The sequence below is a fragment of the Bradyrhizobium sp. MI1.10 genome (genome assembly GCF_055811035.1).
In genome coordinates, this window is sequence record NZ_JBVVPN010000008.1 from 1 (window position 1) to 57671 (window position 57671).

General features: G+C 61.1%; 44 protein-coding genes (1 of these 44 running past the window's edge). 23 read left to right on the plus strand and 21 right to left on the minus strand.

The window, feature by feature from the left end; genetic code table 11:
- Positions 1-725: 725 nt before the first annotated feature.
- Positions 726-1313 carry a phasin family protein gene (locus AC0L3K_RS10515; protein WP_473365925.1) on the minus strand — a complete coding sequence of 196 codons (588 nt, stop codon included), beginning with the start codon at positions 1311-1313 and terminating at the stop codon, positions 726-728.
- A gap of 578 nt (positions 1314-1891) precedes the next feature.
- Positions 1892-3682, minus strand: a complete 1791-nt coding sequence (locus AC0L3K_RS10520) for an adenylate/guanylate cyclase domain-containing protein (protein ID WP_473365926.1) — start codon at positions 3680-3682, stop codon at positions 1892-1894.
- Between the two features lie 275 nt (positions 3683-3957).
- Here AC0L3K_RS10520 and AC0L3K_RS10525 point away from each other — a divergent pair, with 275 nt between their 5' ends.
- The 4 genes from AC0L3K_RS10525 to AC0L3K_RS10540 all read left to right on the plus strand — a co-directional run bounded on the left by AC0L3K_RS10525 (position 3958) and on the right by AC0L3K_RS10540 (position 6902).
- On the plus strand, positions 3958-4446 hold the full coding sequence (locus AC0L3K_RS10525; protein WP_354127442.1) for a lipocalin-like domain-containing protein: 489 nt from the start codon (positions 3958-3960) through the stop codon (positions 4444-4446).
- 290 nt (positions 4447-4736) lie between these two features.
- Positions 4737-5651, plus strand: coding sequence for an amidohydrolase family protein (locus AC0L3K_RS10530; RefSeq protein WP_473365927.1), 915 nt, complete (start codon positions 4737-4739; stop codon positions 5649-5651).
- Positions 5652-6155: 504 nt separating this feature from the next.
- Positions 6156-6548, plus strand: coding sequence for a hypothetical protein (locus tag AC0L3K_RS10535; protein ID WP_473365928.1), 393 nt, complete (start codon positions 6156-6158; stop codon positions 6546-6548).
- 138 nt (positions 6549-6686) lie between these two features.
- On the plus strand, positions 6687-6902 hold the full coding sequence (locus AC0L3K_RS10540) for a hypothetical protein (RefSeq protein ID WP_473255875.1): 216 nt from the start codon (positions 6687-6689) through the stop codon (positions 6900-6902).
- Between the two features lie 419 nt (positions 6903-7321).
- Here AC0L3K_RS10540 and AC0L3K_RS10545 read toward each other — a convergent pair whose 3' ends face one another.
- The gene (locus tag AC0L3K_RS10545) at positions 7322-7588 is read right to left on the minus strand and encodes a hypothetical protein (RefSeq protein ID WP_473365929.1); all 267 of its coding nucleotides are present in this window, start codon (positions 7586-7588) and stop codon (positions 7322-7324) included.
- Between the two features lie 562 nt (positions 7589-8150).
- Between AC0L3K_RS10545 and AC0L3K_RS10550 the strand changes: the two genes are divergently transcribed.
- Positions 8151-8414 carry a hypothetical protein gene (locus AC0L3K_RS10550; protein WP_473255873.1) on the plus strand — a complete coding sequence of 88 codons (264 nt, stop codon included), beginning with the start codon at positions 8151-8153 and terminating at the stop codon, positions 8412-8414.
- Between the two features lie 105 nt (positions 8415-8519).
- Here the strand turns inward: AC0L3K_RS10550 and AC0L3K_RS10555 are convergent, their stop codons facing one another.
- Positions 8520-9257 (minus strand): metallophosphoesterase family protein, encoded by a 738-nt coding sequence (locus AC0L3K_RS10555; protein WP_473365930.1) that lies wholly within the window; start codon positions 9255-9257, stop codon positions 8520-8522.
- A 593-nt stretch (positions 9258-9850) separates the two neighbouring features.
- Here AC0L3K_RS10555 and AC0L3K_RS10560 point away from each other — a divergent pair.
- The gene (locus tag AC0L3K_RS10560; RefSeq protein ID WP_473255871.1) at positions 9851-11281 is read left to right on the plus strand and encodes an undecaprenyl-phosphate glucose phosphotransferase; all 1431 of its coding nucleotides are present in this window, start codon (positions 9851-9853) and stop codon (positions 11279-11281) included.
- Positions 11282-11320: 39 nt separating this feature from the next.
- Here the strand turns inward: AC0L3K_RS10560 and AC0L3K_RS10565 are convergent, their stop codons facing one another.
- From AC0L3K_RS10565 to AC0L3K_RS10575, 3 genes are all read right to left on the minus strand, one after another.
- On the minus strand, positions 11321-11614 hold the full coding sequence (locus AC0L3K_RS10565) for a hypothetical protein (RefSeq protein WP_204513783.1): 294 nt from the start codon (positions 11612-11614) through the stop codon (positions 11321-11323).
- Between the two features lie 525 nt (positions 11615-12139).
- A complete protein-coding gene (locus AC0L3K_RS10570; protein ID WP_473255882.1) occupies positions 12140-14371 on the minus strand; it encodes a GNVR domain-containing protein in 2232 nt (743 codons plus the stop codon).
- Between the two features lie 30 nt (positions 14372-14401).
- Positions 14402-14911, minus strand: coding sequence for a hypothetical protein (locus tag AC0L3K_RS10575; RefSeq protein ID WP_473255870.1), 510 nt, complete (start codon positions 14909-14911; stop codon positions 14402-14404).
- Between the two features lie 621 nt (positions 14912-15532).
- On the opposite strand from AC0L3K_RS10575, the gene AC0L3K_RS10580 reads away from it, so the two are divergent.
- From AC0L3K_RS10580 to AC0L3K_RS10595, 4 genes are read left to right on the plus strand one after another with little or no spacing between them, the layout of a single operon-like run.
- The gene (locus tag AC0L3K_RS10580; protein ID WP_473365931.1) at positions 15533-16744 is read left to right on the plus strand and encodes an acyltransferase family protein; all 1212 of its coding nucleotides are present in this window, start codon (positions 15533-15535) and stop codon (positions 16742-16744) included.
- A 7-nt stretch (positions 16745-16751) separates the two neighbouring features.
- Entirely contained in the window at positions 16752-18095 is a 1344-nt protein-coding gene (locus tag AC0L3K_RS10585; RefSeq protein ID WP_473255868.1) for a hypothetical protein, read from the plus strand.
- Between the two features lie 8 nt (positions 18096-18103).
- A complete protein-coding gene (locus AC0L3K_RS10590) occupies positions 18104-19210 on the plus strand; it encodes an acyltransferase family protein (RefSeq protein WP_473365932.1) in 1107 nt (368 codons plus the stop codon).
- Positions 19207-20301, plus strand: a complete 1095-nt coding sequence (locus AC0L3K_RS10595) for an acyltransferase family protein (protein WP_473365933.1) — start codon at positions 19207-19209, stop codon at positions 20299-20301. Before AC0L3K_RS10590 ends, AC0L3K_RS10595 begins: the two co-directional genes overlap by 4 nt.
- A gap of 22 nt (positions 20302-20323) precedes the next feature.
- Here AC0L3K_RS10595 and AC0L3K_RS10600 read toward each other — a convergent pair whose 3' ends face one another.
- Entirely contained in the window at positions 20324-21421 is a 1098-nt protein-coding gene (locus AC0L3K_RS10600) for a glycosyltransferase family 4 protein (RefSeq protein ID WP_473365934.1), read from the minus strand.
- A gap of 294 nt (positions 21422-21715) precedes the next feature.
- On the opposite strand from AC0L3K_RS10600, the gene AC0L3K_RS10605 reads away from it, so the two are divergent.
- Both AC0L3K_RS10605 and AC0L3K_RS10610 read left to right on the plus strand, forming a co-directional pair.
- Positions 21716-23173, plus strand: a complete 1458-nt coding sequence (locus tag AC0L3K_RS10605) for a lipopolysaccharide biosynthesis protein (protein WP_473255864.1) — start codon at positions 21716-21718, stop codon at positions 23171-23173.
- A gap of 238 nt (positions 23174-23411) precedes the next feature.
- Complete coding sequence (locus tag AC0L3K_RS10610; RefSeq protein WP_473365935.1) at positions 23412-24554, plus strand: polysaccharide pyruvyl transferase family protein; 1143 nt, start codon at positions 23412-23414, stop codon at positions 24552-24554.
- Between the two features lie 16 nt (positions 24555-24570).
- Here AC0L3K_RS10610 and AC0L3K_RS10615 read toward each other — a convergent pair whose 3' ends face one another.
- The 7 genes from AC0L3K_RS10615 to AC0L3K_RS10645 form a co-directional block, all read right to left on the minus strand.
- The gene (locus tag AC0L3K_RS10615) at positions 24571-25728 is read right to left on the minus strand and encodes an acyltransferase family protein (RefSeq protein WP_473365936.1); all 1158 of its coding nucleotides are present in this window, start codon (positions 25726-25728) and stop codon (positions 24571-24573) included.
- Positions 25729-25943: 215 nt separating this feature from the next.
- Entirely contained in the window at positions 25944-29855 is a 3912-nt protein-coding gene (locus tag AC0L3K_RS10620; RefSeq protein ID WP_473365937.1) for an RHS repeat domain-containing protein, read from the minus strand.
- A gap of 517 nt (positions 29856-30372) precedes the next feature.
- Positions 30373-31764, minus strand: coding sequence for a hypothetical protein (locus tag AC0L3K_RS10625; protein ID WP_473365938.1), 1392 nt, complete (start codon positions 31762-31764; stop codon positions 30373-30375).
- Complete coding sequence (locus AC0L3K_RS10630) at positions 31761-33035, minus strand: glycosyltransferase family 4 protein (RefSeq protein ID WP_473365939.1); 1275 nt, start codon at positions 33033-33035, stop codon at positions 31761-31763. The genes AC0L3K_RS10625 and AC0L3K_RS10630 overlap by 4 nt, the downstream gene beginning before the upstream one ends.
- 27 nt (positions 33036-33062) lie before the next feature.
- Positions 33063-34220 carry a cellulase family glycosylhydrolase gene (locus AC0L3K_RS10635; protein WP_473365940.1) on the minus strand — a complete coding sequence of 386 codons (1158 nt, stop codon included), beginning with the start codon at positions 34218-34220 and terminating at the stop codon, positions 33063-33065.
- 223 nt (positions 34221-34443) lie between these two features.
- Complete coding sequence (locus AC0L3K_RS10640; protein ID WP_473365941.1) at positions 34444-35625, minus strand: glycosyltransferase; 1182 nt, start codon at positions 35623-35625, stop codon at positions 34444-34446.
- A 224-nt stretch (positions 35626-35849) separates the two neighbouring features.
- The gene (locus AC0L3K_RS10645) at positions 35850-36935 is read right to left on the minus strand and encodes a glycosyltransferase family 4 protein (protein WP_473255856.1); all 1086 of its coding nucleotides are present in this window, start codon (positions 36933-36935) and stop codon (positions 35850-35852) included.
- Positions 36936-37314: 379 nt separating this feature from the next.
- Between AC0L3K_RS10645 and AC0L3K_RS10650 the strand changes: the two genes are divergently transcribed.
- The 3 genes from AC0L3K_RS10650 (at position 37315) to AC0L3K_RS10660 (ending at position 40724) form a co-directional block, all read left to right on the plus strand.
- On the plus strand, positions 37315-38322 hold the full coding sequence (locus tag AC0L3K_RS10650; RefSeq protein WP_473255855.1) for an NAD-dependent epimerase/dehydratase family protein: 1008 nt from the start codon (positions 37315-37317) through the stop codon (positions 38320-38322).
- Positions 38323-38346: 24 nt separating this feature from the next.
- Complete coding sequence (locus tag AC0L3K_RS10655) at positions 38347-39759, plus strand: mannose-1-phosphate guanylyltransferase/mannose-6-phosphate isomerase (protein WP_354127431.1); 1413 nt, start codon at positions 38347-38349, stop codon at positions 39757-39759.
- Between the two features lie 74 nt (positions 39760-39833).
- Positions 39834-40724, plus strand: coding sequence for an aldose 1-epimerase family protein (locus AC0L3K_RS10660; protein ID WP_473365942.1), 891 nt, complete (start codon positions 39834-39836; stop codon positions 40722-40724).
- Between the two features lie 30 nt (positions 40725-40754).
- Here the strand turns inward: AC0L3K_RS10660 and AC0L3K_RS10665 are convergent, their stop codons facing one another.
- Complete coding sequence (locus AC0L3K_RS10665; RefSeq protein WP_473256439.1) at positions 40755-41603, minus strand: MBL fold metallo-hydrolase; 849 nt, start codon at positions 41601-41603, stop codon at positions 40755-40757.
- Positions 41604-41850: 247 nt separating this feature from the next.
- Between AC0L3K_RS10665 and AC0L3K_RS10670 the strand changes: the two genes are divergently transcribed.
- Positions 41851-42663, plus strand: a complete 813-nt coding sequence (locus AC0L3K_RS10670; RefSeq protein ID WP_354127428.1) for a response regulator transcription factor — start codon at positions 41851-41853, stop codon at positions 42661-42663.
- 226 nt (positions 42664-42889) lie between these two features.
- Here the strand turns inward: AC0L3K_RS10670 and AC0L3K_RS10675 are convergent, their stop codons facing one another.
- Both AC0L3K_RS10675 and AC0L3K_RS10680 read right to left on the minus strand, forming a co-directional pair.
- Positions 42890-43678 (minus strand): transglycosylase SLT domain-containing protein, encoded by a 789-nt coding sequence (locus AC0L3K_RS10675; RefSeq protein WP_473365943.1) that lies wholly within the window; start codon positions 43676-43678, stop codon positions 42890-42892.
- A 98-nt stretch (positions 43679-43776) separates the two neighbouring features.
- Entirely contained in the window at positions 43777-44919 is a 1143-nt protein-coding gene (locus AC0L3K_RS10680) for an alpha/beta hydrolase family protein (protein ID WP_473365944.1), read from the minus strand.
- A 142-nt stretch (positions 44920-45061) separates the two neighbouring features.
- On the opposite strand from AC0L3K_RS10680, the gene pgm reads away from it, so the two are divergent.
- From pgm to AC0L3K_RS10700, 4 genes are all read left to right on the plus strand, one after another.
- Positions 45062-46708, plus strand: a complete 1647-nt coding sequence (gene pgm, locus AC0L3K_RS10685) for a phosphoglucomutase (alpha-D-glucose-1,6-bisphosphate-dependent) (protein WP_473365945.1) — start codon at positions 45062-45064, stop codon at positions 46706-46708.
- Positions 46709-46976: 268 nt separating this feature from the next.
- The gene (locus tag AC0L3K_RS10690) at positions 46977-48026 is read left to right on the plus strand and encodes an aromatic ring-hydroxylating dioxygenase subunit alpha (protein WP_473365946.1); all 1050 of its coding nucleotides are present in this window, start codon (positions 46977-46979) and stop codon (positions 48024-48026) included.
- A gap of 6 nt (positions 48027-48032) precedes the next feature.
- Entirely contained in the window at positions 48033-48785 is a 753-nt protein-coding gene (locus tag AC0L3K_RS10695) for a GntR family transcriptional regulator (RefSeq protein WP_007595257.1), read from the plus strand.
- An 11-nt stretch (positions 48786-48796) separates the two neighbouring features.
- A complete protein-coding gene (locus tag AC0L3K_RS10700; RefSeq protein ID WP_473365947.1) occupies positions 48797-49777 on the plus strand; it encodes a PDR/VanB family oxidoreductase in 981 nt (326 codons plus the stop codon).
- A 213-nt stretch (positions 49778-49990) separates the two neighbouring features.
- Here AC0L3K_RS10700 and AC0L3K_RS10705 read toward each other — a convergent pair whose 3' ends face one another.
- Positions 49991-51952: a putative bifunctional diguanylate cyclase/phosphodiesterase gene (locus tag AC0L3K_RS10705; protein WP_473365948.1), complete on the minus strand. Its 1962-nt coding sequence runs from the start codon at positions 51950-51952 to the stop codon at positions 49991-49993.
- Between the two features lie 421 nt (positions 51953-52373).
- Positions 52374-52745 carry a hypothetical protein gene (locus tag AC0L3K_RS10710; RefSeq protein WP_007595254.1) on the minus strand — a complete coding sequence of 124 codons (372 nt, stop codon included), beginning with the start codon at positions 52743-52745 and terminating at the stop codon, positions 52374-52376.
- 662 nt (positions 52746-53407) lie between these two features.
- Between AC0L3K_RS10710 and AC0L3K_RS10715 the strand changes: the two genes are divergently transcribed.
- Positions 53408-54865: a DUF1254 domain-containing protein gene (locus tag AC0L3K_RS10715; protein WP_473365949.1), complete on the plus strand. Its 1458-nt coding sequence runs from the start codon at positions 53408-53410 to the stop codon at positions 54863-54865.
- 165 nt (positions 54866-55030) lie between these two features.
- Here AC0L3K_RS10715 and AC0L3K_RS10720 read toward each other — a convergent pair whose 3' ends face one another.
- Positions 55031-55396: a nuclear transport factor 2 family protein gene (locus AC0L3K_RS10720; RefSeq protein WP_354127421.1), complete on the minus strand. Its 366-nt coding sequence runs from the start codon at positions 55394-55396 to the stop codon at positions 55031-55033.
- A gap of 98 nt (positions 55397-55494) precedes the next feature.
- On the opposite strand from AC0L3K_RS10720, the gene AC0L3K_RS10725 reads away from it, so the two are divergent.
- Entirely contained in the window at positions 55495-56085 is a 591-nt protein-coding gene (locus AC0L3K_RS10725; protein ID WP_473365950.1) for a TetR/AcrR family transcriptional regulator, read from the plus strand.
- A gap of 51 nt (positions 56086-56136) precedes the next feature.
- A protein-coding gene (locus AC0L3K_RS10730; RefSeq protein WP_473365951.1) for a GMC family oxidoreductase crosses the window boundary here: on the plus strand, positions 56137-57671 show its 5' portion. Its footprint extends 91 nt past the window's final position; the window shows 1535 of its 1626 coding nt (coding positions 1-1535); it begins with the start codon at positions 56137-56139; the stop codon falls past the right edge of the window.

Below are 57671 nucleotides of genomic sequence, written 5' to 3' on the forward strand. Positions count from 1 at the left end.
GCTATGGCTTCCGGATTGATCACGAAGTCAGCCCCATCTCGGCTTGAACGAAAGGAGAGGACACGCAACTTTGGGCGGAGCGGGGGATTTACGCCGTGGACATCGATCATGATGACTTCCTCGTTAATGAGGTTGGCCATTCTCAAGCCGATAACCTTCCGAACCTGCGTCGGCTTTCAGACGATTGGAGACGTAGCGCCCTTGGATCAGCAAACACCGTTCGGAATGATTTCTGGTATTGGCCGGCCCTTTTTGTCCGCGCTAGACGCTTGGCTCGACGTCGGCTCTCGGGGGCAATCCGGACGGCATCGGCGCTGGTTCAAATCGACATTCATGACCCGGAGCGGGACTCGGAGCCGAATTGGATTGACGCCAATGGCGCTACAGATCGGGTGTTAGACCAGTCGTCCGGCCCTACGTGCTTCGCCCTCGCGACCTTGTGTTGTGGAATTCCTGAGCATGAACCTTGCCCCGGGAATTCTGAGCGACAGGGCTCGATCAGCGGTCCTCTAACATCGGCGCAGCTCGTCGCCTCAAGCCGATTCGCGACCTTGTCCATCTCCCGGATGGTCTCGCGGATCACCGCGAAGGCTGACCGACCTTGCCGTGAATTTCTTGACGGGACATCTAAATATGACCAGTGCCCTCGAACGCCTCCCGACTTAAGGTCAACGAGCAGATCAGCGGCCGGGATTTTCGGCCGCTGATTTTCGCTCGAATTAAAATCAGGCTGCTCGCTTCATGGTCTCGGCCATGTGTGTTGCGGCGTCATCCACCGCCTTCACCGAAACGTCAGCGATCCGGCGACTGCTCTGTAGCGTACGCTCCAAACTTTCCCGCAGCAAATCAGTCTGCATCGCTGCAAAGTCGTGAGGCGTTCGGCACTGCCAAAGTTCGCTCATTCCTTTCATGCTCCTCTCGATCTGATATCGCGCAAGCTCAAGGCACTCTCGAGAAGCATCGTTCAGACCTTTGCTCATTGCTGTGGCCGAATAGAGGATGCTCTCAGCGTTCCGGGCAGATCTCTTGGTCGCATCCTGAGCTTCATCTCCAGACACACCAAGGGCTCTGCCCATGTGATCTGCTGAACGCCCCATCATCGCCGTCATCATATCCAGGCCAAAGCGCCACGTGTTCTGGAACAGCTCTGCATTCTGCTGTACAAGATTGGCGCCTGTCTTCACTACTTGCTCGTTTGTCTCAGCCGCGGCCAATCCGATGCGCCGGGTCTGCTCAGTTGCTCTCTCGGCAGCGCGAGAAGCTTTATCCTCTGGATTATGGGTAGCCCTGTTCTCGTGGCGTTCGTGGGCCATTGTCCTTCTCCATCTCTCACGGGCATTTTCGGGGTGCTTTGCGGCTCCCCAATCAGAGCTGCATCCTAAGCAAAAAAAACGTGGTCAGTTTACGTCCGTTCCGGAAGGAATGAGATTTCACGTGCGGCTCGGCCGAGCGTGGAGCACCAATGGATCCGTGGAGTTGGTTACCCAACCGGTGCGATGGACCATTGCCTCAAGTGGATAGGCGCGCTGCCGTGCCACAGTCAGGAGAACTGACGTTTCGCACCTAGGCTCCAATCGGGCGCGTACTGCTGACCAACCGCGAGCACAGCGCCATGGACGCCAGTTTCAGACGCTGCCGGGGACGAGATTTGTGGTCAACGGCGGACGGCAGGCGGCTGCTGACCGGGTCCGCCGAAGTGAAATGGATCACCGGCTGGTCTACGGCCGCAACCTTCGAAGGGGAGTTCTCCAACGTGACGCGCAGCTACGCCCGATATGCTTGGTAACGTCGCGACTTCCGCTGTTGACCCATAGCGCCAGTTGCGAAGTGCAGCGACATGTCCGGACGCAGGCGAGGACCGGAAGTCGGTCGCTCAGCGGGAAACCGGACATCATCCCTCCGGCACCTCCGCCAGCCGCAGGCCCTGATACACACGCTCGCGTTTGGCGAGGTAAATTGGGTTATCGCTGCAAACTCCATCTCGGAAGCGGCGGATGGTGAAGCTTGGAACCAGCGCAAAGATCGCCTTTGCAGCAGCTTTCGCCTCGTCCAGCGAGCCAAGCAACGCGAGCGCGGCAGCCAACCCGAAATGTGCGTTCACGTCATTTCGATTGGCCTCGATGCTGCGGCGGAACCAGCAGACTGCTTCAGCATCCTCGTTAAGCTGCAGCTTGGCAAAGCCGGCTATCATGAGCCATCGATGGCCGAAGATATCACGAGGAGACAGGCGAAGTGCTTCGTTGATATGAGCCACCGTCTGCGCTCCGCGCCCCATGTACAACTTAGCGCCGCCGATTTGCGCGTGAGCCTCAGCCAAATTGTGATCCAACGTCAACGCCCTCTCGAACTCAGCGATGCCCTGAGCCGCGCGGTTCGTGCACATTAATGCGCAGCCCAAAGCCAAGTGTGCGTAAGCATGGTTGGGCGCGAGGCACAGCGCCCTTATTGAGGTCGCCTCGGCCACTGCGTAATGCTCGCTCGTGGCGTCATCCAAGTAGCTCGCTCCAAGCATCAGATCGGCGCCAGCCATCCACACCATCGCGTCGACATTCTTGGGGTCGAGGGTCACCGCCCGTTCAAAAATCGCGCGCGCTTGTGGCACACCCTCCAACGTCCACCCCTTGTGCAACAAAGCTTTGCCTCGGAAATACAAGTCCATCGAATTGGGCTGCGGAGATCGCTCTGATCGCCTGGCCTCTTGTTCAGTGAGTTGGGCGTCCAGTGTGTTGGCGAGGCGCGATACGATCTCGTCTTGCATATCAAAAAGATCGGCGACGGGTTTGTCAAAGCGGTCGGCCCATAGATGCGCGCTGGTTTCCGCGTCCACGAGCTGAACGTTTACGCGAAGTCGATCGCCGGCTCCCTGCATAGAACCCTTTAGCACGTACCGAACATTCAGTTCGCGGCCAATCTGCTTGAGATCGATCGCTTTGCCCTTGTACGCGAATGCGGTGTGTCGGCCGATAACGAACGAGCCGGAGATGCGCGACAAATCTGTGGTCAAACTCTCGGCCACGCCATCGACAAAGTAGTCCTGCCCAGGATCGTCACTGAGGTTAGCGAAGGGCAACACAATGATGGAAAGGCGGGGCGGTGAAAGTGCGCTTGATCCCGCCCCCGGAGATAGCGCCGCCGTGCCGAACCCATCCAGAACCACAGCATAAGCTCGAACCGGACGGCCGATGTTTTTGAGGTTCTGTTCACCAATATCGGCGAACCTGTCGCCAAACTTGCCCTGGACCTGATCGTAGACAGCCGAAGAGATGCAGATGCCGCCGGGTGCTGCGACGCTCTCAAGCCGTGCGGCGATATTCACCCCATCGCCAAAGATGTCGTGGGGCTCGACGATGACGTCACCAATATTAATGCCCACTCGAAAAGCGATGCGCCTGTCTTCCGGGGCGCCGGCGGTAAGTTCGCGAACGCGCGCTTGGAATACCATCGCAGCCCGAAGAGCTTCGACGGCACTCGGAAACTCTGCGAGAAACCCGTCGCCGGTATTCTTGACGATCCGGCCGCTGTGTTCGGCGATTGTTGGATCAACAGCCTCCGCCAAGAGAACTGTCAGTTTGGTATGCGTGGTCTCTTCGTCATGGTGCATGAGCCTCGAATAGCCAGCCACATCGGCGGCCAATATAGCCGCCAACCTCCGTTCGATCCGTCCTAGCCGCTCCTGTGCCATGACCCGCGATCCAATCTGAATGCCATTCTACGCCGGATCGGAAGGAATGCCCACCCGGACCGACAATCGGTTATTGGCCCTAAGAAGAGCGGTTCAGCCTCCCTGACGTCCGCTGTCGCTGGATAAACCGGACGCCGAGCTGCGCGTGGCTCGCCAGCTGCTTTTGACCCACAGCAGACCTTCCCGGACCCCTCGCTCTGGCGGATTTCCTCTCTCACGGCTAGCCTTGGCATTTGTTTGAACGCACCCGGTCATCTGCTGAGAGGGAGGAAGATATGGTACTTCTCCGTGTGCTCGCTGCTGCTATTGTATGCGTCTGTTTTCAAGCTGGATTTGCCCTTGCGGAGGATACAGCGGGGCAACTCGCAGGTAGTTGGAAGCTAAGCTCATGGACAATTCAGATTATCGGTGGAGAGGCGACTGAGCCTTTCGGTCCCAATCCCAAAGGCAGGGCGGTCTTCGCGGCAGACGGATACGTGACATTCGTCATCGTGGCGGCAAATCGCAAACCGGCAACGAGCAATGAGGAGTCGGCAGTCCTTCTGAAGTCACTCCTCGCCTACTCCGGAAAATTTATGATCGAAGGAGACAAGTTTACGACCAAAGTTGATATATCGGGGAATGAGCTTTTGACCGGACAGGACCAAATACGATTCTTCAAGCTGGAAGGAGATAAGCTGACCATTCGAACGGCGGAACAAGTCAGCTCCGTTTTTCCCGGAAAGAGAGTGGTAGGAAGCCTGACTTGGGAACGCGAGCGCTAATAGCGCTGGGGTGGCACCTGTGTTCTGCCTCCGCCCCGCGTCGATCAGGCATGAACTAAGAAACGACGACTTCCGTTATCGGACCAACGGAGCCAATATGCGCCGCAGGAAAGCTGCGATGCCAATCACCCTTTGAACCTTTATGGTCCCAACTTTGATTTACATTCATAAATGCGAGCAAATTCGCAGCGCTTGGATAGCGCGGGCTTCGGCCGCCACCGCGCGTGACAACATTAAGCAGTCAAGGAGGTTGAATGCTTTCACGCCGTCGTCTCCTCACCGGCACCGTCGTGACCGGTGTCGCGCTGTCAGTTCATCCGGCCACGACATTTGCGCAGCCAAAACGGGTGATCGTCGATTCGCAGGTTCACCTCTGGCCGGCGAGCACTCTGGAGCGACCCTGGCTACCCGGTGCCAAGCCGCAGCTTCCCGAGCCCTTCACCATCGAGCGGGTCATACCGCTGATGGACGAGGCCGGCGTCGATCGCGTCGTCATCGTTCCGCCGGCATCACTCGAAGGCGAGCGCGTCGACTATGCCCAAGAGGCCGTCAAACGGTATCCGAACCGCTTCGCGATCATGGCGCGTGTGACCCTCAACAAACCCGAGGGCGCAGCGCGGCTTGCGACGTGGCGCGACCAGCCCGGCGTTCTGGGCGTGAGATTGAACTTCGGGCCCGACGAAGCCGCGTGGCTGACTGACGGGACCGCGGACTGGTTCTGGCCGGCCGCGCAGAAGGCTCGTTTGCCTGTGATGTTTCTCACATTGGGCCAGACGTCGCTGTTCGCACGTATCGCCGAGCGACACCCCGGCCTTACGCTTATCCTCGACCACATGGGCGTCGGCGCGGGCCTTCGCCCTCGTGCTGATTCATCACAATCCGGGAAAAACAACCAAGTGGCGGAAGCTATTGCCGAGGCGGCCGAGCTCGCAAAATACCCGAACGTTTCGGTGAAGCTGTCCTCGGTGCCACTGATCTCGACCGAGTCCTATCCATTCCGCGATACCATTCCGCATATTCAGCGCCTTTTCGACGCGTATGGACCGGAGCGCTGCTATTGGGGCACCGATATTACCAATTCGTTCGCCCGGGCCACCTATCGGCAGCGCGTGACGCAATTTACGGAGGAGCTTCCATTCCTCACCGAAAGCGACAAGGACTGGGTCATGGGTCGGGCGATCTTGGCGCGGCTTCGCTGGGCATGAGCTAACCTTGCGGCGATGCGCGAGTCTGCTGTTGGCCCTTCAGCGACCTCGGCAGACGTCCGCTTTCCCGCCGCTGGTAGGGGGTGAGCGGACATAAGGCGGCCAGCTGCTTAACGAGTACACAGACTAGGAGGGTCCTGCTGCCAGTTAAATTCGGCGACAGTTCGCGATTCCTCGCCGTGCGCAGACGCCGCCCCTGCACTGGCGGTGATCCACAGGCGATGCTTGCGCTATTCGCCGTAGCCCGCACATCGCCTGTTTCGTCCAGCCGTTTGCACGCAAATTCCCTGTTCACTAGCGATAAATTCCCTGTTCGGATTCGGCGGATCGCGCCCCGGATGCACTGAATTTCAAGGCAAATGTTCGCATTTTCATGGGATAGCGGCCTCACCGCAGGCGCGCTTTCCCTGTAAAATTCCCTGTTCGCAGGGAATTCGGACCGCGGCAGCGAAGGAACTTCCAGCGCCTGTCGTGATTGCTGTTCAAGCTCAGGGAGACGCATCCATGATCCGCAAACCTCTGTTCGTTGCCCTTGCCTGCATAGCATTCTCGTCGACCGCGTTCGCCCAAGGCGGTGGCGGCTCGGGTGGGGGAGCCGGCGGCGGCGCGGGTTCGGCGGCAAGCTCTGGTGCTGGGACAGGCACCTCGTCGAGCAGCGCGACCTCGGGCCCCTCGGCTCCGTCCGGCATGGGGACTCAAGGCACCACCACCGGCGCTAACGTGAACACGAGTAACCCCAACTCCAGCCAGAACAATCCGAACGTCCAACCCCCAACCGCGAACGGAAAGACGCCGGCCGCCGCGCAGGCCGAGCGTAACTCCGGGGTTGGTCATTCAGCTAATGGTTTGCCGATCGGAAGCCCCGGATCGGGCACCAGCAACGAAGATCAGAAATAGGCGATCCATCTCAACTCTCACCGAAAGGTCCACCGTTGCGGGCCTTTTCCTTCGAGCTTTGGAGATTAGGCGGATCTTTGAACTTTGGAGGGCTCCGAATAGATCGGACAGCCTGCGGCCGGTGTGTTAAAGCCGGGGATGAAAAAATTCATTTTGGCGATGCTGCTCATCGCGACGCCGGCATTGGCGCAGCCCGAACCGGCAACTCCGAAGGCCCCATTAACCGATCGCGAACGGGTTCAGGCCGATCGTGCGCAGGCAGCCACGCAGGAGAAGGACGCCCCAACGGCGCGCCCGTGGGACAGGGGCGCGGATGGCAAACGGCCTTGGGACCGGGGTGCGCAGGCAAAGTAGCAGCGTTCCCGATGGGACCTCGAAAGCCTGCCGGCAATCGGCAGCCTTCCGTGAGGAGCCTTCCGCGACGGAACTGAGTTTACGCAGCACGGGCTGAGGCTGCCTCAATTTCTCTATCGAGCCGTGCAGCGAGAGCGCTCCGCTTCCTCGCCAGTCGGCACGGCGCTATCTGATGGTCACTTCCACAGCGATGACCGAGGATCCGCGCTGCCTGCGATTTTCGCCCGACACCGCAATTCGAAACCGGTCAGTTCCTGGACGCGAGGGGCTTGGTAGCGAAATGACGGGCCGACGATCCGCCCGTTCGGTGATCATGTTTGGATGGGCTAGGCAAGCCCCAAACAAAATCGCCGCCACCAGCTGCCCGGTGTTGCGGCGATTCATGGTTGAACGCGGCTGGTTGCTAAACGGTTTGCCGTTCACCGAGCGTACCAATACCCCCACCAGCGTTGCGACACGGGCCGGGCCTCCGCCTTGAGCGCCGCGACTTCCTCGACAGGGCGAAGGTTGGGGCCATAGATCGCAGGCGGGTAGACATCATCCCAAAACACGTAACCGGTTCGGACGTAGGCCGACCGATGATGCGCAGGAGCCAGCGCAAGCTCCGCGGCTGAAGCTGCGGTCGTTATCAAAGCAAGGCCAAGAACAGAAAGAGCAATGGATGGAGCAAGGGTGCGGAAGTTCATCGGATCAATCCCTCTCGAAAATGGGCGAGAAATAGTGCGACGGCGTCTGAAAGGTTGCAAGCGCATCGTTCCATAGAATGGCTGCGAAAGCCAGCTCTTCAGGTGCGCCAATCCACCTGGACGGGACAGAACAGATTTGAAGGTGACCATCCGTGTCGGTGCGTCCGACCAAAAGATCGCGCTACCAGACACCTCAGATGCTGTTGCTCAGGACAAGATCAGGGATGGGCAATCTTTTGGCACCAGGAGAGTCACCAAGAATCATCAGGAATCATGATGTCGACACACTGCTCACTCTTGATGAGCACCGCACTATTCAGGGACGACTCGTATGGCTTCTGCATTTGTCTTCGCCTTGATCTTCTGCGCCGGCGTCATGTTGGTCTATGCGCTGCGTACCCGGCGGTCGCAACGAACCACGACGAACGAGCCCTCCGGCACCTCGCGCAGAACGTCCCGATCGACTCCCAATTCAGCATTCGGACACGTCCGACGTGCCTTTTAGGCCTCGTCCAGCGTGCGAGCGACATCTCTGTTCTCATGACCATAAGCGACACATGACATGACCCAGCCGATGAGGGACGCACCGCGACGGTACATCGTGGATGGTACAGGACAGCGTGTCCTTTTCGGTTTGACGATTGCGGAAACCATCGAGTTCGAGACGTTGGACAAGCCCGACGCCCCCCTCGACCCTGGCCTTCGCTTTGATCAGAACAAGCCCGGACAACGATGGCTGGAGCTCTACGCCAAGCATGAGCGGGCCTGGCGCAATTGGATGGCCAACACGCGAGCAGGACGGGAAGTGCCGCTCGTGCTCAACTAGCTGACGCCGTTAACTCGTGAGTGCCGATTCCGTCCGTTCGCTTCAGGAAAACAATCTCCCGATGGATCGGCAAACATTTCCTGGGCTAGGCATATCCTGGGCGAGTCATACCGCCAGCATCCGGCTGCCTTGTATACTCATGAGAGTTAGATTGCCCGTCGCGTAGGCGCCCGTATCGATGTTGACCCGGTTTGCCAGGACTTCGGCGGTGCGCACCGGCGTGTGACCATGAACGATATATTTGCCGAACTGCTCCTCGCTCTGAAGGAACTCTTCGCGAATCCAAAGCAGGTCGCTTTCGCTTTGCTCGGCCAAGGGGACACCCGGGCGAACGCCGGCGTGGACGAAGAAAAAGTCTCCACAGGTAAAGCTAAGCCGTAGTTCGTCCAGGAACTCCAGATGCTCCCCCGGCATTGCGCGGATCAAGTCGCGCATGATCGACGCCGGGTCGTCGCGCTTCAGGTCTGGCGGTGCGAGGCCATAGGACATGAGTGTCTGGGCGCCACCGATGCGAAGCCAGTCTTCAAACAACGATGGGTCTTCGAAAACCCTCACTAGAAATGCCTCGTGGTTTCCCTTGAGAAAAATCGAATTTCCCCGCCGGCTTCGTTCGATCAAGAGGTCAAGGGTGGCGCGCGTGTCCGGTCCGCGATCGACGTAGTCGCCCATGAACACCTCGATCGCATAGCGTGGCCGACTGTGGGCCACGTCGGCATCGATGACCCGCAACATGGGCTGCAGCAAATGCGAGCAGCCGTGAATATCCGAGATCGCGTAAATTCGAACGCCGTCCGGCAGTTGCGGTCTGTCAATTGGCGGGTGTGATCGGGCAAGAGATGTCATGGCGCGCACACTCGGTGAGGTGGTGAGGATAATTTCGCCAAGTCGGTCCACGGCCGGACGTTATTGAAGAGTGCCGCCTCTCAGACGGCCTGATTGCGCCGAAGGAAAGGAGGATACTCGCTTGCTTAGCTTGTCGGCGCGCGCTGAGCAAATCAGGCAATTCTGCCATGGGCTGCATCGCGCCCGGCAGCGCGGAAGATGCATGTCTCGCTGAAGACGGTTGAGGAGATACAGCTTTAGATCGCAAATCATCGAACTTCTAGTAATCGAATCGTATCGCTGCGGAGCCACTCAATGTGGCAATAGGCGCATCAAAGATGAGCTGCTAGCGCTTCATTGCAAGTGCCCGACCGAATTCGAAGTGGAACTTGATTCAAAATAGGACAGCGAGTTTCGATCGTGTGTCAGCACTGTGACGCAAGTCTTCCGCGCCCGATGACATCTCAACAAAACGCGATGCATTCATGCATCGCAAAAGTTTCGCGTGCAGCGCCACAATATCGCTGTGTTCACTTCACAGTTTGCGTTCGGGGAAGTGACGGATCTTCAGCATCACGGATCAGCGTCAAGCATTCTCGATAGCAGAGGTTCGAATGGCTGTTGCAACTTATGGTTCTGAAAGCGCTGGTGCACTGTCGTCAACGCGCGGCACGGCTCTTCAGCGGCCTTTTCAGATCGTCATCATCGCTGCTGACCTGCTGCTCATCCTGCTCAGTTACGCTGCAGGGGCGGCGCTCTACAATGTCGCGCTTGCCTCCACTGGCGACGGCGCATCGATGGGCGCAGGATTGATCGTCGGCGTTGTGTTCGTCGCGGTCGCATATTCCCAGGATGTCTACGCCACGCACCGCTTGCTGAATCTGGTCTGGCAGCTGCGCAAGGCGGTCTTCATCTGGTTGGCGTCGCTGACGATCCTCGCTGTCGCGGCCTTTCTGCTGAAGTCGACGGACAATCTGTCTCGCGGCACAGTGATTATTTTTGCTGCAATCGGCGGCGCCGGATTGATCAGCCTGCGCTTTGTCTGGCAGTTCGTGCTCGCGACAAACTATGCCAGAAGCCGGCTGGTCGATCGCAAGGTGATCCTGTTGAGCCTGAAGCCGCTCGATTTCACCTCGAACCGTTTCAAGGATTTGCGCCGGAACGGTTTCGACGTCATGCGTCATTTCGTGCTTGGGATCGACAGCGGCGATGGCCATTGGGAGCGACAGATTCGTGATGTCATTCGGCAGTCTCGCCAGGCGGACGTCGACGAGTATCTTTTGGCGATCGATTGGAACGAATTGCCGATGCTTCGAAAGATCGGGCCCTACCTGCGCGCGGTGCCCCAACCGGTACGCCTTCTGCCGGACGATTCTCTCGCCGACCTCGTGTCGCGCCCATTCCTGCCGGTCAGCGAGACCGTGGCGGTCGAGATTCAGCGGCCGCCGCTCAGTGTTCTCGAGCGTTTCCAAAAGCGCTGCCTCGATGTAGGGGTAGCCTTGTTGGCGCTCGTCATGCTTACACCGCTGCTGCTGACAGTCGCCGTTCTGATCAAGCTCGGATCGCCAGGAGCTGCCATCTTCCGCCAGTCGCGCCGAGGGTTCAACGGCAAGCCGTTCGAGATATGGAAATTTCGAACCATGACGGTCTGCGAAGACGGGCAGACGATTACCCAGGCCACCAAGCGGGATGCTCGGGTCACCAAGATCGGGCGTTTCCTTCGCATGACAAGCATCGACGAGTTGCCGCAGCTTTGGAATGTCTTGCGCGGCGACATGTCCCTGGTCGGGCCGCGCCCGCATGCGCTCGCCCATGACAATTACTACGACGAGCTCATCAGCAAATACGTCTACCGCCACCACATGAAACCGGGCCTCACAGGCTGGGCTCAGGTCAACGGCTTCCGGGGGGAAACCCCGACGATCGATCTGATGGAAAAAAGGGTGGAATACGACGTCTGGTACGTCAGCAATTGGAGTATCTGGCTGGATCTGAAGATCATGGCACGTACGGCCTCGACGGTGCTGTTCCAGGAGGCCTATTAATAGGATCCGCCTTGGGGGACCGGCGGCACCTATGAGCCGTTAGCTTCCGTTGCCGGGGGTCTTCTTGAAGAGGCGAAGGACGGCGTCCCGCAGCGCAAGCATTGGCGGCACAAGGACGAAGAATGCTCCCATGGCGACTGAGGCGACGACGTGGCGAAGCGAAAAAGGCTCGTCATGCTCGAGTTCTCGGCGATTCGGATCGAGCGGGGCAGGCGCGAGAGTGGTCGCCAGCGGCCGGGATTCCCGGCGGGCCTTACGCGGGGGAACCACGATCAACACGAAAAGAATATTGAGCAACACCCAGATGCTCAGGACGATAAGAGCAATCACCATCCGAACCTGCCGAAAAAGTACGAAGAGTATGAGCGCACGTTAGCCTCCTGAACCTCGGAAGGAAAGGTGCTCAAAGATTCGGCAGTCCAGGCTGCGGTCACGATCAATAGCACTTCGTGCCGGGGGCAAGTTTGTGCAGGCAACACGTCACTATCTACTATCTTTCGTCCGGATCGCCGTCGTCAATCCATGCCTTGGGCTATGGCAGAGATCGCCATTTGTGGATTCCGGATGAATACGGAGATAGGACGCGTATCGGAGCCGACGATAATGTCACTTGGCGGGTTGGTTCCGAGTCTTCGTGACCCCGGAACTCAATAGAGCCCGCTGACGGGTCTTCGCCTCGCCGGGCGTCCCGCCGCGGCTGCGAACTTTCGACGGCCGTTTCCGTCCGTTCCTGCAGACGGCGGGACCGAAAAGTGCCCTCTGCAGTCTATCTTCGGAAGGCTCCGCGGCGGTCGTCAGCAGGGCGGGGCATGCGCGAGGGATGCAGCCGCAGACTGTGCGGCTTGCGCCCCCTTCGCTCTAGGAATGTTCGACGTAATAGCTGTTGCGGTGCTTACCCTTATACGCCTCGATGCGTCCAAGCATCTTCGGGTTGGCGCGATTGAGGACGGCACCCAGCAGCTTCTTCTGAAGGATCTCCGATCCCGAAATTGATTCTTGAAGCGCAGCTCGCGTGGTTGCTCCCCATTCGATCACATAGACCATTGCGTCGATGAGGACGCTGAACGCCTTGGAGTCCGCCACGGGCATCACAGGGGCAAGATCGATAATGATGTATTCGTAGTGTTCCCGTAGCATCGCGAGCAGGTCGGCCATTGGCCTCGATGCGATGACGTCGGCCGAATTGACCATGCGCGAAGCAACGATGGAGGGCAAGAAATCGAGACCGGTCTCCTTGCTTCGTTGCAGGTGATAGCTGAAGGCGGTGGGGTCACTGAGAGCCTCGACCAGTCCGCTGTTGGCGTCAGGTGCGAGTTCCCGCGTGAGTGAGCGCGTATGCAAGTCGCCGTCGATGAGGATGGTGCGGTGACCTGTCATGGCAATCAACTGAGCGAAATTGGCCGCGACCGTCGTTTTTCCTTCCTTTGGCAGCGACGATACAATGCCGATGACCTTGATCTCTCGGGTCATGCGCGCAACGTCGATCGAAACCTTGATGTTGCGCAACGTTTCGGCAAACCGCGAGAACGGATGATCGACGACGTAGCGGGATAGTCCCGCTACGTCGGCTTTCGCGGATGCCGAAAGCAACGCGCGTGTCTTTGTCGGCGGGCGAATATCTGGCAGGACACCAAGACACTTCACGCCCAGTTCGTCCTCGACCTCCCCGGGGGTCCGCAAGACGTCGTTGAGGAGCTCGCGCGCAAAGGCGGCGCCGAAGCCGAGACAGAGGCCGCCGACCAAGCCGCCCACCAGGGCCAAAACCGTCCGCGGCGAACTTTTGCGATCGGGCTTGGTCGCGGTGCTGATCAGGCGTGCCTCGCTGAGCGGGAAGCTCTGGTTTTGGGTGGCGCTTTGCAGCTTCTCCAGGAAGTTATTGTAGAGATTGCGATAGGTGTCGGCCGCGCTTTCGAGATCGCGCAGCTTGACTTCCGCCTGGCCGGTGTGACCCGCCTGGGCGACCAGCTCTTTCACGTTCTTGTCGAGAGATGCCTCTCGGCTTTTTGCGATCTCGTAGTCGCTGCGATAGGCGTCGCCAATCCGATGGAGCTCATCGGCGATATTCTTGCGCAGTTCCTCCATCTTGTTGGCCAAATTGACCGCCGCAAGATGAGTCTTGCCGTAGCGCCTTGACCAATCGGCATATTGAGCCTGCAAATCGAGGTACTGGGCGCGCAGGCGCGTAATGACCGAATTGTTAAGGGCGTCCGTCACGGTCGGTTGGGCGAGGTCCTGGTCGGAAATCGCTTCGATTCGATCGAGGCGCGCCTTGGCTTCGGCCGTGGCCGCCCGCGCCTGAACCAGCTGTGTATTCAAATCCGACAATTGCTGCTCGGACATGAGGCCGCGGCTGGTTCCGACGATATTATGCTCGGCCTTGAAGGTTTGCACCGCGCGGTCGCTGGCCGTTGCCTGCTCGCTGAGCTCGACGCTTCGCTGCTGGAGCCATTCGGTCGCCCGTTTCGTGGACTGGTATTTTGCTTCCAGTGCACCCACGATGTAGGCATCGGCGATCGCATTTACGATCTTGACGGCCTTGTCCGGGCTGTGTGCGCGATAACTGAGCGACAGGACGTATGTGGTCAGGACGCGCTCGACCCTGAGACTCTTTTGAATCGATTCGACCACGGCATGTTCGATCCGCTCCTGCGTGGGCGGTTCGCCGGATTCGAACACGGACATGACCTTGCCCATGATGACGGCGAGAAGTCCTGGATTGGATCCGTTGAATTCCGGATCCTCGGTGAGCCGCAGGCGGCGAACGATTGAAAGGATAAGATCGTCAGAATTGATGACTTCGACTTGGCTGTCGACGTAGCCGGTGTCGATCAGAGCGCTGTTGGTCCCGCTGTCCTTGTCGAGAACCTGGGTTTGCCGGGTGTCCATCATGATGCGGGCGTTTGCCGTATACATCGGCTTTGCCAGCACCAGATAGACGATCACCAGAGCCAGCGAAGCGCCAACTGCCGCAGCGATCAGCGGCCATTGCCGACGAAGGACGTCGGTCACACGGTCAAAGCTGAGGACCGCGCCGCCAAACTCGATGCCGAACCGGTGTCCCGATTGGAAGTGTTCTCTAGGCTGATACATCTGAAAATTCGCTGCCTTAATGGTCAAAGATCAATTCGGGAGGGGAACAGGTTTGAATGGGTTGGCCAGTTTGGTCTTCCATTCGCCCTCCAAGAGCGCTCCGCCCCGAGACTGCGTCGGCTTGTTGTCACTCGGCTGCAATTGGGTGCTGGAGCCATCTTCTCCCGCCGCGGAATAGCCCGCTTGCACGGCGAGGTCGCCGACCCGCTGCGTGAAATCCCTAATCTTGCGCGCAGCGTCCGGTTTCGTTGACGTACACAGCGCTTCTGCGAGCCGCAGCGCTGCGCCGATGGTCGAGCGGTCGGGAGAAGCCGATTCGGAGATAAGCGTCTGCACCGACGGCAACACCGATGGATTGGTCGCGATATACGAAGAAAGGCGAGACCTCAGCTTCTCTTTGTCGTTGCGTAGCCGCTCCAGAAGCGAGGACGGCGCCTTCACGAAGGCGTCGAGTTCGGTTTGTGAGGCGCGGTCCGAAAATCCGACGCATTGAGCTCGGGCGGGACCGACGCCCGATGCGATCAGAGCAAATCCCGTCAAGATGACGGGTAGCCATCTCGGCTTCGTACGAGGCGTCACTCCGCAGCTCATCCGTGTCCCTTCGTCGTTGCTGCAAAACCAGTACACACGAAGAGTGGCAGTCAACTGTGTCAATTTTTGTGCGACGCAAAAGCGGGCTTCACTCGGTCGCGTGTGCCGTCGATTGCCACATCAGTGCCTTACCTCTCGTCGGTTGTGCAACTACGATTTGCAATGCTCGCGAGATCAGCACAATGCCGCCCGCGAATTTTGCAGATTGAAGATTTATGAGGCGATCGAAATCATCTCGTCGCGAATTGACACACGACAATTGTTCCAGCGGCGGCAGCCCGCGGATGAAGAAACATCTTCCATACAGGCTAAATCGCAACACCGCCGGGTTTCGCGCATACTTTGTTCGCAAATGCTCGCGACCATTCGCTGACGAGTCAGTTCGTTCGTCGCGATGCCTCTCGATCAGCAAAAATGGCGCAAAGTTGTCGCGCGCATGTTCGAATGACAGAGAGCGATGAATTTATCGCCGGTCGTCATGCGTCATACGCGAATCCCCAATCGTGACGATTGAAAGCACGCAAAGACCTGATACAGACTGCTGCGGTGCAACAGCTACGGAATGTCGATGTGACGGAGTTGGTTCATCGTGAGAAAGCGCATGTCCTGCCGCTCGACAGCATCCGGGGTATCGCCGCGACATCTGTGGTGATCCACCATCTCCTGCTGATGCCGACCTTTCTCGCGGCATTCCCACACAATGCATGGATCAATTGCTCGTTCTTCAGAAGCGCGTGGCTATTGGTCGACTTGTTCTTCGTTCTCAGTGGCATCGTGATGTCGTTGAGCTACGTCGAGGGCGACTTCGGGCGCTTCTCGCTGCGCGAATTCATGGTGCGGCGTCTGGCACGGGTCTATCCGCTTCACATCGTCATGCTGATCGCAAACCTGCTGTTCCGCCTTCTGCGTATCGGCTTGGTCGCCGCAGGCGTCGTGGTTGCCGCGCCAGCCGCATTCGAGGTGAACAACGCCTATTCGTTCCTGCTCAACGTCTTTCTCCTGCATTCGATGGGACTGATCGACTATCTCAGCTGGAACGCTCCGAGCTGGAGCATTAGTGTCGAATTCTACACCTACCTGGTGTTCGGCCTGATCGTCCTGCTGGCCCAGCGCATGCGTTCGCTGTCGTGGTTCTACGCCGTCTCCGGGCTGGTCGCGGTCGCAAGTCTGGTCGTCATCGTCTTCGTGCTCGACAAGAGGAGTCTGGGACTCCAGACCGATTTCGGCATCCTGCGCTGTTTTGTGAGCTTCTTCCTCGGTGTGTTGACCGTCAGGATCGTTCGTCGCCTGCCAGGCAAGCCGAGCCCTGCCGTGCAGGGAGGGCTGCAGCTGATCGCCATGATTGCCAGTATCGTCCTGGTCAGCCTCGCAGAGACCAATCCGGCGGCCACCTTCCTGGCGCCGCTTGTGTTCGCAACCTTCCTCGGCAGCCTGCTGGCGTTTCCGGATGCGTTGCTGGTGCCGAAGATTCTGGTGGCGCGGCCGCTGGTGTGGCTCGGGCGCAGATCCTACTCCATCTATATGGTGCATGCGCTGGTGGTGCTCTTCGCGGAGTACTTCGTGCGGGCACTCGGGCCACGGCCGATCGTGGCGCTCGATTCGATCTGGGCCGGGCTGCCGGCCACGCTGAATCTCGTGATCTCCCTGGCCGCTGTGCTGGCGGTTTCGAACTTCAGCTATCTCTACGTCGAGATTCTTGGCGGCAAGCTGCTTCGGAATGTTCTTGGAAGCCGGCCCGATTTTTCGCGATCTCCCGCGCCATCGGCGCGGCTGACGAATTGAGGCGAGCATGACGGCCCTTGCGCTGCAGCGCCCGCAGATCACGCTGGTCAGCCTCAACATCGAGGCGATCGCGCTCGGGGTTTATCTGGTCCGGGACGCTTTCGGCGGCGTGATCCGCTACTACACCAGCATCTTTCATCTGGACACGCTCTGGTACCTGCCCGACGGCGTCGCGCTTCTGTGTCTGGTCCAGTTCTTCGTGCATTGCATTTTGCGCAACCGCAGCACCCTGGCGCTCCTGGTGTTCGCGCAGATCATGCTGTCGCTGGTGCTCGGCTACTTCATGATGGGCACTGCGACCGCCGCGATCTCGGCTTTCAAGATGATGCTGCCGGTGTTCGTCGGATTCTGCTTCTGCGATTCGAGCCTGGGTTCCTACCGAAAGCTGCTGTCGGTCATCGCTGTGACCTTCTATCTCTCCGTCATCGGCGTGTTGTTGACCAAGTATTACCTCATGCCCTGGGTCGGCTACAAATATGAATCCTTTGGCGCCGTGCGTGAGGCGGGCCGGCTGTGGTGGGCCTATGGCGGTGACGATCAGCGCCTGATGGGCTTTGCCGCCGACAATACCATGGCCGCATTCTTCATCCTCGTGTCGTTTGCGATCACGTCGATCCGCAAGAGCACGCTGTGGTGCCTTCTGTACGGCTCCCTGGCGGTTTACGTCATTCGTCTGACCACCAGCAAGACGACCATGATCGTTCTTGTGCTGTACCTTGTGCTGCTGGTGATGGTGCGAATGCTGCCGGAGAAGTCGCGCTTCCCCGCGATCCGCGCGATCGCGTTGTGGTCGTTCGCTGCGATCCTCGTTCCGTTCTTCATGATCGTGGTCGCATCGGGCACCGCAGCAGTGCCGCACTCGACGTTGTTCAGCATCCTCGACCGCATCAACAACAGCTGGCAGCTGCCGTTCGTCTATATGAGCCAGCTGATGCCGATCGGCCTGATCACCGGCTGCGGCGCGGGTTGCTTCAACTATCCGCAGAAGCTTTTCTCGCCGCTCGCGGCGTACTGGGTACCGGTCGACAACTTCTACATCGGAACATACCTGATGTTCGGGCTTCCGTTCGCCGCATTCATGGTGATGGTGTTCCGGGCCAACTTCGGAGCGACCGACGTCTACAAGTTGACGCTGCTCTTCGTCGTCAACCTGTTTACGATCACGGTCTTGAACTACGGTCCGGCATCAGGACTCCTGATCATCGCCTTGAGCTTCAGCGAGGTATTCTCACGGCGGGCGACGTCCGCGCGGGCAGCCGATGCCGTTCCGATAGAATTGCCGCGGCCGATCCGCTCGTTGGAAAGTTTCGGCGTGGATATGCCAGGGACGGCTGCGCGTGGGAGCAGGTGAGATAAACGATGCATAGACGGCTTGCATTCATCGATACGCTGCGCGGCATTGCCGTGTTGGCGGTGCTGTTCCAGCACGTGTTCGAGGTGATCGTCCAGAAGCACCCCACCGGCGCGTATTATTGGGTCTTCCACGATGCGATCGGCTACTACATGAACTTCGGTCGGTTCGGAGTCGTGCTGTTCTTCTTCGTCAGCGGATTCGTCATCCCGTTCAGTTTTCCGGACAGCGCGACCCCCGTGCGCGATTTCACGATCAGCCGCTTCTTTCGGCTCTATCCGGCGTACTGGACGTCGATGTTGATCGGGCTCGTCACGATGCAGGTGCTGGAGTCCAACGCCTATCCGTTGTCGCAGGTCATCGCGAACGTAACGATGCTGCAGACTTTCGTGAACATTCCGAACCTCTGGGTCTTCTACTGGACGTTGGCGATCGAACTCCTGTTCTATGTCGGATGCACTATTCTTTTCGCGATGGGATTGCTGAACCGGCGCTTTACTGCAGTCGGGATTGTCATTGCTGCGGCGCTGGTCGGGACAGCCGCAGCACTTCTGGTCGAAAGCAGGACGGTGTCGTCGCTGATGGAGGTTGGGCTGAATCTCTCGGCGATGTTCCTGGGCAAGGTCATCCGCGACACCGTCATCGGCGGAAAACTGCGATGGCCGCACGTCGCCGTGTGCACGGTGTTCTATGCGGTCTTCGCCATCACTCTGGCGGAGAGGCGGTTCGGCGGCGTCTATCAGGAGAACTTCTTCTACAGCTACTCGATCGGGGCGGCTTATGTCTGCGCTGCGCTCGTCTTCATCGCGTTTGCGGCGTTCGGTGAGAGAATGGCCTGGCGCTCGATGGCGTTCGTGGGAACGATCAGCTATTCCGTCTATTTGATGTCGCCATTCGTGATCGTCTGGATCCATCGCCTCGTCTGGCTCGGTGATGGACCGCTGGGATGGGCCGCCTTCGCGGCGCTGGTCGCGGCGCTGTCGATCCTGGTCAGCTGGTCGACATATGCATTCGTCGAGAAGCCCAGCATCTCGTTCGGCCAGAGGTTCCGGTCGAAGCGCAGGAGGGCGGTCGTTCTCGAACCAGCGCTCAGCGCGCAGGGGGCAGCTGAGTGATCGAAACAACGCGCCAGCCGAATGCCGGATACGACGGATCTTTCGTTCCCTCCGTCCAGGGACTTCGTGGCATTGCGGCTCTGAGCGTCCTGATGGATCATTTCTACGACATGCCAAAGGGAGGCGTGTACGACATTGCGGATCCCGGCTTCCTGCCGCCGCTCTGGCTCTGGCTGCAATCGGTGATCAATGTCGGCGGCCACGGTGTCGAGCTGTTTTTCATGATCAGTGGCTTCCTGATCCCGGCCAGTCTGGTGCGGCACGGCTCGCCGACACGGTTCTTCTTCGACCGCATCCTGCGCATCATGCCGGTGTTCGTCGTGCTGCACCTCGCGTTGTTCGTGATCGGCCCGATCGTGGGCTACAAATTCTTCCGCGGGATCGATCTGACCGGTTATCTCGCGATCTTCACGGCCAATCTCTTCTTCGTGCAGGATGCTCTCGGCTTACCCATCGCCCAGCAGAATGCCTGGACCTTGACTTACGAATGGGCGTTCTACATCTGGTTCGCGCTGACATTCTCGGTCTGGCGCATCGGAGGCAGAATGCTGGCGGCGCCCTTGATCTTGCTGGGCGTGGCCTGTCTCCTGCATTGGCCGATCACGGCGTTCTTCTGCATCGGCATGCTTCTCAGCGCCACGGGTTGGCGCATCTCCATTCCGGGACCTCTTGGTTTGATGGCAGGCTTGACTTGCGGGGTCGCCATGTACGCGAGCCTGGTGCTGTTTCACCCGTTCGTGGGTCTTATTCCGGGTCTTTTGCTGTTCGCCATGGTGCTGGCCCCGGACTCCGGCTTAGCCAAGGCTCTCAGCACGCCGGCCCTGCAGTATGTCGGCAAGATAAGCTACAGCCTGTATCTCGTGCACCCGTTTGTCCTGTTTCCGTTGCAGGTGATCGGGCTCAAGCTCGTGGCTGTCGGTGTCGACCGTTGGCTGCTGTGGGCAGCATTCATCCTGCTGGGCTCGTTGATGTCGCTGGTCGCAAGCGCGATCAGCTACGAGCTGATCGAGGTAAGATTGAGACGCCTGTTGGATGGCGCGGTCCGCGGCATGTTCTTTCCGTCATTGAACAAGATGGAACAATCCGCCTAGAAGATCGCAATATCTGCCACGGTCAACTCACGGTACGGCCGGCAAGCTTGCGGTAGGATGGCAACAGGCTCTCGGCAATGCGATCCCAGTTCAACGGACCGGCTGCTGTTTGTCGTGCACCGTCGGTCAACGTTGCAGTAAGCGACTTCGAGGTCAGGACGCGTTCGAGCGCATCGGCCAATGCGGCAGCATTGCCAGGCGGGACCAGTAGCCCGTTCACTCCGTCTGTCACGACATCAGGGATGCCACCTGTGGCGCTGGCGACGACGGGACGGGAATTCCCGTAAGCAGACGCGAGCACGCCGCTCTGCGTCGCATCCTTATAGGGCAGGGCGACCACGGTCGCGGACTGAAACAATTGTCCCGTATCCTCAGGCGAGATATAGGCGTTGATCGTTTTGACCGTCGGCATCGCCTCCATGCGCGCGCCAAGCCGCGTCATCTCGGGACCGCGGCCCGCGACGATCGCTTCGTGCGCCACGCCGCGCCGGTCCAGCAGGTCGATCGCGTCGATGAAGATGTCCAACCCCTTGTAAGCCCACATCCGTCCAAAAAACAGGATTCGTGCAGATTCGGGTTCGATGGCGGCGGCGCGCGTCGGCGGCACCATGAGCACCCCGTGCATGCTGGAGACGATTTCTCCATTGAACTCCGGCGACGCTCGGCGAAAATCTGCAATGCAGCTCTCGCCGTGCGTCGTGACGACCGATGCTGCCGCGCGCATGCGCGCGCGCCAGCCATCCTCGCGCGGAGAGGTACCAGAACCGCCCTCCGAATGAGGAATCGCGTCGTGAACGGTCAGCACCAGCGGGATTCCGAGCGGTCGCAGGAACTGGATCAGCTTGGATGTGTAGACTTCCGGAACTTCGTGACAATGAACCACGTCTGGACGAAACGAAATTATGTCCACGAATGAAGCCGGAATGCCGATGGCGCCGGCGCGGCGCAGGCTCAGATCGCGAATCCTTGTGTTGAAGGGAGTCGTCGCCTCGATATCGGCCAGTTCCCACTGCTGGTTCGCATCCTTGCGGTTGAGGACGAGGCGAACATCGCAATGGCGTGCCAACCCTGACGCGAGCCGGTAGGAATATTCTGCAAAATGCGGCGCGTAGATCGCCACGCGCAAGCGCCTGGAGTCGCGATTGAAGGCAGTGGTAGGCGAATTCATCAAGGCATCCATTTTGCATCACATCGCTGAGCCGGTTGGAGTGTAGTCCACGATTTGAACTCACTTCCACGCTAAATCGGATGATTGATGGCGCTCATCTGATTGCCACAACGCCGTCGTAGTGCTGCGCGATTGCTGCCGCCATCGGGACGGAGTGGAAATGGCGACGTCACGCGCGTTCATCGATTGCCTTGTTGTCTAACGGGCGATTGTGATTGGATCTATCGGAATTGGGTCGATTTTTTGATGAACGTCACTCCGGGCAAACAACATCAGGTCGTGGTCGCGTTGTTGTGGTCGCTGGCGCAGAATTGGGGCGGCCGCGCGCTGTCGTTTGTTCTGTTCTTGATATTGGCGCGGCTGCTCAATCCTGCGGATTTCGGTCTTGCCGCGCTGGTTGGCTTCATCCTGCTGCTCCTGAGCTCCATTTCTGAATTCGGGTTCGGTGACGCGTTGATCCAGCGACGCGCGCTCGAGCCTGCGGACGTGACGCTGCCATTTTTTTGCTCACTGGCGGCATCGGTCCTCCTTGCGGTTCTTATCGGCCTGCTGGCGACCCATATCGAACGCTGGCTCGACGTGAAGGGACTTGCCCCGCTGTTGACGGCCGCGAGCCTCTCGCTTCCGATCGGTACCGCCACGCTGTTCCAGGAGGCGCTCTACAAGCGCCAGATGGATTTTCGCGTGCTTGCGCTCAGGACCATGGTGGCGACCGCGATCTCCGGAGTGGTCGGGATCGCCTGTGCCTATGCCGGGTTCGGCGCTCTCAGCCTCGTGATCCAGGTGGTCGTTCAGAGCGCGGTCAGCGGCCTGTGGCTCTGGAGCCAGCCCAGATGGCTCCCGATGCGCGGCTACGATCTGAAGAGCCTGCGCGAACTCTCCGGCTATAGCATCCATGTCGTGTCGAACAGGCTGCTCGACTTCGCCATCGTGCGTACGATCGACATGATCATCCTGTCGCTCTATGGCGTCGCGGCCTTGGGCATCTACACGGTGGGCGCGCGAGTTTACATCATCCTGATGCAGTTGCTGACACAGGCGGTCATGGACGTCGCGCTGAGCGCATTGTCCAAGATCGCGCATGAGCGTCACCGTATCGCCGACGCCTATCTGCGCAGCGTCAGCCTCGGAGCTTTGATTGGCTCTCCGGTCTTTGTGCTCCTGGCGGCGATCGCGCCGGAGTTCTCCCTGCTGCTGTTCGGCTCAAAATGGGCCGGCAGCGAAGCAGTGATGAGGCCGCTGATGCTCATCGGCGCGATTCAGACTGTGCAGTTCGTGAACAGCGCCTATTTCGGTGCCATGGGCAAGCCCAACTACGTTTTCCTGCTGAACATTCTCAAGTTCGTCACGGTGGTGCCCGCAATGTTCCTGCTGCCGTCGCACGACATTGGTCAGCTGGCCACCATCTTCGCTGTCGCACAGCTCGTGGTTACGCCCGTGACATTCGCGCTGGCGCTCAGGCTGCTGGGCCTGAGCTGGAACCAGTTTCTCCGGCCCGTCGCAGGCTGCCTTTGCGCCATCCTTCTGGCCTATGGCGCAGTTGCGCTATGCCGCGAAGCGGCCCCGGACATGAATCCCTATTTGCGGATAGGACTGCTCTCGTCATGCTTCGGGGCGACCTATCTGATGAGCATCTTGCTGTTCTGGCGGAAGCAACTGTTCTCCCTGATCGCTTTCGTCGTGAAGCGTGGTGCGACCGCCTGATGAAGACGAGGAAGACGTCGTGAAGCAACTGATTCCGGTACCTGTTCGCAAGCATCTCCGAGGCTGGCTCAACAGCGCGAAGAACACGCCCTTTGCGGTCGATCTGCTCGAGTTGCGCAGGTGGCAAATCGCCAGGAAGGCGATCGGTGCCAGTGCCGCGCCGCGCAACAACCCGCGCCGGCTCGTCCTGCTCCCGTCCGACCCCTGGAGCATTCATCAGTCGCGCGGCGATGAGGCCATGATCGAGGCGGCCGTCGGCGAGATGAAGCAGGCTCATCCGAACATCGAGGTCTACATTGTCACCGCCACCGCAGCGGCGAGCGCAGATGTGCGGGCAATGGGCTTCAAGCCGCTCGAATTTTGGAGGCAGCCGTTTTCCTATACGACGGTGGCGCAGGAGCTTTCTCTCACCAGGCCGGATTTTGGAATGGTTCTGGGGGCAGATGTGCTGGACGGCTACTATTCCCCCGTGGACGCCGCTCGCATGCTGCTGGTTGCCGATCTCATGGCAGCGTGCGGCGCCAAGGTCAGCGTGCTCGGATTCAGCTTCAACTCCCGTCCGGCCAAGGCATTGCGCGAGGTGTTTCGGCTGCTCGATCCCGGCGTGGTCTTGAATCTGCGCGATGCACTATCGCTTCAGCGCTTCAAAGAGTTCGCCCCGAATCGTGCTCACCTCGTCGCTGATTCCGCGTTCATGCTGGTGCCGCAGGCGGAGACTGCGGCCGTGAAGCAGATTGGGGCCGCGATTGCGGAGCAGCGCAGACAGGGACGCAACGTCTTTGTCTTCAATATCCATCCGATGTTGTTCAGGAAATCCGAGCCGGCCAAGTTGCAGCGAATGATCGAACTCGCGGCGAGCGCAATGGGGCGCATGTCTCGAGAGCACAACGCGAGCTGGGTGTTGCTCGCGCACGACTATCGTCCGGGGATCGCCGACGATAATTGCCTTCGACCGCTGGCCGGTCGGCTGCGCGCGGCGCTGGGCGACCATATTCATCATGTCGAGCACGTTCTGTCAGCGAGCGAGATCAAGGCGGTCGTCGGTCTGGTGGACGGCGTCGTCACCGGCCGCATGCATCTGGCGATTGCGGCTCTCGGACAGGGAACGCCGGTTGCGGCGATCACATACCAGGACAAGTTCCAGGGTCTGTTCGCTCATTTCGGTGTGAGCGAATCGCTTCTTCTCTCACCGGAGCAACTTCTCGCGGGAGACAATCTTGAGATGTTTCTGCTGAGGTTCCTTGGCGCCTACAAGACGGTTGGCGCGCAGGTCCGCAATATGTTGCCGGCCGTCATGGAGCTGTCGCGCGCCAACATCGCTCCGCTGCGGGGCGATGGTTTGATGTCGGTTGACGCCGCGTCCGGCGGTAAGGTCGCCTGAGGGAAGCGAGCGGACGTCAGTTGGCGGCCTGCTCCGTCTCGTCGAAACGCACGGACGTCTTGGTGACGGACGTCTTGTTGGTGACAGACGTCTGGGCGGACGATTGCACTTTGCGAGGTGATCCAAATCCGATGTCGGCCGCACGATTGATCAGCCGCCGCGCCGGGTTCTCGAAATAGGCATAGGTGCGATCGGCGATGATGGTCAGGATCGCGCAGCAGGCCAGGGCGAACAGGCCAAATTGATCCGGGCGCAGCCCAAGCGCGGTCCACAACGGCTTGAATACGGCGATGAGGACGGCGTCGTGCAGCATGTAGATCGAGTATGAGGTGTTGCCGAGTCGCCCGAGGAGGCGGCTACCGGGAATTTGCACGAAGGCGCTCTCCCCGACGGCGGTGAGCAGGATCGCGCAGGAGAACAGAATGATGGCCAGATCCGGCTTGGCGAAGATGTTCAGGACAAGCACGGAGATCCCGAACAGGGCGATACCAGCGAAGACGACCGGCTTGTGCCGATACGGTTGCGACAACCTGAACAATATGGCGAGCAGGATTCCATTCAAGAAGCTCGGCAGCGCACGGAGCATCCCGTAGTCGTAATTGGCTCCATACATCTGCGATCGTTCCTGCCAGATCGGCAGATGGCCGTGGGCCAGGACCAGATAGAGCGCCGCGACGATGGCGGCCAGCACCAGCGGATGGACCTTGCGTGCAAGCAGCATAAGCAGGGGAAAGATCAGATAGCAGAAGAATTCCGCGCTGATCGACCAGGACGGAGAGTTGAAGCTCAAATGATCGGTAACGCCCCAGGCTTGAAGCAGCACGAGGTTGTACAGGAAGTCCAGCGGCGTCGACCTTCCCGATCGGTCCAGACCGAACCCGATCAGCAATACGAACACGAGTAAAGTCAGAAAATGCAGCGGATAGATCCGCGCAATGCGGCGGATCATGAACCGGGAATATGCCTTGAGACCACGCGCGTCAGACGGATAGGAATAGGAGATCACGAAACCGGACAAGATGAAGAACATGTCCACGAAAAGGCCATAAGATCCGTTCCAGACCGGTGCGATGCCGCTGTCGATGGTCTTCAGATGGAAAATGAAAACGCCGAGAGCGGCAACGAAACGATAGAAGTCGAGAACGACGAACCGTCTTGTTTCATTGGCTTCCATCGCGTGTCGAATTCCTTGCGTGAGGCGACCTTCTGCCTACCGGTCAATTGTGACGCAAGTTCGCTGGGCCGGCGTTCGACGGCAGGCGAATAGCGACTATGCGGCTTCTGCCTCGCGACAAGGCAGCCGCCTAATTATTGAACGGCGCCGGGACTTGCCTGAGCTGGTCCCGGCGCCTGAGATATTGATCCGATCCTGCGGACAATTCGCCGTGGTCAGACGAACAGGAAATCGTGGCTCGTCAGGCTGGCGACGTTGACGTTCTTCAGGAGGATCGAGTCGCTGGCCGAAAGCGTGACCAGGGCGTTCGTGCCGGACTGCGTGATTTGCAGATGGCCGTAGTCCGCGGCGAGGAGCTTCGAGATCTGGATCACGTCGTGAGTGGTGGCGTCGCCGGCCTGGAAGTTGACGATCTGGTCTTGGCCGTGATCGTAGACGACTGTGGTCGAGCTCGGCGCCGCCGAGAACAGGTCATTGCCGGCCCCGCCCTGGATCGTCACGCCGCTCGCAACCGCCGTGACGTTGTGTGTGCCGTCGGTTTTGGTGTCGTCGAAGAACTGGAGTGCATTGGCCGAATTGTAGTTTTCGTGCTGCGTCGTGCCGGCCTGTCCGTTGAAGTTGAACAGGAAGACGTCCTTCGAACCGTCGGCGTTGTTGGCGATCTCCTGGGTCTTGGAACCGGAGCCGTCGTAGATGTCGGTCAGCTTGCTGCCGTCGTTGTTGGTGACCTGGGTATAGTCCAACGTGCCGTCGGCGTGGGTCCGGGTAAGCTCGACGATATGCCCGGAGGCATCGAGGTGCTGATGCTGCGTGGTGTAGGACTGCCCCTTGATGTTGTAGCTCCAATTGTCCGACGTGCCATCGGCGTTGGTAATGTACGCGGCGGTCTTGACGCCGTTGGCGTAGGCCGTCGTGGAGCTATAGCCGTCAATCTTCGTCGTCACCTCGCTGGTCAGAACGCCCTTGGCGTCGTACCAATCCGAGGTTTTGGTCCCGTCTGAGCTCTGGACAAGCGTGAAGGCGAGGCTGCTATCGGCGTGGGTGCGCACGATGTTGGTGAGGAAGCCGGTCGAATCGTAGCTGTCGTGCTCGTTCGTGTAGGTCTGCCCCACGATATTGAGCTGGAACACATCCTTCGAGCCGTTGGCGTGGTAATCGGTCTCCGTCATCTTGACGCCGGAGGCATTGTAGTTGCTCACCACGCTGCTGCCGTCGCTATTGACGACCTGGCTGTAGTCGAGCGACCCGTCGGCATGCGTGCGGACCACTTCGGTCGTGACACCGGAGGGGTCGAGGTGCTGGTACTGCGTGGTATAGCTCTGACCTGTTATATTGTAGCTGTAATTGTCGTGGCTCTGGTCCGCATTGGTGATGTAGGCCGCGGTCTTCACGCCGTTGGTGTAGATCGTCGTTGCGCTGTAGCCGCTCGTCTTCTCCAGGACTTCACTGGTGAGGATGCCGCTGGCGTCGTACCAGTCCGAGACCTTGGTGCCGTCGCTGCTCTGCTGCAGCTTGAAGGCCAGGCTGCCATCGGCGTGCGTGCGAACCAGCGAGGTGAGGAAGCCAGCCGCATCGTAGATGTCGTGCTCGGTTGTGTAGGTCTGGCCGGTTACGTTGAGAAGCCAGATATCCTTGCTGCCATCGGCGTTGTAGTCGGTTTCCTTCGTCCTCGTTCCCGCTGCGTCGTAGTTGGTGACGACGCTGCTGCCGTCATTGTTGATGACCTGCGTATAGTCGAGCGTGCCGTCGGCATGCTTGCGGGTCACGGCCGTGATCTTGCCGGAGGGATCGACGTGCTGGATCAGTGTGCTGTAGCTCTGGCCGGTGATGCCATAGGCGTAATTGTCCTGGCTGCCGTCGGCATTCTTGACATAGGCGTTGGTCTTGACGCCATTGCTGTAGAGCGTCGTCGAGCTGAAACCGTCGGCCTTTTGGACGACTTCGCTGGTGAGGCCGCCGGCGGCATTGTACCAATCGGTCGTCTTGGTGCCGTCGGTCGTTTGCGCCAGCTTGAACGCCAGGCTGCCATCGGTGTGGAGGCGGGTCAGGGTCGTGAGAAAGCCGGTCGTATCGTAAACGTCGTGCTCGGTCGCATAGTTCTGGCCCTTGATGTTGTAGGTCCAGACCTCCTTGCTGCGATCAGCATGGTAGTCGGTCTCGACCAGCTTGACCCCGGTGGCGCTATAGGTGGTGATCACGCGACTGCCGTCGCTGTTGTAGACCTGTGTCGAATCGAGCGAGCCGTCCGCATGGCTGCGGACCACGGACGTGACCTTGCCGGTCGAATCGAGGTGCTGGACCTGGCTCGTGTAGCTCTGGCCCTTGATGTTGTAGGTATAGTTGTCCTGGGTGTGGTCGGCGTTCTTGACATAGACCGTGGTCTTCACGCCGTTGGTGTAGAGGGTCGTCGAATAATAGCCGTCCGGCTTTTGCACGACTTCGCTGAGAAGCCCGCCGGTCGTGTTGTAAGTGTCGGTGGTCTTGGTTCCGTCGGTAGCGGAATGGACGGAGGTGGTCTTTACGCCGCCGGTGTAGCCGATCGCGTCTTTGGACCCATCGGTGTAGACGATCGTGGTCGAAGTAGGCAGTCCGCTTGCGTTCAGGCCGGTGTCCGCTTTCGACAGGAGGTTGCCGCTGGCGTCATAGGTTTTCGTGCTGCTCCAGGTCGCGGCCGAGTTCGTGACCGAGAAGGAATGGCCGCCCTGGATCTTGGACAGCGCATTGCCATAATGCGCGATCATATAGTCCATCGTCGCTTTCGAAGCGACGGGCAGGACATGCGAGTCGGTTAGCGTAATGGTTTTAAGCGCCGTCGACGTGCTCAGGTCGGACAGTTGCGGCACAATCTCGGCAGCCGTGCCGCTGACACTGGTTCGGGTGTCAGGCGGAATCGGGGTGGTCGCGGGCGCGTCGATCTCGATGATCAGCGGGTGATCGCTGACCGGAATCGTAATCGTGCTGACGTCGGTGTAGCTCGCGATCGCGGTGGTTCCGGTCAGCGTGTCGTACACCTTGACCGAATGATGCACGCTGCCCAGGTTTACCGTGACGGTCTGGGTCGGATTGGAGATCTCGGCATCGGCCGCATCATTCCAGAGCTTCGGCTCCGCCCAAACGACAAGCTCGTAGGCGCCATTGCTCTTGCCGAGCACCATGCTGTTGCCCGAGTCCGGCATGTTGCTCAGCGTGTAGTTCAACGGATTAGTCGGCTGCAGGCCGCCCTTGCCGTCATCGGCCAGAATGCTCGTCAGGTTGTGAATTGCCGTCGCGGCGAGCTTCGGCGTTCCGTCGGAGTTGAATAAGCCGAAGTTGGCTTCGGGATTGGTGTTGCTGGCAGACGAGTCGCGGTCGAACATCTCGTAGAGATAGGTCGCACTCACGCCAGCCTTGTAGGCATCGACCAGGGTGTTCAAGATCGACTTGGCCTGCACCGTCTCGTCGACGCCGAGATACTGGGTGTTGGCTTGGGTGGTGTAGCCGGTCTCCGTAATCACGACGGGCTTTCCCGGCGCCGCGGTCGAGACGGCGCTCAAGGTGGCAGCAAGTGAGCTGCTGGTCGTCAAGCTGGTGCTGACATAGGCATGCGCATTGGCGAAATCGACCGAGCCCGACATGTTGCCGAGCTGGCTGTAGCCCTGGGGATCGTTGTAGGCGAGCGACAGATTGAAGACGGGAATGCTGGAAAGCGTGCCGTCTGCCTTGACCGCCTGATAGAGCGCGCTTTGGAACTGGGCCGCGGCGCCAAGGCTCGAGCTGCCATTGTAGCTGAAGGGCTGGTGATTGGCCTCGTTGAGCCCCTCCATGGCGCTGATGCTGCCCGGATGGCTCGCCACGAACTTCTCGAGCGACACGATATACTTCTGAAGGCCGGCGGTGCCCAGCTGGGGCAGGGCGGATGACACCAGGAAGTCGAACTTGTAGCCGGCCGCCGCCAGCCCTTCAACGACCGGTTGTGCGGCGGGGCTGGTTCCCATCGCGTCGCGGAGATGGGTGACGCCGAGGTACTTCAGGTCATCGACCATCAATGCGAGGTTATTGTAGTCGGTCCACCCGAAGCCGGCATGCGTGTTGACGCCGATGGAGTTGATGAAGCCGCTTGCGGAGAGGACGGTTTGATCTGACGACATTTCACACTCGAATTTCTACGCGAACGAAATTGCTCGCAGGGATTTGCGTTCAACCTTCTCGATCGAGTGTGAATTTCAGATAAAAATCGGAGCTACAAATCGAGAGCGATCAGCAGTTCCTCGCAGGAACAGGTCGACTCTGATTCAAGACAATAACGATGTCGTGCCGACGCAGCATGACCTGAACATGGCGCTTCCAAGAATTCGCAGAGTTTCACTGCTGAATATATGCGCATGTCGCGCTTCAATGATGCATGTGAAGCCGGCGCGGATGCGGTGTGGGACGTTGTCAGGCTGAGGGGATGCGCTAGTAGAATTTTGACGGTCAGTCCGATAGCTTCGGCGGACGCTATACTTACAAGCGAGTATATCGCTTGATATTCTCGTGCTGGTTGTCTGTCGTTTTGCAGGGCGAAGCAGATGATGAGTTCCATAGCAGGAACTTCGTGGACACCAGCAGAGCGTCAGTAGCGCCTTGAGCTCCAAAAGAGGATTTGCCAGGGGACCGGTCGACAGATCAGCTTGGGCGCGCCAGGAGGAGAAAGTTTCCGCGCCAGCCGACCGCACCCGTGACAATTGCGGCGATGACGATTTTTCCGGCAAGCCACGCCACCGGTTCGCTCGGCGCATGACTTAACGATCCGATCAGGATGGCGGCTATGAGCGCCTGAAGCACCAGGGGCCAGCGCGGGAACGCCTCGAATCTCAGGGTAGGTCCAAGTCCGGCCAGGATCGCTGCGAGCGTGGCGATCGAGGCGCAGGTGACGGCTGCTTGTGGCGACAGGCCGGCCCAGACGGCAACCAGGGAGAACGCCGCAACCATTGCAAGCTGCCCGGCAGCGATGAGGACGAGCCTGGTCGCGAGCTTTTCCAGGTGGGGGACGACCGCGATTGTTGCCTGCAAATGGGTTTGGAGGAAGTAGAAAGCAGCAACCGCCGGCCCTGTCGCCAGGAAGCCCTCGACGCTCTCCCGCGGAACCAGGATGCGGGCCGCGTCCGGAATGAAGGCGACAAGCCCGCCCAGCAGGACGAGAGTTGTGCAGATCATGAACTCGAACATGTGCCGCGTCGATTGTCTCGATGTCGTGGCGCTCCCGTGCTCGAAATCATTGACCACTTCAGGATAACTCACGGTGTGGATCGCCGCGTTGAGGACCCAGAAGGGACGTTGCAGCAGGTCGAGCGCAATGGAAAATCCTGCACCGGCTCCTGTGGCGCCCAGTCGCCCGACGACAATGATACGGAGCAGAACTGGCACGGACAAATGGATCACGGACGCGCCGGCCGCAAGCATGCCGTAGCGCGAAAAGTCTTTCCAGTCAGCCAGCATTGTTCGCGGCGACACGCGATCCAGCGGCGTGCGATATGCGACGAGACCGGCAAGGAGTCCAAGCAGGTGACCCGATGCGATGCCGAGCAGCGTCGCTTCGGCCGTGCCCGAGATCATTCCGCCCGAGACGGCCCCGCCCAAAAGAGCCGTCGCACGCAAGGCAAGAAGGCAGGAGGCGGTTCCCAGCCGGTTCGACAGGCGTACCGACAAGAAATACAAATCGGTCGAGCCCTGAAGAACGGCCACGCTCAGGCCGAGGGCGACCAGCCGTGGCGTGAGGCCGCTGATCAAGGAGGCGCAGCTCCCGACTGCAACGAGCGCAGCGGCGCTCATGAGCGCCGCTGCAAAGAGCGACGATCTCAATCGAGCAGCCTCGCTCTCCTTGGCGGCCGCAAGAAACCGCAGTCCCGCGAGCTGCAGCCACTCGAACATGAGGACGCAGAGCAACTGGCTCGAGGCCATTGCGAGAGAATAATTGGTGTAGTCGGCGGCAGGCAACAGGTGACTGATCACAAAGATCAGGATGATCGCTGCTGCGCTTTGGTAAACGTAGCCGGCGATCGCGAAGAGACGTGTCATCTCGGAATGAAGCTACTCTTTGCCACCGCATGCGCTTGTGGCGTCCCGGCTATTGCCGGGCGCACGGACGACATCCGTCGCTCACGCAGTTGTTCATACAGGTTCTTGTACGACGACAATACGTCGGAAAAGATCCACTTGTTCGTGTCCGCGATAAGCCGACGGCTGATCTCGTCGATCTTGTGCGGATCCGCAGCGATTTCGCGCATGCTCCTGGCCAGGGATTGTGGATCCGCTTCGGTCAACCACCCCGTTATGCCATGCTCGATCGCCTCCGGCATGCCGCCAAAATGCGTACCGAGCAGCGGTCTGCCTGCCGCCTTGGCGTCCGCGACGACGAGCGGGCCAGGATCGTGCCAGATGGACGGCGCGACCACGACGTCGACCTGCCTGTAGAACTCGTCGGGAGATACGAATCCCATGAACTCGACCCGTGCATGCGGCGCCAGTGCGCTCAGGCGCTGTTGTTCCTGATCGCTCAAGCGGCCGGCAATCATCATCCGGATCCGATCAGGCGGCAGCATGGCAAGCGCTCGCATGAGATTGTCGATGCCCTTCTCCTCGGTGATCCGTCCGATGAAGCCGAAGGTCACTTCCGTCGTGCAGACAGGCCGCGGGTAGGGTGAGCGCGGCGGCTCGGTCGAGGCATTGCGAATGACGGTGCGGATTGGCGTCTCGGCAAACATGCCCATATCGGTGTGAATGGAAAGGACGCGCGCGCTGACGCCGACCACGGCATCGAGCCAATGGGTGGCCCGCTTGCGGTGGTACGTCAGGATCCCACAGCTCGTACATGTGCGTTCGCAGGAGTGCCCCTTGTCGAAGCGGGAGCAGCGTGGACACGTCAGATAGTAATCATGAAGCGTGTGCAGGACCGGAACTCCGAGTTTGGCAGCTACCCGCCAGATCGCCGGGGTCAGGCCCGATAAATTATTGGAATGCAGAACGTCCGGCTTGAAGGCGCGAATGCGCTCCGCGATCATCGGGGCCTGGATCTGCCAATCGTCGATCGCATGCCAGATGCTTCGTTTCACGACGTTCTTTCGTTCCGTGAACGGCGCATAAACGTTTTGCACCGGTGCGGAATAGACGTTGATGCCGTTGCATAGTTCACGCCCCTGCTCGGGCGCAGGTGCGGCGCGTACCACCTCGACCTCGTCGCCGCGCTGAGCCAGGCCCTCGGCAAATCTCCGCGCGAAGATCTCTGCTCCGCCGACGATCTTCGGCGCCTGCGGGGTCGGATAAAGTGTGGATGTCAAAAGGATCTTCATCGCGTCAACCTCTTTGTGCCGATCCGATTACCGTGCCGGCCGTATATCCAGTGCGGGAATGGTGTCATTGTTGGTGGAGATCAGGACCGGCGTGCTCGAAACCGGCAGCCAGGTCCCGGAGGCTGGCCTTGCGGTTGCATCGCAGGGGGCCGCGAAAGTCGCGCCCGGCAGATCGCCTCTGATGCGGACCTCGTAGCGTCGATCCGGATCCTCGGACCAGACCGCGACTTTGCCGCCGGTGGTCGAGGATGCTCCGATCGACATCACCCCGTTGGCAAGGCTTCTACGTTCCGCGGTTAGGGTGGAACGGATGAATGCCCAGGCGCCACGCGCCGCGCAAGCTGCGGGTTTGGGCGAATTGTCGAAGCCGTAGAGGCCAAAATTGTCCTCCAGCTCGGCTGGATTCTGGCCACTGTTCTTGAGCTCATAGATCCACATCCCCTTGAGCCAGCGCGCCGCTGTCGAGGCCCACAGGATGAGCTGTGCCGTGCTATCGGCCTGGGCCTGCTCGCTGACACCACATTTGTTCGAAGCCGTGGTCCAGCCAGTCTCGGTCACGTAAATGGGGAAGTCGGGATTGCCGCTCGCTTGGCCGACCAGTCGATGGAACGCCGTGAGCCGGTCGATAATCTCGGTCGAATTGCGCTTCGCCGGCGCCATGCAGAAATTGTAAAGATGAATCGAGGCGCCATCTGCGTATTGAAGGATGCCGGTTTGCAGCATCTTCTCCGTCCACGTCCAACCGGGATCGTCGCCGATCGCGCCGACGACGAAAGGCGCATTCGGCACCGCCTGCTTGACCGCCGGTCGCGCCGCCTTGGCGAGGGCCAGGTAATTCTCCGCCGAGAATGAAGGGTCCTTCTTGGCTGCCAGATTCCACTCGTTCCAGAGTTCGAAGATCGGGCGCTGCGGCGCTACCGATCGCGCGGCCGCTGCCGCATAGTCCGCGAACCGCTGCCGGGCTTCGTCCGTCGTCGGGGGCGACGAGTTCGGCACGAGGTGATGACCGAATGCAAGGATCAGGAGCGGCCGGGCGATGCCGGACTGAACCTGCGCGTCGAGCCTGCCCAACCGCGGCGTGAAGCCCATCCGACGGCCAGGCAATTCGAAATCAGACCAGGGAAAATCGTCGCGAAAGGCGTTAAAGCCCAGTTGCTTGATCTGGCTGACGTTCACGGAGGGCACGTAGCCTCGAGAACTGACCGGCCCTCCCAGTCCCTGGTGGGTGCCGATACCCAACAGGAATCTGCTTTCAAGCGTCTGAGCCTGTTGAGCGCATGCCGGGACAGACAGAGAAACAGACGCAATGAGGCTCGCGATCCAGAGCAGCCCGTTGCGACCCAAGGTGCTGTGGTCTGCCATCGCCTAGATCATACTCGTCATCATTTCTGGCCTGCCGCGACTCACCTCAAAAAGGCTTCGAGAGGTCCGATTGCAGTGCCACGCTCTGCTCGACCCCACTCTCGTTATCGCCGAGGAGTTCGACATAGACCTGATGCAATTGGCGGTGTGTCTTCTGAACGTCATAAAACTGCTTGAAGCGATCGTAGCCGCGTTGTCCCAAGACCTTGAGATCCAGATCGAGCATCCGTCGGAAGCCGTCGATGAGAGGTTGAACCGCGACAGGCTCGCAAAGCACGCCAGTGACTCCGTCAACGACGATTTCAGGGAGCGCTCCGCTGTGGAAGGCCAGGATGGGCTTGGCCGCGCGCATCGCTTCCAGAGCGACGAGGCCGAAGGCCTCCCATCGTGACGGGATGACGACGAGATCGGCCGCCTCCAGCTGAGCCTCGATTTGCTGACGATCCAGCCAGCCTAGCAGCGAGACGTTGGCGGGAACCGCAGCTCCGTCGAACTTATTGACCACGGAGGCGCCGACAATGCGAACATCCAGGACATCTTCGAGGGATCGTGCGGCCTCGATCAGGAGGTCGAAGCCCTTTTGTCGATCAAGACGGCCGATGAAAAGGACCTTGGCCTTCTTTGAAGTCCAATCTGTCGCAACGCCGTGCGGCAGTGGGCGGCTCTTGGAGATGCCATTGTGCACCAGGGTCAGACGGTCAGTCGGAATTCCCGCCCGAACCGCTTCATTGAATTCATCGCCGGAAATGCAGATGATACGATCCGACGTGCGGGCCAGAAGAGTCTCTGCAGCTTTTGCCGCCAGATGGCTCAGGCGGCCGGTCTCTCGCGAGAATGCCCAGCCATGCGGGCAATAGACGACGCGAGGACCTTCAGAACGAGCGGCCAACGCGGGCCGTAGAACGAGTCCGGCAAACGACGAATGGAGATGCATGACGTCAGGCTTGAGGGCGTCGAGCGCCTGCATGCTCGCCCGCAGCATCTGAAATAGTCCGGCGATGCTGCGGCCCGATCTGTCGAAGGTCGTGATCTGGCTATCATCGATTCCAACGAGGTCGTGGCGATGATCCGATGGCACAATATAGTGCACGTTCTCCGCGCCGAAGCTCGCTTGTTGCTGCGGATGCAATTCGTTCAGGTAGCTCGCTATCCCACCCCGGATGGTTTCCGCGACATGCAGCACCTTCACCGCCTGCCTTGCGGAGGATTGAGTTGGGAAGATCGACATGGCGCATCCTTAATTGAGCATCAATGGATGCGATCACAATCCATCCAATCCATAGCGAGATTTGGGCAGCGGTGTGGTGTTGTTGCGCCGCGATGCTGAAGCTCGCGTCCGTCGAAGTCGAACGTGCGCATGGAACCCGTTGGACGCCGAACCGCTGTCAGCAGCGTGCTTGAGACAGCTGCGCGCAGAATTTAAGCGCTCTCCGCCAAACCGGCGGCGCCTCGCTATGCGCGCGACGCGAGAAAATCCAACAGTGCTCGCGCCGAGTCTTGCCACGAGTATAATGCAAGACGATCCTGTTGCTTTCTGCGTTCCTGATCAGAGATTGCGCCGACTGCCAACCTTTCGAGCATAAGCTGTTTCAGCGCTGGAGCGTCGTTGGCGCAAAAATAAGCAGCTGCTTCGCCGCACGTTTCCATCACCGCGTCAGCCGTCGAGGCTATGACCGGACAGCCGAAGATCATGGCTTCAAGTGGCGGTACACCAAAGCCCTCGTAAAGAGAGGGGAAAACGAACGCCAGAGCGTGTGCATACAGAGCTGCAATCTCCCCGTCCGCCAGACGTCCCGCCAGAAGCAGGCCCGATTCGCTCTCGCCCAGATTGTCTTGAAATACCTTGCTGTTGTCACCGCCGACAATGACGAGCGGAACGTCCTTTCGTTCGAGCAGCCGCGCCGCCTCGATTGCAACGGCGAGATTCTTGTTCTTGGTTCTGGAGCCGACAAAGAGAAAATATTTTCCTGGCTGAAGCCCTAGTCGGTCGAGAATACCGGGATCAGGCGTTGTGGACGCGAAATGCTCCGCGCTGTTGGGGAATATCGGAATGTCGGTTTTCGAAAGGCCAAGCATTGCAGCCAGTTCATTGCGAGAAAAGGCCGATACGGTTGCGATCGTGGCCCGGCGCGCAAGCAGGCGCCCCATCGTTCGGTGGACGGCCAGATAGCGCCAATTGAAGAAATCGGGCCGGCGGAAGACCTGTGCGTCGTGGATGACGACAATATGATCACGATGAAACACAGGTCCGGCATTGGCTAGACTGATCAGGCGACCTCCAGTGGCAGCGCGCGCAAGTTCAATCTGATCCCAGGCATGTCCGCTCAACCGTCCGATCTTGCGTACCTTGATGTGGGCGAGATTGATCGCTTCGCTCGTCTCGCTCGGCACGAGCAATTGCCACTCGGCTCCTCTGAGGGCAACGGGCAATTGGTCGGACGCAAGCAGGGCATCGATCGCTTTGACCAGTTCGGCGGCATAACGCTGAACGCCGGTCAGCTTTTGCGAGAGAAAGCGGCCGTTGATGAAAAGCTTCAATTTTGTGCCGTTCGGGTTGTCGATGCCACAAAGCGTGGGTCGCGATTTGTGCTTTCGAACCAAATGTGAGCACGGAAAGAAGCAGCCCGAAGGCACGGAATTATGACGACATCGGTCGTGTGATCGCGCTGTTCGTTCGGCGCTCCGGGAACACTTGTTGAAAATCTTGCCGGGCAGCCGGGAGCCCTTTATGGGCGCGCATCCGATGTTTCGTCGGCAGGCAAAGGGCGCCCCTTCTGGTTAACTTGGGAAGGCTGACATCCGAAGCGCCCGGCATTAAGCTTGCCGATGCGAGGCGGCTGTTCTCCAATGCTGAACCCTTGCCTCTACCGGTTCAGTCTGGCAATGCGGTATATGAGGACGGACAACGGAGTTTATTTTGGCCCCCGTGGTGGTTACCGGCGCTGCCGGCTTCATCGGCATGCATGTCTGTGAGCGCTTGCTTGCGCGCGGGGAACGAGTTGTCGGCATCGACGCAGTAACTCCTTACTATGATCCGGCGCTCAAGCGCGCTCGCCTCGAGATGCTCAAGCATGATGCTTTCACGTTCCACGAGATCGACCTTGCAGATTTCGCTGCGGTGACGCGTGTGTTCGACGAGGTCTCGCCCGACCGCGTGGTGCACCTTGCGGCGCAGCCCGGCGTGCGCGCCTCGATCGACGACCCAATCACCAGCATCCGCGCCAATTGTGATGGCTTCGTCACCGTGCTCGAAGCCGGCCGGCGCCACGGTCTGGCGCATCTCGTCTACGCCTCGTCGAGCTCCGTGTATGGCGCCAATCGCACCTTGCCGTATTCGACCGAGCATTCGGTCAATCATCCGGTCAGCCTCTATGCCGCGAGCAAGAGGGCCAACGAGCTGATGGCGCACACATTCGCACATGTTCACAAGCTGCCGGTGACCGGTCTTCGCTTCTTCACTGTCTATGGTCCATGGGGCCGGCCCGACATGGCCGCCTGGCTCTTCACGCGCGCGATCTTTGCGGGTGAGCCGATCAAGCTTTTCAATAATGGGAATATGTGGCGCGATTTCACCTACGTCGACGACATCGTCGAGGGCGTGATCCGCACCCTCGATCGGCCCGCGACGCCGAATCCCGCGTGGAACGCCGAGCAGCCGGAAATCTCGTCGAGCTATGCGCCGTATCGCGTCTACAACATCGGCAACAATTGCTCGGTCAATTTGATTGAGTTCGTCGAGACACTGGAGAAGATCATCGGCAAGCCCGCGATCCGCGCGCTTTTGCCGATGCAAGCTGGCGACGTCCTCGAGACGCGCGCCGACATTTCGGCCCTGCAACGCGACGTCGGCTTCACGCCCTCGACGCCGCTGGCGGATGGCTTGGGCCGCTTTGTCGAATGGTATCGAAATTATCACCGCGTATAAACCCCTCTCTTGAGTAGCTCACACGTGTCCCAAAAAGTCATCCCCCTGATCATGTGCGGCGGTGCCGGAACGCGGCTTTGGCCGGCTTCGCGCGAGGTGCGGCCCAAGCAGTTCCTGCCGCTGTTCGGCACGCGCTCGACCTTTCAGGACACGCTGTTGCGCGTCTCGGAGGCCTCGCTGTTCGATCGCCCGATCGTCATCACCAATGCCTCCTACCGCTTCATGGTGCTGGAGCAGCTCGCCGAGATCGGCATCGAGGCCGACGTGATCCTCGAGCCGATGCGGCGCGATTCCGGCCCGGCGATCGCAGCCGGCGCGGTGTTCGCACAGAACCGTTCGAGTGAGGCGATCGTGCTCGCGCTCGCCGCCGACCACGTGGTGCAGGACAATGCGGCGTTCGTCGCGGCGTGCCGCCAGGGCCTCACCGCCGCGAGCGCCGGGCGCATCGTCACCTTCGGCGTCAAGCCGGAACGGCCGGCGACCGAATACGGCTATATCAGCCCGGGCGAGGTCATCTCCGGCGAGGTACACGCGGTCGCGCGCTTCGTCGAGAAGCCGGATGCGGTGAAGGCGGCCGACTACGTCAATTCGGGCTATCTCTGGAACAGCGGCAACTTCATGTTTCCGGCCGCCGTCCTGCTCGACGAATACCGCAAGGTCGACGCGGCGAGCGTGGAGGCGATCTCCAATGCCGTGACCAATGCCGGCCGCGATCTCGGCTTCGTGACGCTGGAGCCCGAGGCGTTCGGCGCCGCCAAGGCGATTTCGATCGACTATGCGGTGATGGAAAAGACCGCGCGCGCGGCGGTCGTGCCGGTGTCGTGCGGCTGGTCCGACGTCGGCTCCTGGCACGCGGTGTGGGAATTGTCGGACAAGGACGCGCAAGGCAATGCTTCGCACGGCGCCGCCGTGTTCGAAGATAGCCGCAATTGCAACGTCACCACCGATGCCGCGCTGGTCGCGCTCGAAGGCGTCGACGATCTCATCGTCGTCGCGACCGCGGATGCAGTGCTCGTCTCGCGCCAGAAGGATGCCAACGGGCTGAAGCGGCTGGTCACAAAACTCAAGGCGGTCGCACCGAAAGTCACCGAGGAGCACCTCAAGGTGCATCGGCCCTGGGGCAGCTACCAGTCGGTCGACAATGGCGAGCGCCACCAGGTCAAGCGCATCGTGGTGAAGCCGGGCGGACGGCTGTCGCTGCAGAAGCACCATCATCGCGCCGAGCACTGGATCGTGGTCCGCGGCACCGCCCGCGTCACCGTCAACGAGACCGTCAAAAGCGTGCACGAGAACGAGTCGATCTATATCCCGATGGGCGCGGTGCACCGGATGGAGAACCCCGGTAAAATCATGCTGGAGCTGATCGAGGTCCAGACGGGAAGCTATCTCGGGGAAGACGACATCATCCGGATTGAAGACGACTATCAGCGCTCTTGAGCAGAGTGTCGCTCCAACATTCCGCGAACATTTAGAAATTGTCCTGCGAACTGCGATGATCTGAACAGGCTGTTATGACCGACGACACGCATACGATCCGCAGCGGCGGGCTCACCGCGACCATCAAGGCGCAAGGCGCGGAGATGTGTTCGCTGGCGAGCGATGCCGGCATTGAGTTCGTCTGGCAGGCGGAGCCGGCTTGGCCGCGCCATGCGCCGCTGCTGTTTCCGATCGTCGGGCGTCTCGCCAATGACGAATTGCGGCACCGGGGCAGGACCTACCGGATGACCCAGCACGGCTTCGCGCGCGACAGCCGCTTTGCGTGGGCGGAACGTGGCGAAAGTCGCTGTGTCCTGGTGCTCGAAGACAGCGAGACGACGCGCGCGCTCTACCCCTTCGCGTTCCGCCTGACGGCAACCTATGCGCTCGACGAATCCGGTCTCGATCTTTCACTCGTGGTCGCGAACACCGGCAAGGAGATATTGCCGGCCTCGCTCGGCGGCCATCCCGCTTTCAACTGGCCGCTCCAACCGGGACTGGCGAAGGAGAGTTACGCGCTGAGCTTCGCGAACGCAGAGCCATCTCCCGTCCGCCGTCTCGACGGCGGCCTGCTGCGTCCGGCACCGGAGCCGAGCCCGATCAAAGGCTCCGTGTTGCCTCTGTCCGAATCCCTGTTCGTCGACGATGCAATCATCTTCGATCGGATCGCGAGCAATTCGGTCCGCTATGCCGCGGAGCGGGGCGCGTCCACCGGGCCGTGGTTGGAAATGTCATGGCGCGGCTTTCGCGAGCTTGGCGTCTGGTCGAAACCATCTGGCGCGCAGTTCCTCTGCATCGAGCCCTGGCGCGGCTATGCCAGTCCGGCCGGCTTCGACGGCGAATTCACTGACAAGCCGGGCCTGATGCACATCGCGCCTGGGACGGAAGAGCAATTGTCATTTCGGGTTGAGGTCGGATCGTCCTGAGGCCGGACGGCCTTCGCGCATCTCGAGTTTTCAGACCTCGATCCGGGTGAGGTCCTCGCCGAGCACGACAGGACCCGAGTAGTCCCGCCTGACGTCCACGAGCAGCGCGTTCAGCATGGAATCGTCGGTGCGAGGCCGGTGATGGGTCAGCGCGAGCTTCTTGACGCCGGCCTTGGCCGCGACTTTGCCGACCGTATCGCCACAGGCCATCGTGAATTTCGCAAGCCGGCGCAGGTGCTCGTTGTCGATCTCCGGCGTGGCGAGGAAGCAGCACTGGACCAGCAGGTCGGCCCCCTCAGCCAACCGCTCGAGACCGGGGCAGGGCACCGTGTCGCCGGAAATTGCGATGACCTTGCCCTCGGCCTCGAAGCGATAGCCGAGACACATCCAGCGTGCGAGGAAGGCCGGCGACATGTCGAGGCCGTCGCCATGCGAGACGAGTTCGGCGCTGATCTTCCAGCGCCCGGTGTCGAGAACGGGGCCCGGTATAATGTCGGTCGCGACGACAGGTTTCCAGCCGCCGAAGCTCGGCTCGCCCTGATCGCGCCAGGCGATGTCCTTGTCGTAGACCTGCGTGACGAGCGTATTGACGAGCCGTTCGGTATCCGGCGGTCCATAGATGCTCAGATCGTCCTTGCGCCCGTGCAACCATGAATTGAGCATCACATCGTAGAGGTCGCCGATGTGGTCGAAATGGTGATGGGTGAGAAAGACCGTGTTGATGGAGCCGAGCGGCACGCCCGCTTTGCTGAGCTGCACCATGACGCCGCGGCCTGCATCGATCAGGATGTTTTCCTCGCCCAGCCTGATCAGCGTGGTCGTCGCCATGCGGCGCGGGTCCGGGCGCGGGCCGCCGGTGCCGAGCAGGATGACTTCCATGGCGCCACCTCCTGGGGCAGACTTTTCGGGACGCCACAGTAGATTTGAAGCTCTTGGCGGGGCAAGTGGCCGCGGGATGGGCGTCAGCCCGCACAACAGCCGCTCGTGCGGGGCTCCCGAACATGATGCTCGGGATGAGAAGTGTGGGCCAATTCATACTTAATGCGGCCAGATCGTGACCAATGTTGTTTGGGCGCGCTAACGCGCCTAGTATTGCAGCAGGCAATTCGAGGGGGCTCGAACAGTCGTGAATGTACGTTCACAGGACGGCGCGCTCGGCGACCTGAGCTTCCAGGTCGGCCCGCAAGCACACAGGACATCCAACATCGTGGCTGATTCCGCAGTTCAGGAATTGCGTGTCGCTGGCCGCGAGCGGCTGATCGTCGTCGAGGACGATCCGGTGACGCGGACGATGCTGGTCGGTTATTTCAGCGAGAACAATTTCGACGTGGTCGGCGCCGGCTCCTGCGCGGAATGCCGCCAGGCGCTGCGGATGCGGACCGATCTCGTCTTCCTCGACGTGCAACTGCCCGACGGCGACGGTTTCGATCTCGCCAAGGAGATCCAGGCGACCAGCAATGCGGGCATCATCTTCGTCACCCGCCGCGACACCGACGTCGATCGCATCCTCGGCCTCGAGGTCGCGGGCGACCACTACGTCACCAAGCCGATCAATTTGCGCGACCTGCTTGCGCGCGCGCGAAGCGTGCTGCGGCGGCGCTCGATCGACCGCAAGGCGGCGCGCAACCACAATTCGATCGCCTTCGGCGACTGGATCATCGACCTGACGCGGCGCGAGCTGCTCGGCAGCGACGGCAAGCCGGTGGCGCTGACACGCGCCGAATTCGACCTGCTCGCGGCGCTCGTCGGCGCCGACGGCAGGCCGCTTAGCCGCGACTATCTGATCGAGGTCGTCAGCAATCGCCAGGCCGAGGTCGACATCCGCACTGTCGATGCCTTGGTGGCGAGGCTGCGCCGCAAGCTCGTCGGCAGCGGCACGCCCGTCATCACCACGGTCACCGGCGTCGGCTACAAGCTCGCGCTGAGCGAGCGGCTCTAGACGGAGGCGCAGCACGACATGGTGCCGGCGGCGCCAGCGGGTTCAGCCACTGAAACCGACCAGGAACCGAATCGCGAGAAAGGCCGACAAGGCCACGGCGCCGGTCGCGACGATTGCGAATAAAACTCTCAAACTGTTGTGCATGATCTCTATTCAGGTTCGGTTTCAAAGTTCGGTTTCAAAAATGTCGTTCGTCTAACCGCTGCTCGTCTCTGGGCAGGCAATTCTATTGGCGTGATGCGACCCGTTTCCACCTGGCTTCGACGCGAGCCTTGATGAGGCGGACCCGGGCTTCCTGTGCTGCCCAATATGCCCTGCTCGCGACCGCCGTGCCTTGACGGTAACGCGCGTAAACGTCCTTCGGCTGTGCCGGGGTTTTTTGATTGTGCGCTGACTTCGAGATGGTGGGCGCCGGAGTTGGCGCCGGTGCCACATCTGGGATTGCGGCAGCCTGGCTTCCCACACTCGTCGAGTTCATAGAGACAAGACGATTGCGGGCGCGGTGACAATAGACCTGGGAGCGCGGAGTCATGGACTCCTCGTCGTGACCGGCTCGATATTTCATCAGGGCTCGGCAAAGGTCCCCGCCGGCCAGGCGCCATGCGCGGCTCAGATAGAGAACGCCGTAGTGGATGTTGATGTCGGGCTCTGCGAGTTCTGCGTTATTTCCCCGAAATCCGAGCATCGCTGCCGTTTCGGGCCGAACCTGCATGAGGCCGATCTCGCCGACGGCGCCAATGGTGCCCGGATTGTATCCGCTTTCGACGAAGACGACGGCCTCGGCTATGTCGGCGGGCAGATTGGTCTTGGCCGTTTCTCTTTCGATGATTTTTCGGATCGCCGCCCGCGACGCCGGCGTCTCTCCAGCGCCGAGATCTGCATCGCGACCGCCCGCCGCCAACGCCGGTTCCACGTCGTTCTGGGCGTGCACGGAGGTGGATGCCAACCAAAGCACAGCGATCGCAACGTGTGTCCACGTTGCGCGGGCGTTGATGTGTGTTCGATCCCGCAGCATGGACCACGTATTATATCTTTCGAGTTAACAACCGATTTTCTGGCGGCTCGGGGTGCGGCCCGGCTCGGACGGCGCGAGCGGCCGGCGGCGCAATGAAGCTATCGCGACCGCGAGCTCTGGTCGGTTGATGTGCTTGGCGCAGCCCCGGCCAATTTGTCGTCGACTGCATAGAGCGTGCAGGCAGACGACCATTTTGTGCAGGCGGCAAGTGAATCGCGCTGGGCGTCGTCGGCCGTCGCCCGCCCCGAACGCCAGCCGTAACCGCCGTTCGGCGACACCGCAAAAGCCTTGTGCGGCATCGTGCTGGCGAGATAGCGCGCGAACTCGGCACGTGCGGCCTCGCTGAGCTGGCCCGGTGGCGGCAGCGGATCAGGCGGGGTCAGGACATCGTGGCCGAGACCTCGCTCGCGCAGGAAGGCGTCGAGATACGGCGTCCATTGCGGACGGCTCACGACCGAATAGAGATAGTGCCCATCGTCGCCGAAAGGCGGCGCGGCGATGAATTTCGCATTGCCGCCATTGGCGCGAAATCCGTCGTGGAGGCGCCGCGCGAGGTCGGGACCGAAGTAGGAATCATTGCTGGCATAGACCCACAGCATCGGCGCGCGCGAGGTTTTGCCGAACGTGGCGAAGGCCTGCACCAGCCCGTTCGGATTGCAGACGTCGTCGTCATCGCGCGAGCCGCGCCCGCCGGCAAAGCTGATCGCGGCGGCGAGACCCGCTGGCGCCTGCGCGGTCAACGCGACGGTGGCGAACCCGCCGGCGGAATGGCCAGCCGCGATCATGCCTGAGGTGGTGACGTCGGCCCTCCGCGCCATCGCCTCGATCGACGCGCGCAAATCCGCCACCGCGACCGCCGCGGCCGGCAGATAAGCGGCGTTGGCGCAGCCGCCGACGCTGTCGACGCGCCCGCCGGGCGAGGTGCCGTAGCCGCGCCGCATCACGATCAGCGCGGCAAAGCCGCGCCGGGCATATTCGAGAGCGATGCCATAATATTTGTGCGCGGACATCGTCGCGCGATCGTCGAAACTGCGCGGCGAGCCGTGGCTGAGCAGCGCGAGCGGATAGCGCTTGGTCCCGGCCGGCCGGACCAGGAACGCCTCCAGCCCCTGCGGTCCGGCCTCGACCATCGGGATACGCAAATCCTCGGTGTAGAACTCCGCGGCCATCGCATCGGGCGCGATGCCCGCCATCGCAAGCCAGGCCATCAGAACAACCAACAGCCTCTGAAACAGCGTCATGCCCCGACTCGAAAAGCCCCGATCGAAAGACCATAGCATGATCTCAGGAACGGCCGCCCCATTGCGGGTGTTGTGCTCTTGGCGCGGGCTTGGCCGATGCTATGGTATTGCGCAATCTCTACGACAGGACGAGGTATATCCAGTGGCTGATGTTCATCCCGCGGCGGGCAAGCAGGCCTCGCCGGACGCGCTCACCAACGTTCCGCGGCTGGTGACGGCCTATTTCGCCGGCAAGCCTGATGTCGCGGATCCCGCGCAGCGGGTGGCGTTCGGTACCTCCGGCCATCGCGGCACCTCGTTCAAGACCAGCTTCAACGAGGGCCATATCCTCGCGACGACGCAGGCAATCTGTGATTACCGACGTGAAAAGGGGCTGACCGGTCCGCTCTTTATCGGCATCGACACCCATGCGCTGGCCGAGCCGGCGCTGGTCAGCGCCGTCGAGGTGTTCGCGGCCAACGGCGTCGACATCATGATCGACAAGGACGGCGGCTATACGCCGACGCCGGTGATCTCCCACGCGATCCTGACCTACAACAAGGGCCGCACCTCGGGCCTTGCCGATGGCGTCGTCGTTACGCCCTCGCACAATCCGCCCGAGGACGGCGGCTACAAATACAATCCGCCGCATGGAGGACCGGCCGACACCGATGCGACCTCCGTGATCGAGAGGCGCGCCAATGCCTATCTCGCCGACGGCCTCAAAGGCGTGAACCGCATCGACTACGCCAGGGCACGCAAAGCCGCGAACGTCCACGCCTATGACTTCGTCACACCCTATGTCGCCGATCTCGGCAACGTGGTCGATCTCGACCTGGTCAAATCCGCCGGCGTCAATATCGGCATCGATCCGCTCGGCGGCGCCGCCGTACATTACTGGCATCCGATCATCGAGCGCTACGGCCTGAAGGCGACCGTGGTGAATGAGGCGATCGACCCGACGTTCCGCTTCATGACGGTGGACTGGGACGGCAAGATCCGCATGGACTGCTCCTCGCCCTATGCGATGGCGAGCCTGATCGCGATGCGCGACCGCTTCGACGTCGCTTTTGCCAACGACACCGACGCGGACCGCCACGGCATCGTGACGCGCACCGGCGGCCTGATGAATCCGAACCATTATCTCGCGACCGCGATCTCCTATCTGTTCGCGCATCGCCCGAATTGGGGCAAGGACGCCGCGATCGGCAAGACCGTGGTGTCGAGCTCCATCATCGACCGCGTCGCGAAAAAACTCGGCCGCAAGCTGGTCGAGACGCCGGTTGGGTTCAAATGGTTCGTCGACGGTCTCCTCACGGGCGGCTTCGGCTTCGGCGGCGAGGAGAGTGCAGGCGCCTCGTTTCTGCGCCGCGATGGCACGGTGTGGACCACCGACAAGGACGGCATCATCCTCGGCCTGCTCGCGGCCGAGATCATGGCGAAGACCGGCCGCGATCCGAGCCAGCTCTTCAACGACCTCACCGCCGAGTTCGGCGTGCCCCATTACGCGCGCATCGATGTCGCCGCCACCACGCCGCAGAAAAACATCCTGAAGTCCGTCACGCCCGAGCAACTCGGCCTGAAGGATCTCGCCGGCGATCCCGTCCGCGCCACCCTGAGCAAGGCGCCCGGCAACGGCCAGCCGTTCGGTGGCATCAAGGTCGAGACCGATTTCGGATGGTTCGCCGCGAGGCCCTCGGGCACCGAGGACGTCTACAAGATCTACGCGGAGAGTTTTCGCAGCCCCGAACACCTGAAGGCGATTCAGCAGGAGGCTCAGGCAGGGTTGGCGAAGGTGTTCGGGGCATAGGACACTCCAGCGGCAGGAAGCGCGCCGTATCCTAGGTGTCATCGCCCGCGCAGGCGGGCGATCCAGTACGCCGCGGCGGAAGTTGTGTGAACCCAACGTCTGCCCCGGCGTACTGGATTCCCCGCTTTCGCGGGGAATGACCGCGGAGCTATGTATGTATACACGATCTGGTATTAAGGTATTATAATACACCATATCCGCGCTTGAACGATTCCGTCCCTCCGCTATTGTATACATACCGTATCCAGAAGCCTTGGGAGTGAGACCGGTGACAAAATCCTTCCCGATGAACGCCTGGTATGCCGCCGCCTGGGACGCCGATGTGAAGCCGGCACTGCTGCCGCGGACGATCTGCGGCAAGCACGTCGTGATGTACCGCAAGGCCGATGGCTCGGTCGCCGCGCTGGAGGATGCCTGCTGGCACCGCCTGGTGCCGCTGTCCAAGGGCCGGCTCGAAGGCGATACCGTCGTCTGCGGCTATCACGGCCTGAAGTACAATGCGCAAGGGCGCTGCACCTTCATGCCCTCGCAGGAGACCATCAACCCGTCGGCCTGCGTGCGCGCGTATCCCGTGGTGGAGCGTCATCGCTACATCTGGCTCTGGATGGGCGATCCCGCGCTGGCCGATCCGAAGCTGGTGCCGGACCTGCACTGGAATCACGATCCCGCCTGGGCCGGCGACGGCAAGACCATCCACGTCAATTGCGACTACCGCCTCGTGCTCGACAATCTCATGGACCTCACCCACGAGACCTTCGTGCACGGCTCGTCCATCGGCAACGAGGCGGTCGCGGAGGCGCCGTTCGACGTCACCCATGGCGAGAAGACTGTTACGGTGACGCGCTGGATGCGCGGCATCGAGGCGCCGCCGTTCTGGGCGAAACAACTCGGCAAGTCCGGCCTCGTCGATCGCTGGCAGATCATCCGCTTCGAGGCGCCGTGCACCATTGCCATCGACGTCGGCGTGGCGCCGACCGGCACCGGCGCGCCCGAAGGCGACCGCTCGCAAGGCGTCAACGGCTTCGTGCTCAACACCATCACGCCGGAAACCGAGAAGACCTGCCACTATTTCTGGGCCTTCGTGCGCAACTATCAGCTCGGCGAGCAGCGCATCACCACCGAGATCCGTGACGGCGTCTCCGGCATCTTCCACGAGGACGAGCTCATCCTCGAGGCGCAGCAGCGCGCGATGGACGAGAACCCGGATCGCATCTTCTACAATCTCAACATCGACGCCGGAGCGATGTGGACACGCAAGCTGATCGACAAGATGGTGGCAAAGGAAAACCCGCCCCAGCATCTCCAGGCCGCGGAGTAAGCCGACATGGCCGAGCGTGAGGTCGACCGCTCCGTCTCGCAGACCGTGAAGGCGCAGCTCGCGCTGCGCGACCAGCTCCTGTCGGGTTCATTGCGCCCCGGCGAGCGCATCTCCGAGCTGCAGGCGGTGGAGACGACCGGCGCCTCGCGCACCCCGGTGCGCATGGCGCTGGTGCGGCTGGAGGAGGAGGGCCTCTTGGAGGCGATTCCCTCCGGCGGCTTCATGGTGAAGGCGTTTTCGGAGCGCGACATCTCCGATTCCATAGAGCTGCGCGGCACGCTCGAAGGGCTCGCCGCGCGCTTTGCCGCCGAGCGCGGCGTTTCCGCGCGCGAGCTCGAACCGCTGAAGGAGTGCCTCGCCGCGATCGACGAGTTGTTGCGCCAGGTCCCGATCTCGGTCGATGCGTTCTCGTCCTATGTCACTCTGAACGCGCGCTTCCACGCCCTGCTCACCGAATTGTCGCGTAGCCCGCCGCTGATCCGGCAGATCGACCGCGCCTCGTCGCTGCCGTTTGCGTCCCCAAGCGGTTTCGTGATGGCGCAGTCGGCGCTGCCCGAGGCGCAGCAGATCCTGATCATCGGGCAGGAGCACCACCGCGTCGTGATCGACGCCATCGAGAATCGCGAAGGCGCCCGTGCCGAAGCGGTCATGCGCGAGCATGCGCGGCTCGCGGTGCGCAATTTGCGGCTCGCACTGCGCAACCGGACCCATCTCGACCTGCTGCCAGCGCTCGCGCTGATCAAGTCCGCAACCGATTGAGGGCCGTCACCATGCGCTTCATCGAAACCTGGATTCCGGCGACGCTCGTCTCGACGCGCGATCTTGCGCCAGGCATCCGCGAATTCCTGATCCGGCCGGACCAGTTCGATGGCGCCGCCTATCCGGTCGGCAGCCACATCAATATCAGCGTCACCATCGACGGGCAGCCGGAGACGCGGTCCTATTCGCTGGTCGGGGAAGCGTCGTCGCAGGGTTTAAGGATCGCGGTGCGCCGCGCCGAGGATTCGCGTGGCGGCTCGCGCTATATGTGGTCGTTGCGGCCGGGCGCGCGGCTCGACATCACGACGCCCGCCTCGCTGCTCGCGGTCGACTGGGCGCGCCAAAACTACTGCCTGATCGCCGGCGGCATCGGCATCACGCCAATCCTGGGTGCGGCACAGGCGCTGGCGCGGCGCGGCGCCGATGTCACGCTGCATTACGCGGTGCGCTCGCGCGCTGAGGCCGCCTATCTCGACGATCTCGCCGCAACGCTGGGTGATCGCCTGGTCGTTCACGCCAGCGATGAGGGCACGCGGCTCGATCTCGACGCTCTGTTCGCCTCGCTGCCCAAGGACGCGCTGGCGCTGTTCTGCGGCCCGATGCGCATGCTGGATGCCGCGCGCCACGCCTGGATCGGCGCCGGCCATCCGCTTCCCGATCTGCGCTACGAGACTTTTGGTTCGAGCGGCACGCTGCCGACCGAGACATTTCGCGTGCGCCTGAAGGGCTCAGATGTCGAGCTGGAGATCCCGCGCGAGCGCTCGATGCTTGATGTCCTCAACGCCAGCGGCCACGACGTGATGTACGACTGCAAGCGCGGCGAATGCGGCCTGTGCGCCATCGACGTGGTCGCCATCGACGGCGAGATCGACCATCGCGACGTCTTCTTCAGCGACCATCAGAAGCAAAGCAACCAGAAGATCTGCGCCTGCGTCTCCCGCGCACGGGGCACCATCACGGTGGATACGCTGCTGCGTGCGGATCCGGTCTAAACGAATTGCAGCGGGATCCATCTGGCGGAATGGAAGGCGCCGCGGGCTCCACCTCGCCCGCTTGCGGGAGAGGTCGCGCCGAAGGCGCGGGTGAGGGCTCTCTCCTCTTGGGGATTCCCTCTACGGAGACACCCTCTCCCCAGCCCTCTCCCGCAAGCGGGAGAGGGGGCTCACCGTCCTTGTGGTCGGCATACGGGCCCATCTGATTTCCACCTACGCCGCGTAGGTTGCCCGCAGCTTCTTCGTGTCAAGCAACGCCAGGACTCCATCCGCCGACACAGGCCGGCTGATGAGATAACCCTGCACCTCGTCGCAACCGATCTGGTGCAGATATTCGAGCTGGTCGGCGGTCTCGACGCCTTCCGCGACCACGCCGATGCGCAGGTCGCGCGCGAGCCCAATCACGGATTTCACGATCGCGGCGCAGTCCGGCTGCGCCAGCATGTCGCGGATGAAGGACTGGTCGATCTTGATGCGGCTGAACGGCAGCTTGCGCAGGTAAGTCAGCGAGGAGAAGCCGGTGCCGAAATCGTCGAGCGCCACGGTGACGCCGAGCTCCAGCAGCGCGTTCAGGACGGACGCGGCGGAGGCGTATTTCGATAGCAGCATCGATTCCGTGATCTCGATCTCGAGCCGGTGCGGGGCGATCTTCGCGTCCGCGAGCGCCTGCACGATGATCTGGAGGAGGCCGTTGTTGTGAAACTGTGCGGCCGAGAAATTCACGGCGACCCTGATCTCTTTGGGCCACTCGGCAACCGTCGCGCAGGCGCGGCGGACGACCCATTCGCCGATCTCGTGGATCAGCCCGGTTTCCTCGGCGATCGGTATGAATTCGCTCGGCGGCACCAGTCCGCGCTGGGGATGCTGCCAACGCAGCAGCGCCTCGAACCCGGTGATGCGGTTGCCGCCGAGGTCGAGAAAGGGCTGAAACACCAGGAACAGCTCGTCCCTGGCGATAGCACCTTCCAGATCCGAATGCAGCGCCTTGCGGTCGCGTGACGAGCGGTCGTCGGCCTCCTCGAAGAAACACACCGTGCCGGGTCCGGCCTTCTTGGCGCGGTAGAGCGCGGTGTCGGCGTTCTTCATGATGTCGAGTTGCGTGCTGCCGTCACGCGGCGCCAGCACGATGCCGACGCTGGTCGCGCCGACGATCTGGCGGCCCTCGATCCGGAACGGTTCGTCGAAGGCCGCGACGAAGCGCTCGGCGATCTCGAGCGCATCCTCAGGCCGCGCCAGATTGGCCATCACCAGCGCGAACTCGTCGCCGCCGATGCGTGAGACATGCTCGGCCGCGCGGGTGCAGCGTTGCAGGCGGCTCGCGATCTGGACCAGAAACTCGTCGCCGGCGGGATGGCCGAATTTGTCGTTGACCTCCTTGAAGCGGTCGAGGTCGAGCAGGAGCACCGCGAATTCCTCGCCGGAGAGGCTGAGCCGCTTCAGAGCGGCGTCGAGCGTTTCGTTGAAAGCGACGCGATTGGGCAGATGGGTCAGCGGGTCCTGCCGCACCGAACGCTCGGCCTCGATCTGCCGCATCACGCGCCGTGCGAACGAGGCCGAATTGACGAACACGCTGCGCAGCAGCACCGATCCGTAGACTACCACGAGGAAGGCGATCAGCAGAAACGCCGGATCGCCATTCCTGCCGAGGCAGATCGCGATGCCAGCGAAGATCGGGGCCGTGAATGCGATCGCCGCGATCGGGATCGTGGCGAAGGCCAGCGCGCCCCCGGCCAGCATCCCCGAACAAAGGCAGGTGATGACGAGCTGCCCGCCCGTTGAGGCATTGGCAAAGAATGCGACCGGAACGGTGCCCCAGGCGGCGCCGAGGATGAAGGCATTGCGCACCAGCCGATGCATGGCTCGGCGCGAGACGAATTGTGGTTTGGTGATGCGGCGCGCGGCATGGGATTGCAGGCCGAACGCGATCGCGGCGCCCGCCACGATGGCGGCCCAGATCAAGGCCAGCTTCAAGTCCGGCGAATGCCACAGCGCGATGACGAGCACCGCGGCGTTGCAGACATTGGCCAGCATGATGCCGACGGAATAGCCGAGCACCAGCGACATCTGTTCGGCGCGGATATGGCCGGCGACGGCTTCGTCGGTTACGGGACCGCCAAAGGCCGACAGATCGCCCGCGAACAGCCGCGCGAAATAGCTGGTCGTTTGAGTCTGCATTCCATAGCCCAGCAGCATGGGCCGTTTGTCCGGCCCGATCCGGAGAATTCGCTGCAAACCTTTGACGAACTATGAATTATCCCCGCTTGCGACGATAGCCGCGACCACTTCTGCGTGTTCGTCACGTCGTATCGATAACAAATCGATACAAATGCGCGCCGGCGAGGTTACGGTCACGGAGCTTGGGGCGCTGAAGCTACTATGGCGCCATGGCCGGGCTAATCCGTTCGAAGGACAGCGTCGCGTCCGCTCGCCTATGTCCCGGCCATCGACGCCTTTGAGGCCACGAGGGAACGTGCCTCCAAACAGCTTCGAGCCGGCGGTCGGCTCGGTGCTGAGACTTCCGATCACGCGATGCGGTTAGGGCGGGAGCGCCTGGACTTGGCACGGCACCCGCCTGCAAATAATCCTCGGCGCCATCTCACAGCTTGTTTCGGTTCTTGCTCGCTCCCTTCAATTTTGGAGCGTCCGAAGTCGATTTTGCCCAATCTGCCATTTGCATGCAGGTCAGCAGGTCGACATAGCTGTCACTGCCGCCAGCCGTCGCTTCGCCTTCGCATCGGGTTCGAAGGCTGTCGGAATTCGTGAGCCAAACGGAATGAAGTTGTTGCAGCGCGGAATTTTCGTCGCGCATGCAATCGTCGTAGGACTGCGCCAGATCCAGGCCCATCGCCTTGTCAGTGGCTACGGTGGCCTTGCAGGTCGCCTCGACATTGAGTTGAGGGACGCGTTCGCTGACTGGAATTGTTGTTTGGCCGCCTATCATCGCCAAGGTCAGCAATACAATCTTCATGCAGGACTCCCCGTTTGAGATTTCACTGAAGCAATTTCATCAGGCGACCGAGCGGGCATCGTATTGATCTGAATCAAGGGGAACGAAGGAGATTGTCTCTCAATATTGTGCGAGTAAACACACCGACCAGCACCGAGACAGTTTCGGGCAACCAGCCCGATCGCGCGAGCAAGAACACGAGGCAGATTGTGATAGTAGTGGGGTATTGAAGACGCAGACGATCCCTGCTGGCCCAAACGTTCAGGTTGTGCTAAAGTAATTCTAGAGGGCCCGTATTGCGCAAGCGACCGAAGATGCCCCTCAAGCGACGCTAGTTCGACCAGGCTTTATATCTCTGTTTCTAGCAATTTGTTTCGAGTTCTGCAGACGCCGTGCGGCGTTTGATGCGGTCGGTGACGCACGTTATCTTGCAAGCAATAAGCGCCCCTCGCGCTGGATCGAAAATACTTCAATTCATACCGCCGCGAGCGGTGTGAACGCATCTGACATCGGCTTTGCTGCCATTCTTCTCTTCGTTTTGATTGCCGTCGCGCCACGCTGCAAGGCAATACGCTGAGACCTTCAATGCTCAGATCCTCGAACGCGATCATGCCGACGGTAACAAGGTGAATCGAACGAAGTCGCAAATCAGAGGTCACCAAATCAGAAGAGGAGGATTCGACATGTTTCGAGGAATTCTGACGCTGACAATTTCTCTTTGCCTTGGTGCGGCGGCCGTGCCTGCCGCGCGGGCGCAGGGCACTGCACCGGCCGTTACCGAACAAGAGGCGCATGCCATCGCAGTGGATGCCTATGTCTACTTTTACGCGCTAATGTCGATGGACATCTCGAGAAAGCAATTCACCAACGGCACGACCGATTTCAGAGGTCCGATGAATACCTTTGTCAACGTGCCGGAATACCCCCCGGCCAATTTCAAGGGCGTGGTGCGGTCGAACTTCGACACGCTGTATTCCGTCTCCTGGCTGAACATGACCAAGGAGCCCGTCGTCATCTCCGCACCAGATACAAGTGAGCGCTACTATCTGCTGCCAATGCTCGACATGTGGACCGATGTCTTCGCGTCGCCAGGCTGGCGAACGACGGGCACCAAGGCCGGCACGTTCCTGATCACGCCCCCGGGCTGGCGGCCCGATCTGCGCGAAAGATTCGCGGAAGAATTCAAGCTTCCGAGCGACACCCAGCGCATCGAGGCGCCGACGCCCCATGTCTGGGTGATCGGCCGCACCAAGACGGATGGCCCGCCCGATTACGATGCCGTCCATAAGATCCAGGCCGGTTACAAGGTCACGCTGCTTTCCGAGTACGGCAAGACACCCAAGCCGGTCGAGTTCAAGCCGGACCCAAGCGTCGACATGAAGACGCCGCCGAAGGTCCAGGTCGATACCATGTCGGCCGGCGTGTACTTCGCCAGCGCCGCAGAACTGCTCAAGCTTCACCCGCCGCATGCTACCGATGAGCCGATCATTGCGCAGATGAAGAAAATCGGCATCGAGCCCGGCAAGAGCTTTGACATCGGCAAGCTCGATCCGGTGTTGCAACGGGCGCTGGAGACCGCTCCGCACGACGGCCAGAAGCTGATGGCCTGGAAAGTGCCGACACTTGCGCGGGTCGCAAATGGCTGGTCGATGAACACCGATACGATGGGTGTCTACGGCAACTACTATTTGAAGCGGGCCATCGTCGCCCAACTTGGGCTGGGCGCGAACCTGCCTGAGGATGCCATCTATCCGCTCAATCTCGGCGACGCGACCGGCAAGCCGCTGGATGGAGCCAACAAGTACACAATTACGTTCGAGAAGGGCGCCGCCCCGCCGGTCAACGCCTTCTGGTCGATCACGCTATACGACCCGGAAGGTTTTCAGGTCGGCAATGCGCTCAACCGTTTTGCCGTGAGCAGCTGGATGCCGTTCAAGTACAACGCAGACGGGTCGCTCGATATATTCTTCCAGAATGATAGCCCGGGCAAGGACAAGGATGCGAACTGGCTTCCGGCGCCGAAGGGAGCCTTTAATCTGACCATGCGCCTTTATAGCCCGAAGTCCGATGCGCTGACCGGAAAGTGGAATCCGCCGCCGGTCGTGAGGACGGAGGCCGGAACAGTGGGCTTGGCCCAATAAAGTTGATTTGAGCGCCGGCGCTTCGGCGCCGGCGTTCGACCGCATGAACACAATGGCGATGCGGCTCCACTGGCCCAGGACCGAAGCACCGTCGATCCTGCCTTCGGGCGAAGGGACGTGGTACCCGCCGGGCGTGAAGCTGGTCTTGTAGAGACAGTCAGCGGCTCAGCGTCCCAACTGCTTGGGGTCGTAATAAAAGCGTTCCTCGACGAGTTCATCCCCCCGCCATGTCTGCCATGCGATCTCATCCAACGTTCGGATGATGCCCTCGGCGGTGGTGAAGCTGAAGGTCCAGCGCGTCGCGACATGATCGCCCTCGATCAGGCTCGGCCCGATGCGCACCGCCTTGACTTCCCTGGAGGCCGCCAGCACGCCGCGCTCCTTGGCGACGAGCTTGTCGCGGCCGACTGTCGGTGCCGCGTTGTTCTCGTAGGTCGCGGCCTCGGGCGTATAGAACTGCTCGATTGCGCCGATGAAATCCCCGGTCTCCAATCGCTTGGCAAAAGCTTCGACGACGTCACGGCTCGGCATGGCACACCTCACGAATAACCGACTGATGGTCGGTAAATACCGACCGATAGTCGAAAAGTCAACTGGCCGCTTGTGCCGAATTCGATTAGACGAGACCCATGGCGAAACAGGCGGAGCGGCGGGCTGCGACATCGGAAGCGATCCTGACGGCGGCGCGCCGCCTGTTCGGGTCGCAAGGCTTTGCCGCGACGACGATGGACGAGATCGCCGAAGCCGCCCGCGTCGCCAAGGGCGCGGTCTATCATCACTTCAAGACAAAGGAAGCGGTGTTCGAAGCGGTGTTCGACAACGTCTCGCGCGATCTCGTCGCCGAGATCGACGGCGCCGCGCGTTCCGAGAAGGATGTGCTCGCCGCGATGGTCGCCGGCACCCAGCATTATTTCGCCGCAACCGCGAAGGGGCCGACCGGCCAGATCATCCTGCGCGACGGCCCGGCGGTGCTCGGCTGGGAGCGCTGGCGCGAGATCGACGCCAAACATTTCGGCGGCAAGCTGCCGCGTGCGATTGCGGCGGCGATGGAGGCTGGCCTGATCGCGCGGCAGCCGGTCGAGCCGCTGGCCCGGCTGCTGCTCGGCGCGGTCACGGAAGCGGCGGTCGCCTGCGCCGGCCGCGCCGATATCGCAAGGGCGGGTGCGGAATATGCCCGTGCGTTCAGGTCGCTGGTCGAGGCGCTGCGCGTCGCTGCATGATCGTGCTAAGTGATGATTGGAAACGCTCCCCAACAAAAAGAACAGTAGCGCATGAACGCAACTTCCTCCCTCTCGCCCTCCGACCCTGAGTTCGACTACGTCATCGTCGGCGCCGGCTCTGCAGGCTGCGTGCTCGCCAACCGGCTCTCGGCGAACGGCAAGCACAGCGTACTGTTGCTCGAAGCAGGCCCGAAGGATTCCAACATCTGGATCCACGTGCCGCTCGGCTACGGCAAGCTGTTCAAGGAAAAGACCGTCAACTGGATGTACCAGACCGAGCCGGAGCCCGAGCTGAAGGGCCGTCAGGTGTTCCAGCCGCGCGGCAAGACCCTGGGCGGGTCGAGCTCGATCAACGGCCTGCTCTACGTTCGCGGCCAGCACGAGGATTACGACAGATGGCGTCAGCGCGGCAACGCCGGCTGGGGCTATGACGACGTGCTGCCCTATTTCAAGAAGGCCGAGAACCAGTCGCGCGGCGCCGATCAATATCACGGCAGCGGCGGCCCGCTGCCGGTGTCCAACATGGTGGTGACCGATCCGTTGTCGAAGGCGTTCATTGACGCCGCAGTCGAGAGCGGTCTGCCCTACAATCCTGATTTCAACGGCGCCACCCAGGAAGGCGTCGGCCTGTTCCAGACCACGACGCGCAATGGCCGCCGCGCCTCGACGGCGGTGGCCTATCTCGGCCCCGCCAAGGCCCGCGGCAATCTCAAGATCGAAACTGGCGCGCTCGGCCAGCGCGTGTTGTTCGAGGGCCGCCGCGCCGTCGGCGTTGAATACCGTCAAGGCGCCAATTTGCGCCGCGCCCGCGCGCGCAAGGAGGTCGTGCTGTCGAGCGGCGCCTACAACTCGCCGCAGCTGCTTCAACTCTCCGGCGTCGGACCCGGCGACCTCCTGCGCAAGCACGGCATCGACGTCGTGCTGGACGCGCCGGGCGTCGGTCACGACCTCCAGGACCACATGCAGGTCCGCATCGTGATGCGCTGCTCGCAGAAGATTACGCTCAACGACACCGTCAATCATCCGCTCCGCCGCACCATGGCCGGCGCACGCTATGCGCTGTTCCGCAAGGGCTGGCTGACGATTGCGGCCGGCACGGCGGGCGCCTTCTTCAAGACCAGCCCGCGGCTGGCCTCGCCGGACATCCAGGTCCACTTCCTGCCGTTCTCGACCGACAAGATGGGCGAGAAGCTGCATGATTTCTCCGGCTTCACGGCGTCGGTGTGCCAGCTCCGCCCCGAAAGCCGCGGGTCCTTGCGCATCAAAAGCGCCGACCCGACAGTGCCGCCGGAGATCCGCATCAACTACATGTCGACCGAGACCGACCGCACCACCAACGTGGAAGGCCTGAAGATCCTGCGCAACATATTGCATGCACCGGCGCTGAAGCCTTTCGTGGTCGACGAGTACGATCCCGGGACGAAGGTAGCCACGGATGCCGAGCTGCTGGATTATTGCCGTGAGCGGGGCAGCACCATCTACCATCCGACCTCGACCTGTCGTATGGGCAATGATGCGCTCGCGGTGGTCGATCAGCGGCTGAAGGTGAGGGGCCTCGAAGGCCTTCGTGTGGTCGACGGCTCGAT

Coding starts and splice junctions, on each gene's coding strand:
- AC0L3K_RS10515 (WP_473365925.1), bottom strand. CDS start 1,313: ATGGCCCACGAACGCCACGAGAACAGGGCTACCCATAATCCAGAGGAT.
- AC0L3K_RS10520 (WP_473365926.1), bottom strand. CDS start 3,682: ATGGCACAGGAGCGGCTAGGACGGATCGAACGGAGGTTGGCGGCTATA.
- AC0L3K_RS10525 (WP_354127442.1), top strand. CDS start 3,958: ATGGTACTTCTCCGTGTGCTCGCTGCTGCTATTGTATGCGTCTGTTTT.
- AC0L3K_RS10535 (WP_473365928.1), top strand. CDS start 6,156: ATGATCCGCAAACCTCTGTTCGTTGCCCTTGCCTGCATAGCATTCTCG.
- AC0L3K_RS10540 (WP_473255875.1), top strand. CDS start 6,687: ATGAAAAAATTCATTTTGGCGATGCTGCTCATCGCGACGCCGGCATTG.
- AC0L3K_RS10545 (WP_473365929.1), bottom strand. CDS start 7,588: ATGAACTTCCGCACCCTTGCTCCATCCATTGCTCTTTCTGTTCTTGGC.
- AC0L3K_RS10550 (WP_473255873.1), top strand. CDS start 8,151: ATGACCCAGCCGATGAGGGACGCACCGCGACGGTACATCGTGGATGGT.
- AC0L3K_RS10555 (WP_473365930.1), bottom strand. CDS start 9,257: ATGACATCTCTTGCCCGATCACACCCGCCAATTGACAGACCGCAACTG.
- AC0L3K_RS10560 (WP_473255871.1), top strand. CDS start 9,851: ATGGCTGTTGCAACTTATGGTTCTGAAAGCGCTGGTGCACTGTCGTCA.
- AC0L3K_RS10565 (WP_204513783.1), bottom strand. CDS start 11,614: ATGGTGATTGCTCTTATCGTCCTGAGCATCTGGGTGTTGCTCAATATT.
- AC0L3K_RS10570 (WP_473255882.1), bottom strand. CDS start 14,371: ATGTATCAGCCTAGAGAACACTTCCAATCGGGACACCGGTTCGGCATC.
- AC0L3K_RS10585 (WP_473255868.1), top strand. CDS start 16,752: ATGACGGCCCTTGCGCTGCAGCGCCCGCAGATCACGCTGGTCAGCCTC.
- AC0L3K_RS10590 (WP_473365932.1), top strand. CDS start 18,104: ATGCATAGACGGCTTGCATTCATCGATACGCTGCGCGGCATTGCCGTG.
- AC0L3K_RS10605 (WP_473255864.1), top strand. CDS start 21,716: ATGAACGTCACTCCGGGCAAACAACATCAGGTCGTGGTCGCGTTGTTG.
- AC0L3K_RS10610 (WP_473365935.1), top strand. CDS start 23,412: ATGATCGAGGCGGCCGTCGGCGAGATGAAGCAGGCTCATCCGAACATC.
- AC0L3K_RS10615 (WP_473365936.1), bottom strand. CDS start 25,728: ATGGAAGCCAATGAAACAAGACGGTTCGTCGTTCTCGACTTCTATCGT.
- AC0L3K_RS10620 (WP_473365937.1), bottom strand. CDS start 29,855: ATGTCGTCAGATCAAACCGTCCTCTCCGCAAGCGGCTTCATCAACTCC.
- AC0L3K_RS10625 (WP_473365938.1), bottom strand. CDS start 31,764: ATGACACGTCTCTTCGCGATCGCCGGCTACGTTTACCAAAGCGCAGCA.
- AC0L3K_RS10630 (WP_473365939.1), bottom strand. CDS start 33,035: ATGAAGATCCTTTTGACATCCACACTTTATCCGACCCCGCAGGCGCCG.
- AC0L3K_RS10640 (WP_473365941.1), bottom strand. CDS start 35,625: ATGTCGATCTTCCCAACTCAATCCTCCGCAAGGCAGGCGGTGAAGGTG.
- AC0L3K_RS10660 (WP_473365942.1), top strand. CDS start 39,834: ATGACCGACGACACGCATACGATCCGCAGCGGCGGGCTCACCGCGACC.
- AC0L3K_RS10665 (WP_473256439.1), bottom strand. CDS start 41,603: ATGGAAGTCATCCTGCTCGGCACCGGCGGCCCGCGCCCGGACCCGCGC.
- AC0L3K_RS10675 (WP_473365943.1), bottom strand. CDS start 43,678: ATGCTGCGGGATCGAACACACATCAACGCCCGCGCAACGTGGACACAC.
- AC0L3K_RS10680 (WP_473365944.1), bottom strand. CDS start 44,919: ATGACGCTGTTTCAGAGGCTGTTGGTTGTTCTGATGGCCTGGCTTGCG.
- AC0L3K_RS10695 (WP_007595257.1), top strand. CDS start 48,033: ATGGCCGAGCGTGAGGTCGACCGCTCCGTCTCGCAGACCGTGAAGGCG.
- AC0L3K_RS10700 (WP_473365947.1), top strand. CDS start 48,797: ATGCGCTTCATCGAAACCTGGATTCCGGCGACGCTCGTCTCGACGCGC.
- AC0L3K_RS10705 (WP_473365948.1), bottom strand. CDS start 51,952: ATGCAGACTCAAACGACCAGCTATTTCGCGCGGCTGTTCGCGGGCGAT.
- AC0L3K_RS10710 (WP_007595254.1), bottom strand. CDS start 52,745: ATGAAGATTGTATTGCTGACCTTGGCGATGATAGGCGGCCAAACAACA.
- AC0L3K_RS10715 (WP_473365949.1), top strand. CDS start 53,408: ATGTTTCGAGGAATTCTGACGCTGACAATTTCTCTTTGCCTTGGTGCG.
- AC0L3K_RS10720 (WP_354127421.1), bottom strand. CDS start 55,396: ATGCCGAGCCGTGACGTCGTCGAAGCTTTTGCCAAGCGATTGGAGACC.
- AC0L3K_RS10725 (WP_473365950.1), top strand. CDS start 55,495: ATGGCGAAACAGGCGGAGCGGCGGGCTGCGACATCGGAAGCGATCCTG.